The sequence below is a fragment of the Giesbergeria sinuosa genome (genome assembly GCF_042652905.1).
GTDB classification, from domain to species: domain Bacteria; phylum Pseudomonadota; class Gammaproteobacteria; order Burkholderiales; family Burkholderiaceae_C; genus Simplicispira; species Simplicispira sinuosa.
The window spans coordinates 93,195-150,142 of the sequence record NZ_JBHSHJ010000001.1; the positions used below are offsets into that span (position 1 = coordinate 93,195).

Genomic DNA, 56,948 nt, shown 5'->3' on the forward strand with positions numbered 1-56,948 from the left:
TGAGCACCGCCTTTATCAAGGCGTTGGGCACGGGGGCGATTGCCTCCTTGGGCACGGCGCAGATTGTGGGGCTGAGCAGCGCGCAACTGGCCGCTTGGAGCAGCTCGGATCAAATCCGGGCGCTGGAGACGCAGGATGTGGCGCAATTGACGACCGGCCAAGTCAAGGCCTTGTCCACTGCACAAATTAGTGCTTTGAGCACAGGGCAGTTGGCTGCGTTGAGCTCCGTAGTGGTTCCCGTACTCAGCACTGCTGCGGTGGTGGCATTGGATACGGCAAGCATTGCGGCACTGACAACAGCGCAAGTGAAAGTGTTGACAACAGCACAGATCAGAGCCATCAGCGATCAGCAGTTGGCCGCGCTACAGACGGAGGATGTTGCAACACTCAGCTCTGCACAAATAGCCGCCTTGAGCACCGCCAGTTTGTCGGGGCTGACCACAGATCAAGTGGTTGCCTTGACACCTGCCAATACGGTGGGTTTGAGCACCGCGCAATTGCGCGCCTTGAGCAGCACCCAAATAGCAGCATTCCAAACGGCAGACTTTGCAGTGCTTGGCACGGCACAGCTGGCTGGTTTGGGGGCAACGCAAGGGCCGGGTTTGAATGCCAGTTTGTTGGGCACCTTGGATGCCACCGAGATTGGCAAATTGGCCACAGCGTTTGTGCAGAATCTGAACACTACGGTGATCAGTGCGTTCACATCCACACAAGTGGCCGCCCTGACGACAACACAGATCAAGAATTTGACGGTTGCACAACATGCAGCCTTGAATTCATCCCATCTCGGTTCGCTACAAACCGCAGCGTTCACCAGCATGGCTTCGCCATTGGTGTTGGATTTGAACGGTGACGGTGTGCGCACTGTGGCGGTGGCTGGGGGCGTGTCGTTTGCTTTGGGTGCAGATGGTTTGTTGCGCCAGACAGGTTGGGTCTCGCCTGAGGATGGCTTGTTGGTGCGCGATCTGAATGGAGACGGCATCATCAACAATGGCCGTGAACTGTTTGGTACCGCTACCGAGCTCAATGCGGGTGTCACGGCCATCGATGGTTTTGCGGCCCTGAGCGATCTGGACAGCAACGGTGATGGCCGTATCACTGCACAAGACGCCGCCTTCTCTGAGCTGGCTGTCTGGAAAGACGCAGACGGCAATGGCCAGACTGGCACCGGAGAACTGGTGAGTTTGACGCAAGCCGGTGTGGCCGCATTGCACTTGGATGCCAAGGCTTCTGCCGAAACCGATAACGGCAACCTGCTGGGTTTGGTGTCTTCGTATGAAACCACCGATGGTCAGCAGCGCGATTTGGTTGACGTGTGGTTCCGCCAAGGTGCAGTGGTAGATGACAGCCTGCGCACGGCAGTGAGCAGCCTTACAGAGTCGTTGGGTGGTTACCTAGAAAATGGTACTGCCATGACGGCAACCGCTGGGCTGGATTTTGTGCCGCAACAGGGGCTCACCTTGGCTCCCGCCTTGGCTGTGGGCGATGAGGCACTTCCTGCCACAGAGGCTAACTTGCTAACACCGTTGTCAGATTACTACCGACGTTCGGTGGCTGCAGTGGCGCCTTCTTTGGAGGTAGGTGCCAGTTTGCCGGGTTTGGGCGCATCGGGCACCACCATCCAGCAGACACTGCCAGCCTCCTTGGCGATAGTGCCAACGGAAATCCTGCAAGGTAAGTGAACTCGTAACCTCGTGTGAGAAGCTGGCTGCCTTTGGGCAGTCAGCCCATTTTGGGGTAGCGGTCAATGCAGGGCGTGCAGTCTCTGTCATGCCACAAAGCAGGCACCGCATATCCCAAAGTGCCGAACGACCTGTTGGTTGGAGCGGGTGGGGGCGCTTTTATGATTGCTTTCTTCCCCCAACCAGCCGTTTTGCACCGTGATTCTTCGCCACCATTTCACTCCCCACAACAACACTCGTCTGACGCACCTGTGCGGCCCGGCAGATGCCCACCTGCGTACGATCGAGGCTGCCTTGCAGGTCAGCATTGCGCACCGGCATGAGCAGTTCAAAATTGACGGCCCCAAAGCGCGTGCCACGCAGGCGCTGGAAATGCTGCAAGCTATTTATGAGATAGCCGATCGCCCCATCACTGAGGAATATCTGCAACTGATGCTGGCGGGCGATAGCGCCATGAACGAGGCTGCGAGCATGGCTCCAGCCCTCAGCACTCGGCGGGCCGACCTGCGCGCACGCACCCCCACCCAAGCGATGTACCTGGAGAATATCGCTACGCATGACATCACCTTTGGCATTGGGCCTGCGGGCACTGGCAAGACTTATTTGGCCGTGGCTTGTGCCGTTGATGCGTTGGAACGTTCGAGTGTGCAGCGCATTGTGCTGACACGTCCGGCAGTAGAGGCAGGCGAGCGGCTGGGTTTTTTGCCAGGGGATTTGGCACAAAAAGTAGATCCCTATCTGCGCCCGCTCTACGATGCTTTGTACGACTTGATGGGCTTTGACAAGGTGCAAAAAGCCTTTGAACGCAATGCCTTAGAAATTGCCCCACTGGCCTTTATGCGGGGGCGCACGCTCAACAATGCCTTTGTGATTTTGGACGAGGCACAAAACACCACGCCCGAACAGATGAAAATGTTTTTGACCCGTATTGGCTTTGGGGCCAAGGCCGTGGTTACGGGCGATGTGAGCCAGATTGATTTGCCCAAGGGCGCCATGAGTGGCCTGATTGATGCTGAGCGTGTGCTCAAGCGCGTCAAGGGCATTGCCGTGACGCGCTTCACCAGCGCCGATGTGGTGCGCCACCCGCTGGTGGCCCGAATTGTGGATGCTTACGATGCGGCAGGTCGCCCGGCTGTAGCCCGTCAGCGCAGTGCCCCCCTTTGAATGGTTTTTTACGATGTCCTTGTCTGCCCTCACCCTGTCCCTGCAATTTGCCCGCTTTGATGGCGTGGCCCAACACCGCGCTGCTTTGCCGCGCCACAAGGTCATGCGTTGGATTCGCCACGCATTGGCCAGTGATGCCGAAATCACGGTGCGGATTGTCGATACCGAAGAAGGGCAACAACTCAACCGCGCTTACCGCCAAAAAGATTACCCCACCAACGTGCTGACGTTTGATTACGCCCAAGAGCCAGTCGTGTTGGCTGATTTGGTGCTGTGTGCCCCTGTGGTAGAACGCGAAGCCCGTGAGCAAAACAAATCGTTGCAAGAACACTATGTCCATTTGTTGGTGCATGGCACCTTGCACGCCCAAGGTTGGGATCACGAGACCAGCGAGCAAGATGCGCAAGAGATGGAAGCCTACGAAACCGAAATCATGACCGGCTTGGGTTTTGCCGATCCTTACGCTGCCTGAGATGTGGCCCTCTGTCACTGAGGTGCTGTGGTTGCTGGGAGCGGCTTTTGTGGCTGGTGCGCTCAATGCGGTGGCTGGAGGGGGAAGTTTTTTGACGCTGCCCGCCTTGGTGTGGACGGGGGTGCCGCCTGTGGTAGCCAATGCGACTGGCACAGTGGCATTGTTGCCTGGCTACATGGCTAGCGTTTGGGGTCAGCGCCAAGATGTACAAGCCCCGCCGGGCTTGGGCTTGGGCTTGCGGGCTGTGGCGCTGTTGTCGCTGTTGGGAGGGGCCTTGGGCGCCATTTTGCTGCTGTTAACACCCAATGCCACTTTTTCCCGCATCGTGCCGTGGTTGTTGTTGGTCGCTACGGCCCTGTTTGCTTTTGGCCCTCGGTTGCGGCAATGGGCATCGGGTACCACAGGCACCGAGGGGCATGCTGCACACTGGCGTGTGGGGGCGGGATTGCTGGCGGTGGGCGTTTATGGCGGTTATTTCAATGGCGGCTTGGGTATTTTGCTGCTGGCCTTTTGGAGCTTGTGTGGTGCCATGTCATTGCACCAGATGAATGCGCTGAAGAACCTGGTCTCGGCTTTGTTGGCGGCGATTGCAGTGGCTGTCTATGCAGCAGGTGGTGTGGTGCAGTGGCCGCAAGCCCTGTTCATGATGCTGGCCGCTACCGCAGGCGGCTACGTTGGCGCACGGCTGGTGCGGCGTATTCCTCCATCGTGGCTGCGGCTGGGCATTGTGCTGACGGGGCTGGTGATGGCTGCGCTGTTTTTTGCCCGTGCATGAAGCCAGAGCAAAGGTCTGAGATGGAACCTCGGGTGTTGGCATCTAGGGCGTGGTGTGCGCCTTGGCTGGCTCCAGTGCAGCCTATGGTGCAGCAGGTACAGCAGCGTTGGCAGGCAGGCTGCACGGTGGCTGAGGCACTCAATGCACAGCCTAACGTGCCGGTGTGTTTTGTGCCGCAAGCCGATTTGCCCTCCGGTATGGCCTATGAGTCATTTATTTTTCAGACCCATAAAGTACCCACCCGCGATAACCTGCATGATTTTTTCAATGGCCTGATTTGGCTGCACTACCCCCAGACCAAGCAGCGTTTGAACCAGCTCCAAGCCGAGGCCATTGCGATGCAGGGCGTGGGTGCTGTGCGTGGCCCTGTGCGCGATGCCATCACCCTGTTTGATGAAAACGGGGCTGTGTTGGATGCCCCCGAACCACTGTGGCAGGCGCTGTGGGTGCGGGACTGGCGGCGCTTGTTTGTGGATTTACGCCCGCTGTGGATGCAGGCCCGGCTTTATCTGTTGGGCCATGCATTGTTAGAAAAATTGGTACAGCCGCGCAAATCCATCACCGCCCATGTCTATCGGCCCCAAACGACATTGGCATCCAATAGTAGCGTGGCTGCTGTGGATAGCTGGTTGGCACAGGAGTTGGCCGCCCAACATCTTGCAACCAAACCTTTTACCCCTTTGCCTGTGTTGGGTGTTCCGGGCTGGTGGGCAGAGAACGAGAACTTTTCCTTCTATGATGACTCCGATGTCTTTCGCAGACCACACCGGGGGTAAGCCGCAGATGGTTGCGTTCTCTTGGTGATGGGGTTGCCTGTGGTGGGGCCGTGCCGCTTGAAAGTGGGTGCAGGTTGCCCCATTTGCCACCCAGAGAGGCTTTGCACCATCCCTGTGGAGAAGAACCGAACATGAAACGCATTTTGTTATTTGTCCTGACCAACGTGGCTGTGGTGGCAGTGCTGGGCATCGTGGCCAGTCTGTTGGGTGTGAACCGCTACTTAACCTCAAACGGGCTGAATTTGGGCGCCTTGTTGGGTTATGCGCTGGTGATGGGCTTTGGCGGTGCCATCATCTCATTGCTGATCTCCAAGCCCATGGCCAAGTGGAGCTCGGGGGTGCAAGTGATTGAGCAGCCTCGCAACCAAGATGAAGCCTGGATTGTGGACACCGTGCGCAAGTTTGCCGACAAGGCAGGCATCGGAATGCCTGAAGTGGGTATCTTTGAGGGCGATCCGAATGCCTTTGCCACTGGAGCATTCAAAAACTCGGCATTGGTGGCGGTGTCTACGGGCTTGCTGGAGAGCATGACCCACGAAGAGATTGAAGCCGTGATTGGTCATGAAGTGGCCCACATCGCCAATGGCGACATGGTGACTATGACACTGATCCAAGGCGTGATGAACACCTTTGTCGTTTTCTTGTCGCGGGTCATTGGCTATGCGGTAGACAGCTTTTTGCGCAAGGGAGACTCGGAAAACTCTGGCCCCGGCATTGCCTACACCATCACCACCATTGTGTTGGATATTTTGCTTGGCTTTGTTGCTGCAATGATCGTGGCTTGGTTTTCGCGCCAGCGTGAATTCCGCGCTGACGCAGGAGCCGCACAACTCATGGGCCGCAAGCAGCCCATGATCAATGCTCTGGCCCGTCTGGGTGGAGTGCATCCGGCAGAACTACCCAAGAGTATGGCAGCTATGGGGATTGCAGGTGGTATTGGTCAGTTGTTTAGCACCCACCCACCCATTGAAGAGCGCATTGCGGCGCTGCAAAACGCAGGGCATTGAGTTTTGGGTGTCCAGAGTGGGGGCAGACTAAATTGGCATAGCTATGGCGCAACCGCTCGATTATGGTACCTAGAAACAGGCTTTAGGCCATCGCTTATCTAAGGAGTGCGCAGTGGAGTTTTCTACCTGGCTGGCATTGTTTGCTGCATCATGGGCGATCAGTATTTCTCCGGGGCCGGGTGCGGTGGCCTCGATGAGTGCTGGGCTGAACCACGGGTTTCGGGTGGGTTACTTCACCGCTTTTGGCTTGGTGTTGGGTATTTGGGTGCAAATTGTGGTGGTGGGGCTGGGGTTGGGTGCCTTGATGGCGGCATCCAACACCGCCTTTACGGTGGTCAAATGGCTGGGGGTGCTCTATTTGGTCTGGCTGGGCATCCAGCAATGGCGCGCGCCAGTGGTGCCTATGGTGGCCAAGATCGAAGGGGAGCGCCCACAAGCCTCGCGCACCAGCATGGTGCTGCGCGGCCTGTTGGTGAACATCGTCAACCCCAAAGGCACCGTATTTTTGCTGGCGGTGGTGCCGCAGTTTATGGACTTGGCACAACCCTTGGTGCCGCAGTATGTGGCTATTGGGCTGACCATCGCCTTTACGGATCTGGTAGTGATGGCTGGTTATACCGCGTTGGCGGCTAAGGTGTTGGGCACCCTGGCCTCTACCGCCCATATTCGGGCCATGAACCGGATTTTTGGGGGCATGTTTGTGTTGGCAGGGTCTTTGTTGGCGTTGTTCAAGCGGGCCGCTTGAAGTGCAGGCTGCACGCCTGTCTATGGAACCGAGAGCAACAGCAACACTTGGCCCCGTGCCAACATGTCTTGGGCATTGCGGCCAAAACCAACCAACAGTTGCAGGCCGTGCAGGCTGCTCAAGTCCCCTAGCGGGAAGGCCCAAGTTTGGGCCGAGTAGCTGCCATCGCTGCGCTCTTGGTATAGATCGCTACCTTGGGCGGCTTGATAGGCCGGCACTTCACCCCCAGCATAGGCCACCACTTGCCACTGCATGTTTTGCAGGGTCAGAAAATACAATTGCCCCCCATACAAAGCTGCCAAATACAACTGGTAGCTGCCGTGGCGTTCGCTGGCTGTGGGGGCAAAGACAAGCACCGGATTGACGGCTTGTGCGCTGCTCACGGGGGTTTGCACAATGATGCGTCCTGCAACGGGCTGTATGGTGACCATGCCTGTGCCACTCAGTGCAATCTGCGTGTTGCCCACATCTGAGACGATGGTAGCAATGCCACTGTGTGTGCCGGTGGCACTGGGCGTGAAACCTACCGTGAGGCTACAACTGGCTCCCACCGCCAAAATGCTGCCGCAATCCGACTGGATCGAGAAATCTCCCGAGGCTGTTATGGACGACAAGGTTGCTGGTGCAGCAGCTTGGTTGTTCAGGGTAATGGTTTGTGTCAGAGAAGTCCCCACCTCCAGTGGCCCGAAGTCCAGTTGGGTGCTGCTCGGTGCGAGTCCGGAAGTGGATGGGCTGCTGACAAATGCGGCGTGCAGTGTGTAGCGTCCATAGGCAGAAGCATTGTTGGCCCAAACTTGGAGGTAATAGTAGCCAGCATCGAGGGCGCTGCTGTCCCGAACGATGGTACTGCCATCACTGCGGTACAAGGTATGACCAAAGGCTGATGCCAAGGTACTGTCGGCTGTAGTGGTGAGCTGTAAGGCTCCGTGGGTGGGCAGGTAGAGTTGGTAGAAGTCGTGGTAGTCGTGGCGCTCATCGGTCAACGCACTATAAAACCCTAGGTGCCCAGTCGTGCTGCTGTTGGGAGACAGTGCCAACGCGGTGTCGCGGCTTTGATTAGGCTCGGGGTCTCCACCAGCCTGCGGGGCAATGTTCAATTGGGCCGTGTAGCTACCGGTACTGTTGCTGTTGTTCCAGAGTTGCAGCACATACTGACCCGCTTGCAGAGGCCAAGTGCCTTCACTTTGCCCTGGGTGTGCCCAAGTAGAACGCACCACATCCGTAGAGTCGGTGGTGGTGATGCCAAAGCCTGCATTGCCACCGTGGAGTTGCCCACCAAGCACCGAGGTCAGAGAGACTAAACTGTCTTCACTTAGTGAGAAGATAAAAGAATCACCACTGTGTGCGGGTGTGATCTGGCTAGTGAACTCCACCGCTTGGGCGCAGGAGAATGCGCAGCCTAAACAGAAGGGAAGAAGTGCTTTTTTCAAAAAAATGGGCATGACCAACTCCTGATGGTGGGCCAAGACTTGCAGTACGCTCCTACCCTGCCAGCACCAGTGTACGACCCCACCTGTGCTGTGCCAATGCCCGTCATGGGTCAGTCCGTCTGGCCCAGTAGACGCCGTGCCACGGCCTCTGCCACCTTAATGCCATCCACCCCGGCAGACAGAATGCCACCAGCATAGCTGGCCCCTTCGCCGGCTGGGTAGAGACCGGCTGTGTTCAGGCTCTGAAAGTTGTCGCCACGGGTGATCTTGAGCGGCGAGGATGTGCGTGTTTCCACCCCAGTGAGTACGGCATCGGGCATATCAAAGCCTTGGATTTTGCGACCAAAGGCAGGTAGGGCTTCGCGCAGGGCGGCAATGGCATAAGCTGGCAGGGCCGGATGCAGATCGCCCAGCGTTACGCCTGGCTTGTATGAGGGCTGCACCTCACCCCATTGCTGCGAGGGCCGCCCGGCAATGAAGTCTCCCACCAACTGGCCCGGCGCGTTGTAGTTGCTGCCGCCCAGCACATAGGCGTTGGATTCCAACTGGCGCTGCAACACGATGCCCGCCAGTGGGTGCGCTGTGCCGTGGGCTGGATTTTCACTGCCATAGGTGGCCCCCAAAGTGGCCTCAAAGGCTGCGGGGTTGGTAGGGTAGTCGCTGGGGTCTATGCCCACTACCATGCCAGCGTTGGCGTTGCGCTCGTTGCGCGAATACTGGCTCATGCCATTGGTGACTACCCGGCCCGGCTCGCTGGTGGCGGCCACCACCGTACCGCCGGGGCACATGCAAAAGCTGTAGGCGGTGCGGCCATTGCTGGCATGGTGCACCAGTTTGTAATCGGCTGCCCCCAACAGCGGGTGCCCGGTATGGCGGCCCCAGCGGGCGCGGTCAATCACGCCTTGGGGGTGTTCGATGCGGAAACCGATGGAGAACGGTTTGGCCTCCATAGTCACACCGCGCTGGTGCAGCATGGCGAAGGTGTCGCGCGCGCTGTGGCCCAAGGCGATCACTACTTGGGAGGCTGGCAGCTCATAGCTTTGGCCGTTGGCTTGGTCTAGCACCTGTAGGCCACGCAGGTGGCGACCTTGGCCGTTTTCTTCTATCAGGATATCGGTGACGCGCTGCTCAAAGCGCACTTCACCCCCCAAAGCAATGATTTGCTCGCGCAGGTTCTCTACCACCTTGACCAGCTTGAAGGTGCCAATATGCGGGTGGGCAGCATACAAAATTTCTGGTGGGGCACCGGCTTGGACAAACTCCTCCATCACCTTGCGCCCCAGATGGCGCGGGTCTTTGATTTGGCTATAGAGCTTGCCGTCAGAGAATGTGCCGGCGCCGCCTTCGCCAAATTGCACATTGGATTCTGGGTTCAGCTCGCGCTTGCGCCACAAGCCCCAAGTATCTTTGGTGCGCTGGCGCACGCTTTTGCCACGCTCTAGCACGATGGGCTTAAAGCCCATTTGTGCCAATACCAGCGCCGCAAAAATCCCACAGGGGCCAAACCCCACCACCACTGGGCGCTCGGCCAAATGGGCGGGTGCTTGGCCTACTGGGTGCCAAGCCATGTCGGGCGTGGCTTGGATGTGTGGATGGCCTGCATGACGGGCCAACAGGGCCGCCTCTTGCGTTGGCTGTGCCAGTGTCACATCCACAATAAACACGGCCAGCAATTGGGCTTTGCGGGCGTCAAAGCTGCGTTTGAACACCTCCAGCTGTGCCAGTTCGGCCTCTGGTATGCCCAGTGCCTGTGCGGCCAGACGGCGCAAAGCTGCTATGGGCTGTGGTGCTGGGGCGCGGTCGGCCTCAGTCTCTGCACTGGCATCGGCAGCGCGCAGTGGTGGCACGGGCAACTCGGTCAGGGGCAGCTTGAGTTCAGACAGACGAATCATGGCAACAGGCCCGTGGTCATCGGGCAGGGTGAAGAAAAAAGGGAGGCAATTTTACGGGGGCTCCTGATCACCAGTAGCCCAGCAACTTCCACCAGACAGAGCCAGCCAGTACCCAAATCACCAGCAGCACCACACTCATCACCAGCCCTGCTTTCCACCATTCTCCCAAGGTGGTGTAGCCCGAGCCGTAAATGACGGGCGAGGTGCCCGTGGCATAGTGGGTGAGCGTCATCATGATGTTGGAGGCGGCAGCCATCATCAAGGCAAATGGCAAGGCAGGCGCCCCCAAGGCCAAGCCCGCACCATAAAAAGCCGCAAACATGGCGGTGATGTGGGCGGTGGTGCTGGCGAACATATAGTGGGCGTACAGGTAGGCCAACATCAGCAGGGCGCTAGCGCCCACCCAACCCAGCCCCATGCTTTCAACGCTGGTCTTGATGCTGCCCGACAGCCAAGTGATCAGCCCCAGCTTGTTCAAGAAGCCTGCCATCATCACCAGTGCCGAGAACCAGACAATGGTGTCCCAGGCGCTTTTTTCTGTCAGGATGTCGTCCCAGGTGAGTACCCCCGTCACCAACAACACGCTCAGACCGATAAAAGCGGTGGTGGTGGCATTGACGTCCCAAGCCTTGCCCAGCAGCATGGCGGGCACGCCAGCCCACAGCACCAGCAGCAACACAAACACCCCGAGCATGATGCCTTCACCCCGGTTGATGGGCCCCAAGGCAGTGAGTTTGCTGCGGGCAAAGTCTGCGGCATCGGGGGTGCTCTTGATGTCGGGCGGATAGAGCCAGTACAACACCAGCGGCATCAACCCAATAGCCAACAAGCCCGGCACCAGCATGGCCAGTGCCCAAGTGCTCCAACTCAGGTGGATTTGTGCCCCAGTGGCTTCGGCAATCAATTTGACCACCAATGGATTGGGCGCTGTAGCCGTGATGAACATGGCCGAAGTGATGGGGTTGGCGTGGTAGTTGACCAATGCCAAGTATTTACCCATGCGGCCTTCGGTGTGCTCTTTGGGATTGGAGCCAAAGCTGTCGGCAATCGAGCGCATGATGGGGTGGATGATGGCGCCACCCCGTGCGGTGTTGCTTGGGGTGACGGGAGCCAGCGTCAGCTCCGACAGAGCCAGCGCGTAGCCAATACCCAAAGTGCGTTTGCCAAACAACGAGATAAACCAGTAACCGATGCGTGCGCCCAAACCGGTTTTGGTCAGGGCGCGCGAGATCATCACAGAGACACCAATCAGCCAGATCAGCGGGTCGGCAAAACTGCTCAGGGCATCCCTGATGGCCGTGGCGGGGTTGTCGCTGGTGACACCTGTAACCGCTACCAGTGTGATAGCCAACATCGACAACGCCCCAATGGGCATGGCCTTGCCGATGATGGCCGCAATGGTGGCGACGAACAAGGCCAGCATGTGCCACGCATTGACCGACACCCCCGCAGGTATCGGAACAAAGAACCACAAGAGCAGCCCTACCGCACAGGCAACGGCAGCCGGAAGAGGTTTGAAGCCCATACAACCCCCCAGTTCGACACAGAGTGAAATCAGTGTAAAACTTTGCCGGGGTGCTGTGTGGTTTGTGCGCTAGGGGAAACCCCGTTCCACTCAGGAGGGCAGGAAGCCTTCTACCGACAGGTAACGTTCGCCAGTGTCATAGCTAAAGCCCAGCACTTTGGCACCAGCGGGTAGTTCGGGCAGTTTTTGCGCGATGGCGGCCAGTGTGGCCCCAGACGAGATGCCCACGAGCAACCCTTCTTCGCGTGCGGCGCGGCGGGCATACTCGCGGGCCGGTTCGGCATCCACTTGGATCACGCCATCGAGCAAGCTGGTGTCCAGATTTTTGGGAATAAACCCGGCGCCAATCCCTTGGATGGGGTGTGGCGCCGGAGAGCCACCGCTGATCACAGGCGAGGCGCTAGGCTCTACCGCAAATACTTTGAGCTGCGGAAATTGGGCTTTGAGCACTTTGGCAACGCCAGTCAGGTGGCCGCCAGTGCCTACGCCAGTGATCAGGGCATCGAGCCCTTCAGGAAAGTCGGCCAAGATTTCTTGTGCTGTGGTGCGTGCATGCACATCCACATTGGCTGGGTTTTCAAACTGCTGTGGCACCCATGCACCGGGAGTTTGGGCTTTGAGCTCTTCAGCACGGGCAATGGCCCCCTTCATGCCTTTTTCGCGGGGGGTCAGGTCAAATTGGGCACCGTAGGCCAGCATCAGGCGACGCCGCTCAATGCTCATGCTGTCGGGCATCACCAAAATCAGCCGATAGCCCTTCACCGCTGCCACCAATGCCAAGCCGATGCCTGTGTTGCCCGAGGTGGGTTCAATGATCGTGCCACCCGGTTGCAGAGCACCGGATTTTTCTGCGTCCTCCACCATCGCCAAGGCAATGCGGTCTTTGATAGAGCCGCCGGGGTTGCCGCGCTCAGATTTGACCCAGACGTTGGCATCTGCACCAAACAAGCGGTTGATGCGGATATGCGGCGTGTTGCCAATGGTCTGCAGAACGTTGTCGAATTTCATGGCCTCAGGTTCCTGTGTAGGGGAAAAACCAACACATTCTGTCCCAGTTACATGGGCCTTGCGGCTATTTGTATATGGCCTATAGCGCACAAAGCAATACCTCCTCAAACCAGAATGTCGAAATGCCGCTGCACCATGTCGGTCATGAGCTTGCGGGTGGCTACTTCATCCAGCCCCTGCAACTGCCGATGCAATTCGGGGGCCAGTTGGCTAAAGGTGTCGAGCACCAGGGGGTCAAAGTGGCTGCCCCGGCCTTGCTGCAAGATAGCCATCACCTCCTCAAAAGGCAGAGGTTCTTTGTATGGGCGGCGTGAACTGAGCGCATCGAACACGTCTGCCACGGCAAAAATGCGTGCTGACAGCGGAATATTCTGACCTGACAAACCGCGCGGGTAGCCTGAGCCATCCCATTTTTCGTGGTGGCTGCCCACGACATCGCGGGCACCATCGAGCCAGCCAGCGCCAGTGACGATGTCTTCGCCTTGGGCAACATGGGTGCGCATGATGGCCATTTCTGCTTCATCAAGGCGCCCCGGTTTGAGCAAAATGGCATCCGGAATGCCAATTTTGCCCGCATCGTGCAAAAAGCTGCCCGCAATCAGAGACTGCATGGCTGCCCCCTGCAAGCCCAAGACATGGGCGGTGCTGGCCGCCAGCCAAGCCACACGGTAGTTGTGTGCGCCAGTGTCAGAATCGCGCTTGGCAATGGCCCGGCCCAAAGCTTCCATCATGGCAATATGCGACTCCAGCACCTGTTGGGCCTTGTGTTCGTTCTCTTTGGCCAGATGCACCACCACCGGGTAAATCACGGCACCACAGACCAGTGAGGCCAAACACACCATCAGACTGACGATGAAAGCGTCAGACCGAATTTGCTGGCGCTGCCATTCAGGGATGATGCGCACCCCTTCAAAATAGCCAGTCACGGGGCCGGAATGGGATTCACGCAGTGGCACGAAGACCCGCAAGACCCATTGCCCCCCAGGCAGGGGCAGGCTCTCATACGATGATTCACGATATCGGGGCGTGCCGTGGCGCGGCAGTTGGGACTCGACAATATGCCCTTCTGGCGTGACCGACTCGGCCAGCTTGTGACCATCGGGGCTGTAAATCTCGGCAATTTCAAACAGCCCCCCCGTGAGGAGTTGCGCGGCCTGTTGGGCCTGAGCGGCTGCTTTGGGGCCATCTAGGCGCACGCTGCTATGCACGGTCAGGACGCGGCGGGACTCCTCTTGGGCGAAGGCCACCACTTCCTGTTCAGCGTTTTCGCGTGAGACCAGCCAGGCCAGTGGACTGGCGCAGGCGGCCATCAGCAGTGTGACAGCGGCAATACGGCCTGCGGTTTTGCGTTGGAAAGTCTGCATCCATTTCACCTTTGAAGAAGCTGTGCCACTATGTGTTGTGCCGATGAAGCCCGTCTGAATGCCATAATCGCTACTGTGAAGCACGCCAGACCGCCGCTGGTGCAATCTGGGAAACCAGGCACTGGAGGAACGTCCGGACTGCATAGGACAGCGTAGCAGCTAACGGCTGCCCACCGCGAGGTGAGGATCAGAGCAACAGAGACGAGTCCCTTGGAACCATCCGCGCTAGCGGCAGGAGCCTCGGGGGTGAAACGGGCAATCTCTACGCGCAGCAATACCAAGTAGGCCAGCGTTGATGTGGTTCCGCAGAGCTGGCGGGTAGGTAGCACCGAGCCGGGTGGGCGACCCCCGGCCCAGAGTAATGGCGGTCACGTTCGGGCAACCGAATGCACAGAATCCGGCTTATCGGCGTGCTTCACATTTTGGTGGCCCCCTAAAATCAGGGCTTCAGCCACTGGATACACACCATGCACTGCTGCACCCCTGTTACTTTGCCCTCCCTTGGCGGATCACTCCGCACCCATGTTTCGCACTGGTCGTTCGCCCTCGCACTGATAGCACTGGTGGGTGGTTTGACCAGTTGGCCCACCCCCGCACAGGCCCAGATGCTGCCCACCGCAGGGGCTGCCCGCAACTTTCCTGAGGCGGCACTGCGTGGCACGTTGGTGGTCACAGGGCAAGGGGTGGCTGAGATCAACGGCCAGGCCATCCGCATGGCGCCAGGGATGCGCCTGTTGAATCCAGAAAATGCGTTGGTGATGCTGCACACCGTGGTGGGGCAGAAGTTCACCGTCAACTATTTGGTGGAACAAAGCACTGGCATGCTGCTTACGGCTTGGGTGCTCAGTGCCGCCGAGGCAGCGCAAGAGCGCAAAGGCAGCGGTGTACAACGCAATTATCGTTTTGAGTCTGACAGCACTACCGTGCGCTGATCCCCCCATGAGCAAAAAAGTATTTATCAAAACCTTCGGCTGTCAGATGAACGAGTATGACTCGGACAAGATGGCCGACGTTCTCGGTGCCGCCCAAGGCTACGAACCTACCGACAACCCCGAAGAAGCTGACCTGATTTTGTTTAACACCTGCTCTGTGCGGGAAAAAGCGCAAGAAAAGGTGTTTAGTGATTTGGGCCGTATCAAGCATCTGAAGGACAAGGGGGTGCTGATTGGTGTGGGCGGCTGTGTGGCCAGCCAAGAGGGTGAAGAAATCATCAAGCGTGCGCCGTATGTGGATGTGGTGTTTGGCCCACAAACCTTGCACCGCCTGCCGGAGTTGCTGCAACAGCGCACGGCCAAGGCCAAGCCGCAGGTAGACATCAGCTTTCCAGAGATTGAAAAGTTTGACCACCTGCCGCCCGCCCGAGTGGAGGGGGCCAGCGCCTTTGTCTCCATCATGGAGGGGTGCTCCAAATATTGCAGCTACTGCGTGGTGCCTTACACCCGGGGTGAAGAGGTGAGCCGCCCGTTGGACGATGTGCTGGTCGAGGTGGCTGGGTTGGCTGATCAGGGCGTCAAAGAAATCACGTTGTTGGGCCAGAACGTTAACGCTTACCGGGGGGCGATGGGCGATACCGCCGAAATCGCCGACTTTGCCCTGCTGTTGGAATATGTGGCCGAAATCCCCGGCATTGAGCGCATCCGCTACACCACCAGCCACCCCAATGAATTCACGCCACGTCTGATTGAGGCCTACGCCAACATCCCGCAACTGGTCAGCCACTTGCATTTGCCTGTGCAGCATGGCAGCGACCGGATTTTGATGGCCATGAAGCGCGGCTACACGGCGATGGAATACAAAAGCACGGTGCGCAAGCTGCGGGCCATCCGCCCCGACATGGCGATGAGCAGCGACTTTATTGTTGGTTTTCCGGGGGAGACTGAAGACGACTTTCAGAAGATGATGAAGCTCATCGACGATGTGCGTTTTGACAATAGCTTCAGCTTTATCTTTAGCCCGCGCCCCGGCACGCCAGCGGCCAGTCTGCACGACGATACACCGCAAGACGTCAAGTTGCGCCGCTTGCAGCAGTTGCAAGCGGTGATCAACCAAAACATCAAAGATATCAGCGAGGAGCGCGTGGGCACGGTGCAGCGCCTGCTGGTCGAAGGCGTGAGCAAGCGCGATGCCACGGAGCTGATGGGCCGCACCGAATGCAATCGGGTGGTCAATTTTCCGGGCCATGCACGCTTGATGGGGCAGATGGTGGAGGTGCGCATCACTGAGGCCAAAACCTACACCCTGCGTGGCGAAGTGCTGGTGCGCGAGAGCGCCTAAAACCACCCTGGCCGCGTGGCTCAGGCGGGTTGTTCTAGGCCATCTTCAATCTGAAAACGCCGCAACAGCAGGCGCGCAGCACGCGGCATGTCGCCATTGGCTAGTTGCAAGCACTGGTCTAAGTGGCGCTCAGACGGGGCCAGCAAGCGGCGATAAATCTCTTTGCACAACAGCCGGGCTTGGTTGCCAGGCCAGCCTGTGGGTAGCAGCACTTCGGGCAGCTCTGGGTCGCGCAATAAAAAACGGCGAAAGTCGTGGATGAGCAGGATGCGCGCCAAGCAGGCTTGCTCTTCGTTCACGCTGTCGGTGGGGTCTTGCTGCAGTGCGTCCAGAATGGGTTGGTAGCGGCAGACAAAGCTGCTGTAGGCGCTGGCCAGTCCATCCAAGTTCCAGGCACGTTGCACCATGCTGGCATCGTCGGCGCTGGGGCTGAGTTTGGGGTTCAGGGCCACCAGTGGCATCAGCTGGGGCAGCAGATCGGCCATGCCATCGGCGGCCAGGGCATCAAAGGCGACGTCCAGCTCGGCGCTGGGGTGGATAAAGCAGCCGGAGCCAGTATCGCCAAAACCTTGCCAATACAGCGCCTGGCGCAAACGTTCGCGCTGGCGTGGCTCGAGTTCACCCACCACCATGATAAGGCGCCAACGCCGATCCCACAGTGGGGGTTCGGCGGCGTAAATTTGTCGTGAAGCTTCTTCAAAGCGGCGTTGTCCCGAAGGGGTGAGCATGTAATCGGTGCGCCGTCCTACGGCCTCGGTTTGCAGCCATTCGTCTTTGACCAACCGAAACACCGTGGTGCGCACCAGCCGTTCGTTGATATCCAAAGGCTGCAACAGTTTGATCAGACTACCCAACCAGACCCGCCCCCCCCGGGGCAGGATGGCATCACCAAAGACCGAGGTGATGAGCGAGCTGGCCTGTACGCGGCTTTTCTGGCGAAAGCTCTCCAAAAGGGCCTCAATGGCCTGTGATGCGATATGTTCGTTCATAGGTGCTCGATGGTAGCGGCGCTGCACCTGCGCTGTAGGCATGGTCTGGATGCTTTCTCAAGAAGTGATACATACATAGATGTTTTGTGTCAATCAATGTAACTATCTACGGGTTCATCCGTTTACCATTTTTTAAAATCCTTGGCTTACCCTCTGGGCAACATAGGAGCGTTGTGCAGGGGGAATTTGGTGAATTTCTGCGTTAAATCAAACCAAAAACAGGCTGTTGGCGCTGTTGAGGATGTGTTTTTGGTCATTTGAGGGCGTTTTTTCCTAGGGATTACCCTTGTTTTGACCTTCAAACAGGATACAAAAACCAGAAAAAATCCCATTCTGGGTATCATGTTGGTGGGTGCGCAACGCGTCGCGCCAGACTCTTTTTATTCCGCCCCACACTGGGCAGGGTTTGTGCCTGCCTTTTCAGAATCCACTACGGAGACACCACCTATGTTGTTGCCGCTACACGGTCGCGATGCCTGTGCGACGCCTGGGAGAAATGACTGATGCTTGCCGAGTTTCTGCAATTTCTGTTCTCGGGCATCACCGTGGGAGCTACCTATGCCTTGGCGGCGCTGGGCTTCACGCTGATCTATAACGCCAGCAATGTGATTAACTTTGCGCAGGGCGAGTTCATCATGCTCGGTGGCATGTTGGCCGTGTTTTTTGCCCAGATGGGCCTGCCAATGCCGGTGGTGTTGCTGTTGGCTATCGCCATTCCAGCGGTGGTGGGTGTGGTGATGGAAAAAGTAGCCATTGAGCCGATCAAGGGTGCGGAAACGGTCTCCCTCATCATCGTCACCATTGGGGCTTCATTGGTGATTCGTGGCCTCATTCAGGTGTGGTTGGGCAAGGGCACACACAGCTTGCCTGCTTTTTCGGGCGATGCGCCATTGCAAATTTTGGGTGCCACGCTGCTGCCGCAAAGCCTGTGGGTGCTGGGGGTGACGGCGGTGGTGGTGGTGGGGCTGTGGTACTTTTTTAACCGCACCCTGACTGGCAAAGCCATGCTGGCAACGTCGTTCAACCGCACCGCTGCCGAGTTGGTGGGCATCAACACCAGTTGGGTGCTGTTCATGAGTTTTGCGATGGCGGCCGGTTTGGGCGCGCTGGGTGGCATTCTCATTACCCCCATCACCATGACATCTTATGACGTGGGCATCATGCTGGGCCTGAAAGGCTTTGTGGCCGTGGTGGTTGGTGGCTTGGGCAATGGCCTGGGGGCTGTGGTGGGTGGTTTGTTGGTGGGCGTGCTCGAAGCCATGGGCGCGGGCTATATCTCTTCTGCCTATAAGGATGCCATGCCGTTTGTGCTGATCCTGTTGGTGCTGTTCTTCATGCCGCGCGGCCTGTTCGGTGGCAAATCGACCGATCGGGTGTAAGACCATGCAAAAGAGCGCATATATCGGACTGGGCTTGCTCATCGCTGTGCTGTTGGTGCTGCCGTGGGTGGTGCCCAACAGTTATTACATGGATTTGGCCATTCGCATCGGCATCAACGCCATCATCGTGATTGGCTTGAACCTGCTGATTGGCTTTGCTGGTCAGATCAGCTTGGGCCATGCGGGCTTTTTGGGTATTGGTGCCTATGCTTCGGCAGTGTTGCCAACGCATTTTGCTTGGCATCCCTTGCTGGCAATGGGTGCAGGTGCCGCAGCCACGGCAGTGATTGCCGGGTTGGTGGCACGCCCTATTTTCAAGCTCAAGGGCAACTATTTGGCTATGGCCACGCTGGGGCTGGGCATCATCATCAACATTGCACTGCGCAATGAAGCCCAATGGACGGGCGGCCCCGATGGCATGCCGGTGCCTGCCATGTCGGTGTTTGGGTTTGAACTCAGCAGCGATAAACATTGGTACTGGGTGGTAGCCACCATGCTGGCCTTTAGCGTGTGGGCGTCGCTCAACATGATTGATTCACCCTTTGGTCGGGCGCTGCGTGCCTTGCATGGCTCCGAGGTGGCCTCGCAGGTGGTGGGCGTGAACGTGGTGCGCTACAAGGTCACGATCTTTGTCATGTCGGCGGTGTTTGCCAGCATCATGGGCAGCATCACGGCACATTACATGGCCTTTGTGACCCCCAACTTTGCCGACTTTTTCCATTCAGTGGAATTGGTGACCATGGTGGTGGTGGGGGGCATGGCCTCGGTGTTTGGCTCCATCATTGGTGCGGTGCTGCTCACGGCCCTGCCCCAAGCCTTGGCGACCTTTGAGGGCTGGGAAACCGTGGTGTTTGGCGCGGTGCTGATGCTGTGCATGATTTTTCTGCCCAAGGGCTTGGTGCCCACGCTGGCGGCCAAATTTGGCAAGGGAGATTGAACATGGCCTTGCTGGAAGTCAAAGACCTGTCGATCCACTTTGGTGGCGTCAAGGCGGTGCAGAACGTTTCGTTCAATATTGATGCAGGCATCGTGTATGCCGTGATTGGCCCCAACGGCGCGGGTAAAACCACGCTGTTCAACCTGATTACGGGGGTGTATAAGCCCACCACGGGCGAGATTCGTTTGGATGGCGAGCCTATCCACGGCAAATCTCCCAACGAGTTGGCCGAACGCGGTGTGGCGCGCACGTTCCAAAACCTGCAAATCTGCATGAACATGAGCGCCATCGAGAACGTGATGGTGGGCGCACACCTGCGGTTAGACCGCAACCTGTTCAAAGCCGCCCTGCGCTGGCCCAGCTTGCGCAGCCGCGACCGAGAACTGCGCGAAGAAGCCGCCGAGCTGATGCGCTTTGTGGGCCTAGAGAGCTATATCAACGCCCGCGCCGATGCCATGTCTTATGGCGTGCTCAAACGGCTGGAAATTGCCCGTGCTTTGGCGATGAAGCCGCGCATGATTTTCTTGGATGAGCCTGCCGCTGGGCTGAACCCGAAAGAAACCATCGAAGTCGATCACTTGGTGCGCAAGGTGGCCGACTCGGGCATCACCGTGGTGTTGGTGGAGCACGATATGAAGATGGTGATGAACTTGTCCGACCGCATTTTGGTGCTCGATTACGGCAAGAAACTGGCCGAAGGCACTGGAGCAGAGGTGCGCAAGAACCCTGATGTGATTGCTGCCTATTTGGGTGCCCACGGTTAAAACGGAAGCAGGAAAAATGGAAACACTGCGTATCATTACCGAAGAGCATCGCAGCTTCTGGCGCATGGCGATTGCGCTGGAACAGGTGGCCGATGATTTGGATGCGGGCAAGCCGGTCGATCCGGCGTTCTTTCAGGCGGCGTTTGAATACATCGAGAAGTTTGCCGACCACGCACACCACCGTAAAGAAGACGATTACCTGTTCCCGCTGATGCGCCAGCGCGCGGCCGATGCCGTGCCCTTGGTGGAGGCACTGGAAGAAGACCACCGCCAAGCCATCGTCCATTTGGAGGCCATGCGCCAAGCCTTTGCCCAAGTGACGGCAGGCCAGCCACCAGAGACCTTGGTGCAATCACTGCGCGACTATTGCAAGCGGCTGAAGAACCACATCCGTATGGAAGAGGGCAAGGCACTGCCCTTGGCCCGCAAAATCTTGACGGCCGAGGACTGGCAGCTGATTGATGCCCGCTTCCAAGAGCACAACGACCCCCTGTTTGGCCCCGAAGCCCGGGCCGAGTTTCAAGAGCTGTACCACCGCGTGGTCAGCTTGGCCCCCGAGTCGGTGGGCTTGGGCGCGCACAGTGGTGGCGTGTTGCAAACCACCATGCCCGCCAGCGGCGGGGATGTGCTGCTCAAAGTCACAGGCTTAGAGAGCAGCTATGGCCGCATCAAGGCGCTCAAGGGGCTCAACTTAGAAATCCACCGGGGCGAAACCGTGGCGCTGGTGGGGGCCAACGGGGCCGGGAAAACCACCTTTTTGCGCACCTTGTCGGGCGTGCAACCCATGGGCGCTGGGCAAATTTGGTTTGATGGTGAAGATATTTCTAAGGTGCGTGCCGACCAGCGTATGCGCCGGGGCATCTGCCAAAGCCCCGAAGGGCGCCAAGTGTTTGGCCCCTTGGCAATTGAAGACAACTTGCTGCTGGGCGCTTACACCCAACCTAAGCAAAACGTGCCCGAAGACCTGGAAAAGGTCTACGCCATGTTCCCGATCTTGAAAGAAAAGCGCAAGTTGCCTGCAGGCACCCTGTCGGGCGGCCAACAGCAAATGCTGGCGATTGGTCGGGCGCTTATGGGGCGGCCCAAGCTGTTGTTGTTGGATGAGCCTTCGATGGGCTTGGCGCCGCTGCTGGTGCAGGAAGTGTTCAACGTGGTCAAGGCGCTCAAGGCGCAGGGCATGACCATCATTTTGGCCGAGCAGAACGCTTTTGCCGCGCTGGCGCTGGCCGACCGGGGTTATGTGATCGAAACCGGCGAAATCACCCTGACAGGCACCGGCCAAGACCTGATCCACAACGAAAAGGTGCGCGCAGCCTATTTGGGCATGTGATGTCTGGCTGATGGTTGGTTGTAGCTGTCCACTGTCCGAGAACTTGGGGCCAGTGGAGCGCCAGCCTGCCTGAATTGCGGGTTTTCCCGAATTCTTCAGCCATTAAAAGTGTTACTTGATTATTGAATTTTGTGCCCATCAATTGGTAGGTTTTAAGGGTTTCCCTATAAGAGGAAATAATTTTTAAGTGATACACTTTTTTCTATTCATACGAATTTTGTGTGTTGCTTGTTGAGCTTGACAGCGTTGGCTGCGGTGTCTTGTGTGCAAGTTTCAGCCGTTTCTATTTGGAAAAAGCATGTCCCATCCTTTGTTTGAACAACACCGCGCCACCCTCGATGGCGCTTTGCAAGCCATTGCCACCCGTGGCTACTGGTCGCCCTACACTGAGATGCCTAGCCCCAAAGCCTACGGCGAGACTGCGCCCGAAGAAGGCAAGCGTGCTTACGAAGCCCATCTGGGCCAAAACTTTGAATTGAACCAACCCGGCCAAAACGGCTGGGGTGGCAACGAGGTCTCGCCCTACGCTGGCGCTTTGAACGTGCGCTACCCGCTGTGCGACCACCAAGTGCTGATTGACGCGGGTTTGGCCGCCATGAAGGGCTGGCAAGCCGTGGGCGCAGCAGGCCGCACCGGCATTTGCTTGGAAATTCTGGCCCGTCTGAACCGCCAGAGTTTTGAAATCGGCCACGCCGTCATGATGACCACCGGCCAAGGCTGGATGATGGCTTTCCAAGCGGGTGCCCCCCATGCCCAAGACCGTGGTTTAGAAGCCGTGGCCTACGCTTGGCGCGAACAGAGCTTTGTTCCGGCTGAAGCCGTGTGGGAAAAGCCCCAAGGCAAAAACCCCGCCTTGGTGATGAAGAAGCATTTTGAAGTGGTGGGCCGTGGCGTGGGTTTGGTGGTGGGCTGTGGCACCTTCCCCACTTGGAACACCTATCCGGGCGTGTTTGCTGCGCTGGCTACCGGCAATGCCGTCATCATCAAGCCGCACAGCAATGCCATTTTGCCCGCCGCCATCACCGTGCGTACCATCCGCGCTGTGCTGGCCGAGAACGGTATCGACCCCAACTTGGTCACCCTGTGCGTTACTGACAACCGCAGCGTTACCCAAGCCTTGGCCACGCACCCGAGCGTCAAGTCGGTCGACTTTACCGGCAGCAATGTGTTTGGTCAGTGGCTGATTGACCATTGCAAGCAAGCCCAGGTGTATGCCGAGCTGGCTGGTGTGAACAACATCGTGATTGATTCCACCAACGCCTACAAAGCCATGTTGGGCAACTTGGCGTTCACCTTGTCGCTGTATTCTGGCCAAATGTGTACCACCTCGCAGGCCATTTTTGTGCCCGCTGGCGGTATCGACACCGACGAAGGCCACAAGAGCTACGACGAAGTGTGTGCCGACTTGGGCAAGGCCATTACGCGCTTCCTGTCCAAGCCCGAAGTGGCCTTTGCCGTGCTGGGTGCCATGCAGTCCGAAGCCACTGCCGACCGTGTGGCCCACGCCAACAGCGGCCAACTGGGCACGGTAGTGCTGGCCTCGCAAAGCCTGAACAACCCCGACTTCCCCGCCGCCCAAGTGCGCACCCCGGTGCTGCTGGCCTGCGATGCAGCCGATGAGGCTGCCTACATGGAAGAACGCTTTGGCCCGATCAGCTTTGTCGTCAAGGTGGCAGACACTGCTGCTGGCATTGCCCTGTCTGAGCGCATTGTGCGTGAGCATGGTGCTCTCACCGTCGGTCTGTATTCCACCCGCCAAGAGGTGATCGATGCCATGACCGAAGCCACTTGGCGTGGCAAGGTGGCCTTGTCCATCAACCTGACCAGTGGCGTGTTCGTCAACCAATCCAGCGCCTTCTCGGATTACCACGGCACCGGCGGCAACCCGGCTGCCAATGCCTCCTACGCTGATTCGGCCTTTGTCGCCAATCGCTTCCGCGTGGTGCAACGCCGCTACCACGTTTAAGGGGCCGCAACGATGGCTTATCAACATATTCTGTTCGAGGTCAGTGACAGCGGCGTGGCCCGCTTGACGCTGAACCGCCCGGACAAAATGAACAGCTTCAACGCGGCCATGCACGCCGAGTTGCGCGATGCCTTAGACAGCATCCAGACCAACCCTGCCGTGCGCGTGTTGGTGCTGACCGGGGCCGGTCGCGGCTTCTGCGCCGGTCAAGATTTGGCCGATGCCGAAGTGCGTTTTGTGCCCGGCGAAACCCCACCCGATTTGGGCGATGTGGTCGAGCGCCACTACAAGCCGCTGGTCATGCGTTTGGCCCATTTGCGTGTGCCCACCGTGGCCGCTGTCAATGGCGTGGCCGCTGGTGCTGGAGCCAGCTTGGCGCTGGCTTGCGACATGGTGATTGCCAGCCAAGCGGCCTCGTTCATGCTGCCGTTTGCCAAAATTGGGCTGATTCCCGATACCGCCTGCTCTTGGCTGGTGCCGCAGCGCATCGGACAGGCCCGTGCTTTGGGCCTGGCCATGATGGGCAACAAACTGCCCGCCGCTAAAGCTGCCGAATGGGGCTTGATTTGGGAAGCCGTGGCCGAAGAAGCTTTTGCCGAGCATGTGCAAAAGCTGGCGGAACAACTGGCCGCCATGCCCACCAAGGCACTGGTGCGTACCCGCCAAGCCATGCAAGCGGCACAAACCAACACGCTAGAGCAACAACTCACGCTCGAAGGCATGTTGATGCGCGAAATGGGCCGCAGCAGCGACTATGTCGAAGGCGTGGCCGCCTTCTTAGAAAAGCGTACACCGCGCTTTACGGGGGCATGAGCATGGCAGTGAATGCACTTCCCCTGTCCACCGTGGTGGCGGTGATTGGCACCGGCGCGATGGGCGCTGGTATTGCCCAAGTGGCCGCTGTGGCAGGCCACCCCGTACGTTTGTTAGACAACCGCCCCGGCGCGGCGCAGCAAGCCGTCGAGGGCATCCGCGCCCAACTGAACAAGCTGGCCGACAAAGGCAAGATGACTGCCGAGGCCGCCCGTGCTGCCGGTGAGCGCCTGCAAGCGGTGGAGAGCCTGGCCCAATTGGCCGATGCCGGTTTGGTGGTAGAAGCGATTGTCGAAAACCTCGACGTCAAGCGTGCCCTGTTCCGCGATTTGGAAGCTGTGGTGGGTGCCCATTGCATTTTTGGCACCAACACCTCATCCATCTCTGTGACGGCCATTGGCGCGGGTTTGCACGATGCGGGCCGTTTGGCTGGGCTGCACTTCTTCAACCCGGCCCCGTTGATGGCGCTGGTGGAGGTGGTGTCGGGCTTGGCAACCGAGCCTAGCGTGGCCGAGACTCTATTCGCCACGGCAGCCGCTTGGGGCAAAACCCCGGTACATGCCAAATCGACCCCCGGTTTTATCGTCAACCGGGTGGCCCGTCCGTTCTACGCCGAAGGTTTGCGCCTGCTGCACGAAGGGGCTGCCGATTGCGCCACCATCGATGCCGTGGTGCGCGAGGCCGGTGGCTTTCGCATGGGGCCGTTTGAACTGATGGACATGATCGGCCACGATGTCAATTTTGCCGTCACCCGTTCGGTCTGGAATGCCTTCTTTAACGACCAGCGTTTCCTGCCATCGTTGATTCAGCAAGAGTTGGTCGATGCCGGTTTCTTGGGCCGCAAAACAGGTCGGGGTTTTTATAGCTATGCCGCTGGCGCTGAACGTCCTGCCGCACAAACCGCTGCCGTTTGTGCTGCACCGGCGCAAATCACTGTCTATGGCAACACGGCGTTGGCCCAAGCCTTGGCCAGCCGTTTGCAAGCTGCCGGGGTTGCCTTCAGCCAAGCCGCCGAGGCTGCCGATGGCCGTGTGGCCGAAGCTGCCGAGGCCGTGTTGTACCAAACCGATGGCCGCAGTGCTACCCAGCGTGCCCAAGCCAGCGGCGTAGCCAACACCGTGTTGGTTGACTTGGCCTTGGACTATGGCAAAGCCACCCGCTTGGCCGTGGCCGTGGCGCGCCAAACCTCGGGTGCCGCGCGTGATGCCGCAGTGGGTTTGCTGCAAGCAGCCGGTTGGGCGGTGTCGCAGTTCAATGATGTACCGGGTTTGGCCGTGATGCGTACCGTCGCCATGTTGGCCAATGAGGCCGCCGATGCCGTCAACCAAGGCGTGTGCGATGTGCGCGGTGCCGATGCGGCCATGCGCTTGGGCGTGAATTACCCCTGTGGCCCCTTGGCTTGGGCCGATGCGGTAGGTGTGGCGCAAATCCATGCCGTGCTCAAGCACCTGGGCCAGTTCTACGGCGAAGACCGTTACCGCGTCTCGCCGTTGATTCAACAAACCGTCTATGCCGGAGGCACGCTGCATGTCTGAAGTCGATACCTCCACCCTCAGCCCGCAAGAGTTGGCTACGGCTGCCAGCGATGCCATGTGGCAACGCGACCATGCTGCCCAAGCCTTGGGCATGGAGCGCCTCTCGGTCACGCCGGGCCAGGCCACCCTGCGCATGGCGGTGCGCCCCGACATGGTGAATGGACACCACATTTGCCACGGAGGGATGATTTTTGCACTGGCCGATACCGCCTTTGCTTATTCCTGCAACAGCTACAACCTCAACACCGTGGCCTCGGCCTGCCATATTGATTTTCTCTCGCCAGCACGCGAAGGCGATGTGTTGGAAGCCGTGGCCGTAGAGCGTTCGGCGGCAGGGCGCACCGGCGTTTATGACGTCACCGTGAGTGTGGTCGGGGGCAAAACCGTGGCGCTATTCCGGGGCAAGAGCTACCGCATCAAGGGCGAAGTGACCACCAGCTTTGCCACACCAGACTGAGCCAGTGTGCCGTCTCACTCTCTGTTGATAAGAAATTCTGATTAAAGGAGCCCTTCTCATGACCGTCAAGCAACCCGCTCCGGGCGATTTAGAGCCGATTGAAACCGCCAGCCGTGATGAGATTTCGGCATTGCAACTGGAGCGCCTGAAGTGGTCGGTGCGCCACACCTACGACAACGTGGCCCCCTACCGTGAAAAATGCGTGGCCAAGGGCGTACACCCCGATGACTTGAAGACGCTGGCCGATTTGGCCAAGTTCCCCTTCATGACCAAGCTGGACTTGCGCGACCATTACCCCTTTGGCTTGTTTGCCGTGCCACGCCAAAAGATTGCCCGTCTGCACGCCTCCAGTGGCACTACGGGCAAGTCGATTGTGGTTGGTTACACCCGCCAAGATGCCGACAACTGGGCTGATTTGGCCGCCCGCTCTTTGCGTGCTGCCGGTGTGCGCCCTGGCGACATGGTGCAAAACTCCTATGGCTACGGTATGTTTACCGGCGGCTTGGGTGCGCACTTTGGTATTGAGCGTCTGGGTTGCACCGCCGTGCCCATGTCTGGCGGCCAAACCGAAAAGCAAGTCCAGCAAATCATGGACTTCCGCCCCGATGCCATCATGGTCACGCCTTCTTACTCGCTGGTGATTGCCGAAGAGTTTGAGCGCCAAGGCATCAAGCCTGAAGAAATTTCGCTCAAGGTCGGTATTTTTGGGGCTGAGCCTTGGGGCGAGGGTATGCGTGCCGAGATTGAGAAAAAACTCGGCATTGACGCTATCGACATTTACGGCCTGACCGAAGTGATGGGGCCGGGCGTGGCCTGCGAGTGCATTGAGACCAAAGACGGCCCCGTGATTTGGGAAGACCACTTCTACCCCGAAATCATCAACCCCGACACCGGCGAAGTGCTGCCCGATGGCGAACTGGGCGAACTGGTGTTTACCTCGCTGACCAAAGAAGCCTTCCCGGTCATCCGCTACCGCACCCGCGACCTCACCCGACTGTTGCCCCCCACAGCACGCTCGTTCCGCCGCATGGGCAAGATCACTGGCCGCTCGGACGACATGCTGATTGTGCGTGGCGTGAACGTGTTCCCGACCCAAGTGGAAGAGCAAATCCTGCGCGACAACCGTCTGTCGGGCAATTACCAAATCCATCTGAGCCGCGACGGCCACTTGGACAACGTAGAAATCCGCTGCGAATTGCAACAAAGCCTGAGCGGCCAACTCAGCGCCGCCGAAGTGCAACAGGTGGCTAAAGAGCTGCAACATCACATCAAGACCATTGTGGGCATCTCGACCAAGGTGAACGTGTTTGAGGCCAACGCCCTGCCACGCACCTTGACCGGCAAAGCGCGCCGCGTGTTTGACGAGCGTCCTAAGCAAGCCTGAGGAGATATTGCATGACCCAAGCCTATATTTGTGACGCGATTCGTACCCCCATTGGCCGTTACGGCGGTGCTTTGTCCTCGGTGCGTGCCGATGATTTGGGCGCCATTCCGCTCAAGGCGCTGATGGAGCGCAACCCGCAGGTCGATTGGACAGCAGTAGAAGACATCATCTACGGTTGTGCCAACCAAGCGGGTGAAGACAACCGCAACGTGGCCCGCATGTCTGGCCTGTTGGCTGGGTTGCCGGTGCAAGTGCCCGGCACCACCGTCAACCGCCTGTGCGGCTCTGGCATGGATGCGATTGGCTTGGCCGCCCGTTCTATCAAAGCCGGTGAAACCAGCCTGATGATTGCGGGCGGTGTCGAGAGCATGAGCCGTGCCCCCTTTGTCATGCCCAAGGCTGATACAGCCTTTAGCCGCAGCAATGCGGTGTATGACACCACCATCGGCTGGCGCTTCGTCAATCCCTTGATGAAAAAGCTCTACGAAACACATTCGATGCCACAAACGGCAGACAACGTGGCCGCAGACTTCCAGATTGGCCGTGCCGACCAAGACGCCTTTGCCTTGCGTTCGCAACAACGTTGGGGCGCAGCCAACGCCGCTGGCCGTTTTGCGGATGAGTTGGTGTCCGTCACCATTCCACGCAAAAAGGGCGACCCCATCGTCGTGACCACCGATGAGCATCCGCGCCCCGAAACCACGCTCGAGATGCTGGCCAAGCTCAAGGGCGTCAATGGCCCCGACTTGAGCGTGACCGCAGGCAATGCCTCGGGTGTGAACGATGGCGCTTGCGCTGTGCTGTTGGCTTCTGAAGAAGCGGCCCAACGCTATGGCCTGACCCCACGCGCCCGTGTGGTTGGTATGGCGACAGCGGGTTTGGCCCCGCGCATCATGGGCTTTGGCCCCGCTCCCGCCGTGCGCAAAGTGCTGGCCCAAACCGGCCTGACGCTGGCGCAGATGGACGTGATTGAGCTGAACGAAGCCTTTGCCGCCCAAGCCTTGGCGGTGTTGCGTGACTTGGGCCTGCCCGACGATGCCGCCCATGTCAATCCCAACGGCGGGGCCATTGCAATAGGCCATCCGCTGGGTATGAGCGGTGCCCGTTTGGTCACAACCGCCAGTTACGAACTTGCCCGCCGCGGTGGCCGCTATGCCCTTTGCACCATGTGTATTGGTGTGGGCCAAGGCATTGCGATGGTGATCGAGCGCGTCTGAGAACAGAGACTTTTCGGTAAGACCTATTTAACAGGAGACAAAATGAAATTCCAACTCAAGCAAATTGCTGTCGGTGCCACGCTGGCCTTGGGCGCTTTGATGGCGCAGGCCGCCGACCCCATCAAAATTGGTGCGGTGCTGTCGGTCACTGGCCCGGCGGCTTTCTTGGGCGACCCCGAGCTGAAAACCCTGCAAATGTACGTTGAAGACCTGAACAAAAAGGGTGGCGTGCTGGGTCGTCAGTTGGAGTTGGTGCATTACGACGATGGCAGTGATGCCAACAAGGCCAACGGTTTTACCAAACGTCTCATCGACAACGACAAGGTGGACGTGGTGATTGGTGGCACCACCACCGGCGCCACCATGTCAATGGTGCCACTGGTGAGCAAGGCAGAGACGCCCTTTATCTCGTTGGCTGGTGCGGTAGTGGTAGTAGAGCCAGTGAAAAAGTGGGTTTTCAAGACCCCCCACACCGACCGCATGGCCGCTGAGAAGGTGTTTGAAGACATGAAAAAGCGCGGCCTGACCAAGGTGGCGCTGCTGTCGGAAACTTCGGGTTTTGGCCAGTCGGGCAAAAAAGAAACCGAGGCCGTGGCTGCTAAGTATGGCATCACGTTGGTGGCCAACGAAACCTACGGCCCCAAAGATACCGACATGAGCCCCCAGCTCACCAAGATCAAGAACACTGCCGGTGTGCAAGCGGTGTTCGTCTTTGGTTTGGGCCAAGGCCCAGCCATCGTCACCAAAAACTACAAGCAGTTGGGCGTCAGTTTGCCGCTGTACCAATCGCATGGCGTGGCTTCGGACGAGTTCTTGAAGCTGGCTGGCCCAGCCGCAGAAGGCGTGCGTTTGCCCTCGCCTGCGCAGTTGATTCCTGAGCAATTGCCCGCCAACGACCCACAAAAAGCCGTCGTGACCGCTTACGACCTGGCCTACAAAACCCGCTACAAGTCGGAAGTGTCCACCTTTGGTGGCTATGCCTACGACGCGCTGATGCTGACCGTCGATGCCATGAAGCGTGCCAACAGTACCGACAAAGCCAAAGTGCGTGATGCCTTGGAAGCGACCAAGAATTTTGTCGCCACCAGCGGCACTTTCAACATGTCGGCTACCGACCACATGGGCCTGAACCTGTCGGCCTTCCGCCTGTTGGAAGTCAAAGACGGCAAATGGCACCTGCCGCAATAAATCCGAGCTACTGACTGCGAGCCACCTTCACCATGTACCAAACCCTGAGCATTGAGCGCCAAGAGCGCGTAGCCACGATCTGGATGGATCGTCCGGATGTGTTCAACGCCTTTGACGAACAACTGATTGCCGATTTGGGCGCAGCTTGCGCCGAACTCGATGCCGATGCCTCGGTGCGGGTCGTGGTGTTGGCTGGCCGTGGCAAGCATTTTTCTGCGGGTGCCGATCTGAACTGGATGAAGCGCGCTTCTGCCTTTACCGAGGAAGAAAACCGCGCTGATGCCCGCAAGTTTGCCCACATGTTGCGCGCTCTGTCGGGCATGTCCAAGCCCACGGTGGCCCGTGTGCAAGGGGCTGCCTTGGGCGGTGGCACAGGGTTGGCAGCGGCCTGTGATATGGCCGTGGCCAGCAGTGATGCCACCTTTGCCACTTCCGAAGTCAAGTTCGGCATCATCCCCGCCGTCATCAGCCCCTATGTGCTGCGTGCCATTGGGCCACGCCATGTACTGCGCTACTTCCAAAGTGGCGAGCGTTTCTCGGCCCAGCGGGCCTTGGCGATGGGTTTGGTGACGGAGGTGTGCGAGCGCGAGCAGTTGGACGCCACCATCGCCCAACTGATTGAGCCGCTGATTGTGGGCGCACCGCTGGCGCAAAAAGCCGCCAAAGATCTGATTGCCGCTGTGGATGGTCGCCCGATTGACGATGCCGTCAGCGAAGAAACCGCCCAGCGCATTGCCCGCCAGCGGGCCACCAGCGAAGCCAAGGATGGCATCAGTGCTTTCTTAGAAAAGCGCACGCCCGCTTGGTTGCTCTGATTTTCTCCCCCCACCGTATTGGCCTCAACCTCAAGGAGTAATCGCCATGTACACGCAATCGTTCAGTGTGCCGGATGACACCGGCCAAAAAATCAAAGCCGTGGCGGCTATTGAGCCTCCAGAATTGATGGCGAAGTTTGATGCCCGCATCGACGCCGATGGCCGCATTGAGCCGCAAGACTGGATGCCCGATGCCTACCGCAAAACGCTGGTGCGCCAAATCAGCCAGCACGCCCACAGCGAAATCGTGGGGATGCTGCCCGAGGGCAACTGGATCAGTCGCGCCCCCAGCCTCAAGCGCAAGGCCATCTTGATTGCCAAGGTGCAAGACGAAGGCGGCCACGGCCAATACCTGTACAGCGCCGCTGAGACCTTGGGTGTGAGCCGTGCCGACTTGCTCGATGCTCTGCATTCGGGCAAAGCCAAGTACAGCTCCATCTTCAACTACCCCACGCTCAACTGGGCCGATGTGGGCACGATTGGCTGGCTGGTCGATGGTGCCGCCATCATGAACCAAGTGCCGCTGTGCCGCTGCTCGTATGGCCCTTATGCCCGCGCCATGATCCGCGTGTGCAAGGAAGAATCCTTCCACCAGCGCCAAGGCTACGAGGCCCTGTTGGTGATGATGCGTGGCACCGAAGAGCAAAAAGCCATGGTGCAAGATTCCGTCAACCGTTGGTGGTGGAAGTGCCTGGCCATGTTTGGCCCCCCCGATGCCGACAGCCCGCACAGCGCCCAAGGGATGCGCTGGGGTATCAAGCGCGTGTCCAACGACGACCTGCGCCAAAAGTTTATCGACGCCACTGTGCCCCAGGCCAAGGTGTTGGGCATCACCCTGCCCGACCCCGACCTGAAGTGGAACGAAGAACGTGGTCACTACGACTACGGCCAAATCGATTGGGATGAGTTTTGGACCACGGTCAACGGCAACGGCCCGTGCAACAAAGAGCGTCTCTCGACCCGCGTGAAAGCGCACAACGACGGCCAATGGGTGCGTGATGCCGCCCTGGCCCACGCCCGCAAACAGCAACAACGCGCAATGAAGGAAGCAGCATGAGCACCCCCGCACTGAAAGATTGGCCCCTGTGGGAAGTTTTTGTTCGCAGCAAGCAAGGCTTGGATCACAAGCACTGCGGTAGCCTGCACGCCTCGGACGCGCAGCATGCGCTGCAAATGGCCCGCGACATGTACACCCGCCGCCAAGAAGGCGTGAGCATCTGGGTGATTCCTTCGGCCCAAATCACCGCCAGCAACCCCGACGACAAGGGCGAGCTGTTTGATCCAGCGGCTGACAAAATCTACCGCCATCCCACCTTCTACGAAATTCCCGAAGAAGTGGGGCACATGTAATCATGAGCGCAACCGCCAACTACCTGTTGCACTTGGCCGACAACGCCGTGGTGCTGGGCCAGCGCAACGCCGAATGGTGTGGCCACGGCCCCGTGATCGAAGAAGACATTGCACTGGCCAACGTCAGCCTCGACCTGATTGGTCAGGCGCGTCTGTTGTACCAGCAAGCGGCTGTGGTCTTGGGTGGCGATGCCACCGAAGACAAGCTGGCCTACTTTCGCGATGTGCCCGACTTCCGCAACTACACCTTGTTAGAGCTGCCGCACCGCAGCGCCTTGGTGGGTTATGCCAAGTCCGACATGGACTATGGCACCACCATCGTGCGCAACTTCCTCTACAGTGCCCTGATGGTGCTGGTGTGGGAAGCCTTGCAACAGTCCAAAGATGAGCAATTGGCGGCGATTGCTGCCAAATCGCTCAAAGAGGTGCGCTACCACCTGCGCCACTCGCGCGATTGGTTGATCCGTCTGGGCGATGGCACGGACGAATCGCATGCTCGGGTGCAAGCGGCGCTGGACCACTTGATGCCTTACACCGAGGAGTTCTGGACAAACAGCAGCATTGAAGACGCTGCTGTGGCCGCCGGTGTGGGTGTGAACGTGGCCGGTTTGCGCACACAGTGGGATGCCTTGGTGAACGATGCTTTGGCTGAGGCCACCTTGGTGCGCCCCCAATTTGAAGGCTACATCACCCAAGGCAAACACGGCCTGCATTCGGAGCATCTGGGCTTCTTGCTCACCGAGATGCAAAGTCTGGCCCGCGCCCATCCTAACGCTACCTGGTAAACACCATGAACACCGTTGTCGCTCCTGCGGATGCCATACAGGCGGCCTGGGCTGCCCTAGAAACCTTGGCTGACCCGGAAATTCCGGTGGTGTCGTTGCGTGAACTGGGCATTCTGCGCGATGTGCGCCAGGGCGCCAACGGGCTGGAGGTGGTCATTACCCCCACCTACAGCGGTTGTCCAGCGATGGGCCAGATTGAGGACGATGTGAATGCCACCCTGCAAGCCGCTGGCTTGCAGGCCAAGGTGATCACGCAACTTGCCCCCGCTTGGACGACCGACTGGATGACCGAGATTGCCAAAGAAAAGCTGCGCGCCTACGGTATCGCCCCTCCCGGCCAGCACTGCGCCAAAGGCCGCGAGGCAGGCGAGAGCGTGCTGCGCTTTGTGCGCGGCGCTGCCGAGCCCGAGCCAGCGGTGCCCTGTCCGCACTGTGGCTCCAGCCATACCGTTGAGTCTTCGCATTTTGGCTCTACGGCGTGCAAGGCGCTGTACAAATGCCTAGATTGCCAAGAACCCTTCGATTACTTTAAGCCGTATTAACGGCTTATCAACGCCATTACCGGAAACGCCAGCATGTCTGCTCCCCATTTCCATGAACTCAAGGTCAAGCGCGTCAGCCCGGAAGCGGCTGGTGCGGTGGCCATCACTTTTGACATCCCGGCCAATCTGCGCGAAACCTTCGCTTTTGAGCCGGGCCAATTTCTGACGCTGCGCGCCACCATCAACGGCCAAGATGTGCGCCGCAACTACTCCATCAGCAGCCCCCGCAGCCGCCTGACCCGCCAAGGCGAAATCGAAGTGGGTATCCGTGCAGTAGAAAACGGTCTGTTCTCTAATTGGGCCACCACTGAGGTCAAGGCCGGTGACGCACTGAGTGTGATGCCGCCGGATGGCCGTTTTGTGGTGAAAAAACAGCGTGCCCTGCACCGCGTGGGTTTTGCCGGTGGCTCGGGTATTACCCCGATTTTGTCGATTGCTGCCACCACGCTGGAAGAGCAGCCCGAGTCCAAGTTCACGCTGGTCTATGGCAACCGCAACATGGCCACCGTCATGTTTAACGAAGCCCTGCAAGATCTGAAAGATCGTTTTGCCGGTCGCTTCACCATGATCCACATTCTGTCCAGCCAAGCCCAAGAAGTGGACTTGCTGCAAGGCCTGATCGATGGTGATAAGGTGCGCGCCCTGATCGCTGCCTTCCTGCCCGTTAAGAGCATGGACGAAGTGTTCATCTGCGGCCCTGAGCCTATGATGGATGCGGTCGAAAAAACGTTGGTGGAAGCGGGTGTGCCTGCCAACCGGGTCTACAGCGAGCGTTTTAGTGCAGGTGCGCCAGCGGGCGCGCAGGTGGTGAGCATTGATGCCCCCAAGGCTTCGGCTGCGCGCACGGTGCAACTGACCATTGTGGTCGATGGCACAGAACACCACATGACCATGGCCTCGACTGAGCGGGTGCTGGATGTGGGGTTGGACGCCGGTCTGGATTTGTCGTTCTCGTGCAAAGCCGGCGTGTGCTGCACCTGCCGTGCCAAGGTGCTGTGTGGTTCGGTCACGATGGACAAAAACTACACCTTAGAAGCCGATGAAATCGCCCAAGGTTTTGTCTTGAGTTGCCAAGCACGCCCCACTAGCGAACAGGTGACGATTAGCTTTGACGAGCGTTAAGACCACCCCGTTGCAGTAGCATGCAAAAGAACCGGCTGGAGGCCGGTTTTTTCATTTTTGCACTGTGCGGCGACGGCAACGTTCCGAGCAGTATTTCACTTGCTGCCAATCGCGTGCCCACTTTTTGCGCCAAGTAAAAGGCAAGCCACAACACAGGCAGATTTTGTGTGGCAACTCAGATTTTTTTCGCATGCTCATGTGGAGGAGGTTGCTGTAGCCGGTGCCAAGGGGGGAGACATTCGGCCCGCCATTGCGCCAAGCGAGACAGGGGCTCTTCCAAGCCGGGGAGCACCCAATAATCTTGGTTGCTGCGCTGGTTGGCAACGCCATTACCCCCCACCCAGAGTTCTACGGTGGGGGGCAGTAGCTGCCGCAGCGTTTGGAGTGTATTGGTCAGTTGCCTTTTTGGAAAAGTGCTAGAGAACGACAGCGCCACGATGTCGGCTTGGTGGGCCTGCACTGCCCGGCTGATTTCGGCCAGAGGTGTTTGCGTGCCCAACGGAATACAAGTGGCCCCTTCCAAGGCCAATAGGCTCTCCACCATTAACAAGCCCAAGGCGTGTTGTTCTTCGGGCACTGTGGTCAACACAATGCGTGGGCGGCTGGTGGGCCTAGGTAAGTTGGCAATGGCTTGGCGTAGCAAACGTTGCGTCAACTCGGTAAATAGGTGCTCCTCAAAAATTGCCAAACACCCAGATGCCCAAGCCTCGCCCACCTCTTGGGCCAACGGAGCCACCGTGTGCTGGACAAAATGCATCAAACCTTGGCGGGCCAGCCGCTGCTGCATGGCGTGTTGGTAGCCTGCCACATCGTGTTGTTGGATGGGGCTGAGCAGTTCAGTGAGTGCATGGTGGGCCTCAGAGGACTGTGCATTTTCTGTGTACCGCAAGGGCTGCTTGAGCGCCCATTGAGCCAAGGTGTCATCCGAGGCAGCCATCAATTTGCCGGGCCGATGTCCTTGGTCTATCAGACGTTTTATCAGGCGCAGACGTTCGAGTTGCTGTGCAGGGTAGAGCCGTTCCCCGTTGGCATCGCGGTCGGGCACCGGAAAACCATAGCGGCGCTCCCAGATGCGCAGAACATCTTTTGACAGCCCCGTCTCGCGCTCGATGGTGGCGATGTTAAAGCTTGGGGTGTTCATTTTGTCTAGTACAAATATAGAAGAGTTGGTTGACGTAGTAAATTTTGCTGACTACATTATGAATAAATAATTTATTTGTCTAGGACAAATCATGAAAAATCTCAAAGTCGCTACCCGTTTGTCCTTCGGCTTTGGCCTCATCAGCCTGGTGTTGATAGTGATCATTGGTTACGGGTTGATGCAGCAAAAAGCGGCCAACGACGATTTTTCTTTCGTCATCAGTGATCGTTGGCCCAAGGTCTCTCAGTCGATTGACATCCTGAACGAAACCAACAACATTGCGATCGCCTTGCGCAATCTGTTGCTCAACGACGATGCAGCAGATCGTCAACGGCAGATAGACAGCGTTTATGCCTCGCGCAAGCTGATTGCCGCCAGTGTTGACCACTTGGAAAAAACGATTGTTTTGCCCAAAGGCAAAGAGCTTTTGCGGCAAGTGTTGGATGGTCGAGAGCAGTATGTGGCCGGGCAGGAAAACCTGATGGCTTTGGTCAAGGCGGGCAAAGACGATGAGGCCAAGGTCTATTTGGCTCACCAGTTGCGCCCCGTTCTGCTTCGCTATAAGGCCGCTGTGCAGCAGTTGATCCAATTTGAAGCAGAGTTGATGACAAGCGATGCTCAGAGGTCAGACGATGCTTTTCACACGACCAGAGTTGTGATGATCGGCTTGGGCTTGTTCTCTGTTTGGATGACGGTGGCAATTGCCCTGCTGATTATTCGCAATTTGACGAAGGAATTGGGAGGCGAGCCCCGAGAGGCCGCTGCATTGGCGCAGGCCATCGCTCAGGGTGATTTGGGGTATGACATTCGCCTCCAGCCGGGCGACCGTACCAGCCTGATGGCACAGATGAAGACGATGCAAGACAACCTGATTCGGGTGGTGTCCTCGGTGCGCCAAGGGGCCGATGCAGTGTCTAGCGCCAGTGCCGAAATTGCCAACGGCAACCACGATTTGTCTGTCCGTACTGAGTGCCAGGCCAGCGCATTGCAAGAGACCGCCGCTTCTATGGAGGAACTGGGCTCTACAGTCACACACAATGCTGACCATGCGCGACGGGCCAACGACTTGGCGCAAAACGCCTCTAGCGTCGCACTGCAAGGGGGGCAGGTGGTGGCACAGGTGGTCGATACCATGCGCGAGATTAACCACGGCAGCAAGAAAATTGCCGACATCATCAGTGTGATTGATGGCATTGCGTTCCAAACCAACATTCTGGCGCTCAATGCCGCAGTAGAAGCAGCACGGGCAGGTGACCAAGGGCGTGGCTTTGCAGTGGTGGCGGGCGAGGTGCGTTCTTTGGCTGGCCGTTCTGCACAAGCCGCCCGAGAGATCAAGGCGCTGATCACTGCCAGTGTGGCACAGGTGGAGCAGGGCACGGCGTTGGTCGATCAGGCGGGTGCCACCATGCAGGAGATCGTGGGTAGCATTCAGCGTGTGACGGACTTTGTCGGCCAGATCAGTGCGGCCAGCGTTGAGCAAAGCACTGGTGTGGCACAGGTAGGGCAAGCCGTCATCGAGATGGATCAGGCCACCCAGCAAAATGCAGCTCTGGTTGAGGAGATGGCCGCCGCCGCATCGGGTTTGAAGTTACAAGCGCAGGAGCTGGTGCAAACGGTGGCGGTATTCAAACTCCACCACAAGCCGGGGGGGAGTGCGGTTGTAAACCATCACCACACCACAGCGGCCCACTGGGCGCCGCTGCGGCCCGCCTTGGCTGCTGCTTGAAAAAGACCATCCCTAGTGCCGTCAACGACTGCGCTGCTCTGACGCAGAGCCCGGCTTGGTGGGCACTGGTGGCGGCAGTCGTGTGGTGCGTACGGCTTCGCCGGTGATGGGGTGCAGGTAGCTTTCTACCACGCCCCCTTGGGCATCGACTGCATAAAACTCGTGGCAGTTGCCACGGGAGACTTTGTATTTGACCAACACGTAGTCTTGTGCCCGAAAGCGTTCGCGCGCTTGCGCCTCTGAGATCCATTGCGCCCGTGGGGCATTGGTGCAGAACACTTTTTCTTGGGGGGCGCTGGCCTGTGCCGGTGCTGCTGCCAACATGGTGCAGCAGCACAGCGCCAGCAACAAGGCGTTGCGGCGTGGGTGTCTTGCCAGGGGATAGAACGAGGCCAAGAGATGGTGTTTCATGGCACCCACTGTAGGGTTGTTCACTGAATGCTGGCTTAAGACTGGGCTTAAAACGGCATCTTGGGCATCCCTCCCAAGCCGCCCATGCCCTTCATGCCGCCGAGCTTTTTCATCATCTTCATCAGGCCGCCGCCTTTCATCTTCTTCATCATGGCCTGCATTTGCTCAAACTCTTTGAGCAGACGGTTGACTTCTTGTACCTGCACTCCTGCGCCGTTGGCAATGCGTTTTTTGCGCGTAGCCTTGATAAGTTCGGGCTTGCGCCGCTCCATGGGCGTCATGCTTTGGATGATGCCTTCTTTGCGCTTGATTTCTTTTTCGGCCTTGTCCATATCCACAGCACCAGCCTGAGCGGTGAGCTGTGCGGGCAGCTTGTCCATCAGACTCGAGAGGCCGCCCATCTGCTTCATCTGTTGGAGCTGGCCCAAGAAGTCGTTCAGATCAAAACCGTCGCCACTTTTGACTTTGGCGGCCAGCTTTTGTGCGGCCTCCATATCCACCCCTGCAGCTACCTGTTCCACCAGTGCCACGATGTCGCCCATGCCCAACACACGCCCGGCGTGGCGCTCGGCATCAAATACTTCTAGGCCGTCAATTTTTTCACTGACACCGGCAAACTTGATGGGGGCTCCGGTGATTTGGCGCACTGACAGTGCCGCACCACCGCGCGAGTCACCATCGAGTTTGGTCAGCACAATGCCTGTGAGCGGCAATGCCTCTTTGAAGGCTTTGGCCGTATTGATCGCATCTTGGCCCTGCATGGCATCCACCACAAACAGGGTCTCAATTGGATGGAGTGCTGTGTGCAACTGCTGGATTTCTAGCATCAGTGCTTCGTCAATGGCCAAACGCCCAGCGGTATCCACCAACAGCACATCAAAGTAGTGCTTTTTGGCGTAGTCGAGCGCCGCGTGGGCGATGTCCAGCGGCTTTTGATCGGGAGAGCTTGGAAACCATTCGGCACCAGCCTGTTTGGTCACGGTTTTAAGCTGCTCAATCGCAGCGGGCCGGTACACGTCGCCCGAGACGGTCAGCACTTTTTTCTTGCGCTTTTCGATCAGGTGCTTGGCTAGTTTGGCGGTGGTGGTGGTTTTACCCGCCCCTTGCAAACCGGCCATCAAAATCACGGCAGGGGGTTGCGCATTGAGGTTGATGTCGGAGACACCCTCGCCCATCGTGGCGGCCAGCTCGCGGTTGACGATGCCCACCAAGGCTTGCCCCGGCTTGAGTGAGCCGAGCACTTCTTGGCCTAAGGCTTTTTCCTTGACGCGGGCGATAAAGTCGCGCACCACAGGCAGGGCCACATCGGCCTCTAGCAGGGCCATGCGCACTTCGCGCAGCATGTCTTGCACATTGGATTCGGTGATGCGGGCCTGACCGCGCATCTCCTTGACGAGGCGCGAGAGTTTGTCGGTAAGGGCGGAGGCCATAGAGCGGTATTCCGGGGATGAAGGAAGAAGCGCCCGGTGCCAGGACGGCGGCGGACGGTGGTGCCAGGGCTGCGGGCAGCGGGCGAAAGGTAAACTGTGACCCATGATTTTACCCAGCGTATCCCCGGCCTTGTGGCTGCTTGGATTGGTGGCCGCCGCAGCCTATGCGGTACCTGCGGCAGCGCCCGCGCGCTGGCAGGCGGCGGCAGCCCGTATGGCGTTGGCGTTGGCATGGTGTGCCCATGCTGCGGTGCTGGTCTGGGGCATGTTGGGGGCAGTGCCCCGCTTTGGCTTTGGCCCGGCCTTGTCTACAACGGGTTGGCTGGTGCTGACTGTCTATGCGGTCGAGCGCCAATGGTTTCCGCAGTTGCAGGCACGTTGGGCGCTGGCTTTGCTGGGGGCTCTGGCGGTGTTGCTGGCGCTGCTGTTTCCGGGCCAGCCTTTGCCCATGACGGCCTCCGCTTGGTTGCCTTTGCATTTGGCTTTGGGCATTGCGTGTTATGGGTTGTTGGCGGCTGCAGTCGTCCACGCCGCCTTGATGGTGCGGGCCGAGCGACAGATTCGTTTAGGGCTAGACGCCCATAGCGGCCTGCCACTGCTCACTTTGGAGCGGCTCACTTTCCGTTTTGTGGCGGCTGGCTTTGTGCTGCTCACGGCCACTTTGTTGGCCGGCGTGTTGTTTGCTGAGGCGCTGTATGGCCGTACCTGGCGTTGGGATCACAAAGCGGTGTTCTCGGTGCTGTCGTGGTTGACGTTGGCGGCCTTGTTGTTGGGCCGGGCGCGTTTTGGCTGGCGTGGACGCAGTGCCGTGCGTATGCTGTATGCCGGTACGTCTTTGTTGTTGCTGGCTTATGCGGGTTCGCGCTTTGTCCTGGAAGTGGTTTTGGGGCGTGGCGCATGAAATACTTGGTGCTGTTGATCGTGCTGGTGTTGGCCTATGGCTGGTGGCGTAGTGGGCGGCGGGCACAAATGCGCCAGGGCACGGCCCCCCGGCAGCCCCCCCAGACTGCGCAGCAGACGCCCGCTTCTGCCTTAGACATGGTGCCTTGTGCCCACTGTGGCTTGCATGTGCCGCGCAATGAGGCCTTGGCCCAAGGCACACGGTACTACTGCTGTCTTGAGCACCAGCAACACCATGCCCGCCCGTAGCATCATTCCCGATACCCGCCCTCCGTTTTCTCCTGCTCCTGAAGACCGCCCTTTTTTGCGTTTGTGGCATGGTTTTTTGACAGGACGGGTGATGGTGGCGCTGGCGTTGTTGCTGTTGCAGGCCATTGGGCAGGTGTTCAGTCAGCACGTTGATCCGTGGATGCTGGCGGTGCCACTGGTGTATTTGGTGGCTACTTTGCTGCTGCGGGTGCTAGCCCGCCATACACCGCCCGCGCCACAGGCAGGGCCACAGTGGTTGCCATCGATAGGGGTCGATTTGTTGGCAGTGGGGCTGTTGCAATGGCTGCACACTGGTGGCATGGACTTCACCGCACTGTTGGGGCTGCCCATTTTGATGGCGGCGGTGTTGGGCACCTTGATGTTGGCTTGGGGGACTACCGCAGCCGCCACCTTGCTGCTGTTGGGTTGGGCTTGGTGGTTGGGGGAGCAAAGTGGCAGCGACCCGGCCCCACGTTATTTGCAAGCGGCCCTGACGGGCACGGGCTATTTCATCGTGGCGTTTCTGGTGCATCAGCTCTCTACGCGTCTGGTGCGTGAAAGTCAGGTAGCGCAACACAACCGGCGTGCAGCACAAATGCAACGCCAAGTCAGTACGTTGGTGATCGAAAACCTCAACGATGGCGTCTTGGTGGTGGATGAGGACAACATTGTGCGCATGGCCAACCCGGCGGCACTGCGGCTGCTCAACCATGCACCGGCTCTGCTGCCCCCGTTCTCGTTGCTACAGGAGGCAGCTTGGCAGCCACTGTGCATGTTGGCCCAGCGCACGTTTGGCCAAGGGCTGGCCCAAACTGCCGATGCGACGCTGCTCTCACCGGGGCACAGTCCGGTGGGGTTGCATGTGCGCTGCTGGCTCACGCCCCTGCATTCGGCCAGCCAAGATTGGGAAGAGGAGCGCCTGTGTGTGATGTTTTTGCACGACCTGCGCGAACTCGAGGCCCGCCTGCGCACCGAAAAGCTGGCAGCAATGGGGCGCATGTCGGCAGCAGTCGCCCATGAAATTCGCAACCCCTTGGCGGCTATCGTGCAGGCCAATGCCCTGTTGGATGAGGAGTTGCACGATCCTGTGCAAAAGCGTTTGGCACAGATGGTGCAACAAAACGCCGAGCGTCTGGCCCGCATTGCCGAAGATGTGTTGGATATTGCCCGTGTGCAAAGCCAGATTGCCTATGCTCCGCCAGCCACGTTGGCGCTAGACGATGTGGTGGCCCAGATCTGGCGTGACTGGCAAGGGCACGACCCGGCGCGGCGTGTGGCGGTAGTGGCTTTGCAGGCCGATAACGCCCCCGTGGAGTTTGATGCCGAACACCTGCGCCGCGTGCTGGTTAATTTGTTGGACAATGCGCTGCGCTACATGAGTTTGGCACCCGATGCCCTACAACTGCTCACCCGCAGCAATACGGCAGGCCAAGTCAGTTTGCAAGTCTGGAGTGATGGGGTCAGACTGGATCAGTCGGTCGAGCGCCATTTGTTCGAGCCATTTTTCTCCTCTGAGAGCCGCTCTAGTGGCTTGGGTTTGTACATCTGCCGTGAGTTGTGCGAGCGCCACGGGGCGTCGATCAGCTACCAACGCTTGCAGCGCCCTACTGCGCGCGGCATGATCGAAGGCAACGCCTTCACGGTCAATTTTCGCAAGGCTGCCCGCAAAGAGCGGGCCATTTCCCTGCTGTTCGATAACTCACCTGTCGTTTGAAGGCTCCTACCACCATGAACGCTCCTGCTGCCTCCATTCTGGTTGTTGACGACGAGCCTGATCTGCGCACCCTGTACGAGCTGACGCTCCTGCGTGCAGGCTACCGCGTGGAAACGGCAGCCACCGTACAGGAGGCCCGGCAGCAGTTGCAGGCAGTGCGCTTTGATGTAGTGATTACTGATATGCGCTTGCCCGATGGCTTTGGCATGGAGCTATTGCAAGATCTGCGCGAACAGCAGCGGCGCGAACGCTGTGTCGTGATGACAGCCTATGGCTCGGCTGAAAACGCCGTAGAAGCTCTGCGTTGTGGTGCCTTTGACTACTTGACCAAACCAGTCGATCTCAAGCAGTTTCGTTCGGTGGTGGCTTCGGCGGTACAGGGCACTGGCGGTGTGCCGCCCCCGCGCAGCAGTCCAAAGGCGCTGGAGGGGCGTGCCAGCGGTGTGCCCGCATGGACGGAAGAAACCCACATGGCGTTGGAGCGGTTGGTAGGCGAGTCCGAAGCCATGCGCAACGTGAAGCAGCGGGTGCTCAAAGTCGCCCGCAGCATGGCGCCGGTATTGGTGCGTGGCGAGTCTGGCACCGGCAAAGAGTTGGTTGCTCAGGCTTTGCATGCCAGCAGCCAGCGTGCGGGTGGGCCGTTGGTGGCCGTCAATTGTGGTGCCATCCCCGAAAACCTGCTAGAAGCCGAATTCTTTGGCGCCCGCAAAGGCTCCTACACGGGGGCGACGCAAGATCGTCCTGGTTATTTTCAGGCGGCCCAAGGCGGTACGCTGTTTTTGGATGAGATTGGTGATTTGCCTTTGCCAATGCAGTCCAAGCTGTTGCGGGCCATTCAAGAGCGTAGTGTTCGTCCCTTGGGGTGTACTCAGGAGGAGACGGTCGATGTACGCATCGTCAGTGCCACACACCGTGACTTGGCTGCCGACGTGCAGGCAGGACGCTTTCGCCAAGATTTGTATTACCGGCTGAATGTGATCGAAATCGTCATTCCCCCGTTGCGTGAGCGCCGCGAAGACTTGCCTGCCCTGTGCCACACCTTGTTGGCGCGCATTGCGCAAGAGTCTGGGGTGGCGGTGCCCGCATTGACGCCCGAGGCGCTGGCTGCGCTGGCCCGGCATCCCCTGACGGGCAACGTCCGCGAGCTGGAAAACCTGTTGCACCGTGCTGTGGCACTGAGCGATGGTGAATGCCTACAAGTAGAAGAGGCATTAGAGATGGCCCCCACGGGTTCTGTGCCCACTGCTGCTTTGTGGGGCCAGGCCATGACCGCCGTTCCCAGCCTTCCGGTGTTGGGCAGCAGTTTGCCCAACGATCTGCAAGCGTGGCTAGACCAGCAGGAGCGTGATATTTTGGTGCGCGCCTTGCATGAAGTGCATTTCAATCGCACCGCTGCTGCCGCCCGGTTGGGAATCAGCCTGCGCCAGATCCGTTACCGTATTGCCCGCTTGAACATTACTGCACCACACGATGCCGAACCACCCGATGCCCTCTCCTGTGCCGACAGTACCCAGCCTTGATGGTGTGTGGCAGGGGGGCTGGCATCGGGGGGCCGTGCATCGGGCATCGCCCAACTTTGGCCCACGCCCAGCCGGGGCCGTGGTTGACTTGATTGTGGTGCACTCCATCAGTTTGCCGCCAGGCCAGTATGGTGGTGGTGCGGTGGCGGCTTTGTTTACCAATCAGCTGGATTGGGATGCACATCCCTACTATCAGAGCATTCGTGGGTTGGAAGTGTCGGCGCATTTTTTCATTCGGCGTGATGGTGCCCTGTGGCAGTTTGTAGATGTGGGCGCGCGGGCCTGGCATGCCGGGGTTTCGTGCTATCGGGGACGGTCGCAATGCAACGACGATTCGGTGGGCATTGAACTGGAAGGGCTGGAAGGCGATAGCTTTACCCCAGCGCAGTACGCCACGCTGGTGCAACTCTGTGCTGATCTGGCCCAGCACTATCCCACCATTGCCCATATTGCCGGCCATGAGCACATTGCACCGGGGCGCAAACGCGACCCTGGCCCGGGCTTTGACTGGGTGCAGTTGCAGCGGCAACTGGCGTGGGGTAGCGCCTGTTTTCCGCAGTCTGCCCAAGGCTGAAGCTACCCCGATAGCGGTAGGGGTGGTGGCGGTCGGATACACTATACCTAGTGCAAACGGATCGGCCCATACACCATAGGTAGTGGGTCTGGTGTTGCCGCACCTGTTCTTTTGCTTCTCTTTTTTGTGCATCGGGCGCCTCCCTTCCAGTGGCGCCCGATGCCTTTTATACCGTTCGAGTCAAGGACGCCATGCCCATCGATACCTCCACCTCTACCTCCACACCATCCGTTTTTGCTGGCCTGGACTTCTCCCGCTACCAAATTCAGCGGCGCAGTGGCGATGTGGTGCCTTTTGCCCCCGCCAAAATTGCGGTGGCTGTCACCAAGGCCTTTTTGGCTGTGGCGGGCACCCAAGGCGATGCTTCGGCAAGCCTGCGCGAGTTGGTGGCGACTTTGACGGAAAAAGTGGTTCATGCCTTGTTGCGCTCTCGTCCTGAGGGCGGCATATTCCATATCGACGATGTGCGCGATCAGGTGGAACTGCAATTGCTGCGCCTTGACCACCAAGAGGTGGCCCATGCCTATGTGCTCTACCGTGAGCGCCGGGCCCAAGAGCAGGCTGCCGCCGAGGCCCAAGCCGCCACGCACGCTGCACCCGCCCCATTGCAGGTATGGGAGGGTGGTGTGCTGGTGGATTTGGACATGGAGCGTTTGCATCGCCTGATCACCGGGGCATGTGCTGGCTTGGGGGCCGAGGTGCGGGCCGAACCCATCGTGCAAGAAACGCTACGCAATCTCTACGATGGCGTGCCTATTGACGAGGTTTATAAGGCGGGCATTTTGGCTGCCCGCACGTTGATCGAACAAAACCCCGATTACACCTATGCCACCGCCCGTTTGCTGTTGCACACCATTGCACGGGAGGTATTGGGCCGGGAAGTCGACCTTGCCGACATGGCATCGGCGTATGCAGATTATTTCCCGGGCTTTATCCAACAAGGCGTAGATCACCAGTTGCTCAACCCCGAGTTGCTCCAATTTGACCTGCCCCGGCTGGCGGCGGCCTTGCAACCAGCACGCGATTTGCAGTTTGACTATCTGGGCCTGCAAACCCTGTACGACCGCTACTTTTTGCATGTACGCAAACAACGCATTGAGCTGCCACAAGCCTTTTTTATGCGTGTAGCGATGGGCTTGGCCTTACAAGAAAGCGACCGCGAAGCCCGTGCCATCGAGTTCTACGAGGTGCTGTCGCGCTTTGACTTCATGAGCAGCACGCCCACGCTGTTCAACAGCGGCACACTGCGCTCGCAATTGTCCAGTTGCTACCTGACCACGGTGCCCGACGATTTGGGTGGTATCTATGAATCCATCAAAGAAAACGCCCTACTGAGCAAGTTTGCCGGTGGCTTAGGCAACGACTGGACGCGCGTGCGCGCGCTGGGCAGCCACATCCAAGGCACCAATGGAGAATCGCAGGGCGTAGTGCCGTTTTTGAAGGTGGTGAACGATACCGCCGTCGCGGTGAACCAGTGTTTTGCCCCCGATACCTTGGTCTATACCGCTACCGGGCCACGCCCGATCCGCGACATTCAGCGCGGCGACTTGGTGTTGGGCCACAGCGGCCAATACCGTGAAGTGACACAGCGCATGGTCTATAACCAGACCGACCCTATGGTGGCGATAGAGGTCAAACACGCTATCGAACCACTGGAAGTGACGGACGCCCATCCCTTTTGGGCCATTCAAGGCGTGCCCTTGGGGCAAGCCAACGCCCGTACCGAGGCTTGGCTGGACAAGGGAAAAGTGGCTGCTCGCTGGGTAGAGTCAGGCCAGTTGCAGACGGGGGATTACATTGGTTTTGCCATCCCCACCGAAGTGGTGGCCGTGCCCGGTTTGAGCGAAGACGATGCACGGTTGTATGGCATTTTGTTGGGCGATGGGCATCTGTCCAAACAGGGGCAGCAATGGAGCGTGTCGGGCAACCCCCAGCGCGATGCACATTTGGCCTTTGTGCGCAGTTATCTGGAGGCCCGTGGCTTCCATTACTGGGAAACGTCCCGTGGCAGCACCTATGTGCAAATCCACTGGGCAGCAGGCCAAGGCGCGTTGCGCGATGGCACCACTGGGCGCATCGTGGGGGCTGGCGCGCCCACCTTGCCGTTTGCCTATGACGATCTGTACGATGCCCAGCACCAAAAGCGCATTGCACCGCGCCTAAGCCATCTGCCCACCATCCAAACGCTGGCGCTGTTGCACGGCTTGTTGGAAACCGATGGCTGCGTTTCGCGTGGCAAAGAGTTGAGCTTTACCTCGGCTTCTGAGCCACTGGCCTACGGCGTGCGCTACCAGTTGCTGCGCTTGGGTGTGCCCGTTTCCGGCCAAAAGCGCACCCGCCAGCATAACCATACCGGCCAACGCTCCGATGGTTCGCAGGCGGTGTTTGCCGGTAGCAGCACCAGTATTGATTTGCGTATTCCGGCCATCCCGGCCTTGGCGCAGCGTTTAGGCTGCCAAGCCGTGGGCAAACGCAACTGGCTGGTGCGCGATGGCGTGCTGTTCTCGCGTGTGCGGGCCGTGCGCTCTATCACGCCCAAGCCGCTGGTGGTCGATTTGAAGGTGGAGGTGGACGCGTCTTACCAAACCGTGGCGGGCTTGGCACACAACGGGGGCAAGCGCAAAGGGGCCGTCTGCACTTATCTGGAAACTTGGCACCTCGACATCGAAGAGTTCTTGGAGCTGCGTAAAAACACCGGCGATGACCGCCGCCGCACGCACGACATGAACACCGCCAACTGGATTCCAGACCTGTTCATGAAACGGGTCATGGAAAAAGGCCGCTGGACGCTGTTCTCGCCCTCCGATGTGCCCGATCTACATGAGTTGTTTGGCGCTGATTTTGAGCGTGCCTATGTGGCCTATGAGGAAAAAGCCGACCGGGGCGAGATTCCGCACCACCGCGTGTTGCCAGCCACCGACCTGTGGCGCAAGATGCTGACCATGCTGTTCGAGACGGGGCACCCGTGGATTACTTTCAAGGATGCTTGCAATGTGCGCTCGCCACAGCAACATGCGGGGGTAGTGCATTCGTCTAACCTGTGTTGCATGACCGCAGACCAGCGCGTTGTGACCGACCGAGGACTGGTGACCGTGGGCGAGCTGTTCCGCCAAGGTGGCAAGAACAAGGTAGTAGGGTTAGATGGCGTGTACGACGCGTCCGAGATGCTCTTGCCTCGGCCCAATGCGCCGATTGTGCGCATTGAAACCAAAGAAGGCTACCAACACAAAGTCACGCCGGACCACAAAGTGTGGGTCAAAGACCGAGGTTGGGTCGAGGCCCAGCATTTGGTGGCGGGCGATCATCTGCTCATCCAGCAATTAGAAGGGCTGTGGGGTAAGCGCCATCAACCCCAATTGAGCTACTTGATGGGCCTGATTGCTGGTGATGGCACTTTTGGCGACCACAGCGTTTTTGTCGATGTTTGGGAGCAGGATTTCGACCTGTTGGAGCCCACCACCCAAGTGGTGCATGAGGTGCTCGAAGGCAATACGGTGCTACGCACCACCTCGGTGAATACGCCGGTGTTTCGCATCGACCCCAAGGTAGGCAAAGCGCGTTTGGCCTCTGCCCCGTTGCGCCGTGTGCTGGCCGAACATGGTTTTAGCGCGGAAACCAAAACCCGCGTGCCTGAATTGGTCTGGCAGGGCGACCGCGAAACGGTGGCCGCTTACCTGAAGGGCTTGTATCTGGCCGATGGCAACATCGTCAGCAGTGCAGATGTCACCACGCTGGCGCTGGCTTCGGTGGATTTGCAATTGATTCAAGAGCTGCAAATTCTGTGGGCTAATTTTGGTGTCAAATCGTCCATCAACCAGATGCGCGGCCATGAAGAGCATCTGTTGCCCGACGGTCAGGGGGGGCGTCAAGCCTATTGGAGCAAGCCGCTGTACCGCTTGCTGATTACATCGATTCAGGGCTGCCGTATTGCCGAGGCCGTTACTGGCTTGGCCGCGCACCGAGGCTCAGAGGCAGCCCAGCGTTATCTGGCCAATCTGGAAAAGCCCGGTTATGCCCAAAAGATGTATGCCACGTTTACCGGCTTGGTGCCTTTGCCCAACGAAGATGCCTATTGCTTGTCGGTAGATTCGGAGACCCATGCTTGGACAGTCAATGGCTTGATCACCAAGAACACCGAAATCACCCTGAACACCAGTGACACCGAAACCGCCGTCTGCAACCTTGGCTCGGTCAATTTGGCGCAGCACCTGAAAGATGGCCCGCACGGCAAAGAGCTAGACCACGACAAGCTCCAGCGCACCATCCGCACCGCTATGCGGATGCTGGACAACGTGATTGACATCAACTACTACGCCGTGCCCAAGGCGCGTGAGTCCAACTTGCGCCATCGTCCAGTGGGCTTGGGGCTCATGGGCTTCCAAGACGCACTGTATGCCTTGCGCCTGCCTTATGCGTCCGTACCAGCGGTGGAGTTTGCCGACCGCTCGATGGAAGCCATTTGCTATTACGCCTACTGGGCCTCGACCGAGTTGGCGGCCGAGCGTGGGCGCTATTCCAGTTACGATGGTTCTTTGTGGAGCCGGGGTATTTTGCCCAAAGATTCGATTGATTTGCTGGCACAAGCCCGTGGCGGTTATATCGAAGTAGACCGCTCGCAAACGCTGGACTGGGAAGCTCTGCGCGCCAAAATTGCCCGCGATGGCATGCGTAACTCCAATTGCGTTGCCATTGCACCTACGGCCACCATTTCCAACATCGTGGGTGTTGATGCCTCGATTGAGCCATCATTTGGCAATCTGTCGGTCAAGTCCAATTTGTCGGGTGAGTTCACCGTCATCAACCACTATTTGGTGCACGACCTGCAACGCTTGGGCCTGTGGGATGAGGCCATGGTGATTGACCTCAAATACTTCAAAGGCTCGCTGCACGCGATTGACCGGGTGCCAACAGATATCAAAGCCTTGTATGCCACCGCCTTTGAGATTGATCCGGGTTGGTTGGTCGAGGCGGCATCGCGCCGCCAAAAGTGGATTGACCAAGCCCAAAGCCTCAACATCTACATGGCGGGTGCTTCGGGTAAAAAGCTGGATGAGACCTACAAACTGGCCTGGCTGCGTGGTCTCAAAACCACTTACTACCTGCGCACGCAAAGTGCTACCCATGTGGAAATGAGCACCGTGCAGCGCCATCAGCTCAATGCGGTGGCTTCGGGGCAAGTGGCCCCCCCAGTGCAGGCTGCTTTTGTGGAGGCAGAGACACCGGCTACCGATATCCGCTTTTGTGCGATTGATGATCCGGGCTGCGAAGCCTGTCAATAAATTGGTCACAAACCTATAAAAACCCCGCAGTGCAGCGTTTCGGTGCTTTTCATTTGGAATCGCTGCTCTCATAATTCGAGCACTGGAAAATCTATGTTGACTTGGGACGAAGAAGTTACGCCCACACTGCAAAAAACACACGACAACGGTTTGCCTAAAAACCGCTGGGGTGCTTCAGCACATCCACAGTTTTCGCCCCTGAGCTTCCAGTCCGTGCCCACACCTGCCGTGCCTGTGGCTGCTGCGGCAGCGCCGGTGTTGGTGGGCAACCATCGCCGCGTTAGCGCAGCCGACAAGCGCATCATCAACGGCCAAACGGACGTCAACCAGTTGGTGCCGTTCAAGTACAAATGGGCTTGGGAAAAATACTTGGCCACCTGCGCCAACCACTGGATGCCGCAAGAAGTCAACATGACGCGCGACATCGCCCTCTGGAAAAGCCCCAATGGCCTGACCGAAGATGAGCGTCGCATCGTCAAGCGCAACTTGGGATTTTTTGTCACTGCCGATAGCCTCGCGGCCAACAACATCGTGCTGGGCACTTACCGCCACATCACTGCGCCCGAGTGCCGCCAGTTTTTGCTGCGCCAAGCGTTTGAAGAAGCCATCCATACCCACGCCTACCAATACATTGTGGAATCTCTGGGGCTGGATGAGGGCGAAATCTTCAATGCGTACCACGAAATTCCTTCCATCCGTGACAAAGATCAGTTCTTGATTCCGTTCATTGAGGCCATCATGGACCCTGCCTTCAAAACAGGCACGCCCGAAGCCGACCAGACGTTGCTCAAGAGTCTGATCGTGTTTGCTTGTCTGATGGAAGGGTTGTTCTTCTACGTTGGCTTTACGCAAATTTTGGCATTGGGCCGGCAAAACAAAATGACGGGTGCCGCCGAGCAGTACCAATACATTCTGCGTGATGAGTCTATGCACTGCAACTTTGGCATTGACCTCATCAACCAACTCAAATTAGAAAATCCGCATCTTTGGACGGCCAGCTTCCAGCAAGAAATTAAAGCATTGTTCTTGCACGCCGTCGAACTGGAATATGCCTACGCTGAAGACACCATGCCGCGTGGTGTGCTGGGCATGAATGCGGGTATGTTCAAAGGCTATTTGCGCTACATCGCCAACCGCCGGGCCACGCAAATCGGCTTGGAGGCATTGTTTCCGAACGAAGAAAATCCGTTTCCTTGGATGAGCGAAATGATCGATCTCAAAAAGGAACGCAATTTCTTTGAAACCCGCGTGATTGAATACCAGTCGGGCGGTGCCCTGTCCTGGGACTGAAACCCTGAGCACGGCACTTTCATGGCTTTTTTTCACCTGCCCCGCATCCGCTGCACCCTGATACCGTGCAGCTTGGCGGAGCGTTTTCATGTTCATGCTGGTGCAAGCGCGTCTTGCCTTGCCATGAACCTCTCCAGGCCTCTCACAGGCCGGGAGTGCTCTGTGCTCATCGTCCCAAGGAGAACATAATGGCACCTGCCAAGAAACCCGCCGCCCCTAAGGCGGCCACCCCCAAAAAAGCGGCCCCCGCCAAAAAGGCTGCTGCTGCCACTGCTGTCAAGGCAGAAGCCGTTGCTCCTGTGCCAGAGGCCGTGGTAGTTGCTGCGCCCGTCAAAAAGGCTGCTGTGGCTACCAAAAAGCCTGCTGCCCCAGCCAAGGCCGCCACCAAGAAGGTGGTTAAGGCTCCTGTGGCCGTTGCACCGGAAGTAGCCGCTCCTGCCCCTGCTGCCAAAAAATCTGCGGCCAAGAAGGCACCTGCAGTGGCTGAAACGGCACCTGCGGCCAAAAAGGCAGTAGCTAAAAAACCTGCAGCAGCCAAGAAGGCCGTAGCAGCTGCACCCGCTCCCAAGGCGGCACCTGCCGCTGTCAAAAAGGTGGCTGCCAAGAAGGCTGCTGCGGCACCAGCAGCCCCCGTCGTAGCCGCTCCAGAAGCGCCTGCTGCACCTGTTAAGAAGGCCGTAAAAGCGCCTGTGGCCAAGAAGGCCTCTACCAAGGCGGCGCCAGCTGCACCAGCCCCTGTAGAGGCTGCTGCACCCGCTAAGGCACCTGCAGTCAAAAAGGCCAGCAAGGCCACAACGGCCCCTGTCGTCAAGACCACGCTGAACGAAAAGGCAGTCTGGCCATTCCCACAAGGCACTAAGCCCTGAGTTGGGTTTGGTTTTTGAGCGGCCTTGGAGCTGATGCCTGTAACCCGGTGCTAACCCACCGGGTTTTTTGATGGATTGCGTTCAGGGGTAAAACGCCAGTACCCGGTATCCAGCCATAGGGGTATTGTTTGTAGCGATACGTACCAACAAGGTTGAGCTAAATTCTGCTTGGGGTGCCAAGGTGCTGCTGGCACCGAGTTCTTGCGGGGTAAACACGCGCCGCACCACGGCTTGTTCATTGGCATCGGTCAAGGTCAGTTCTACCGCAGGCATTTCCAGCATCAGGGCCGAGCGGTTCTTGAGCGTAACTGCAAAGTGATAAACACCGCCATCCACACGGTTGAAGGACGAGCTCTCCACCACCACTGCACCAATTTGCCGGTGCAGGCGCACTGTGCAATCCAGCGGCGCACACAACAGTTCCAACATGGGGCGCCAAGAGGGTTGTGAGGCTGCCAACCGGTGACGGTCGTGGATCAAGATCTGTCCCAGCAACCCTAGCAACAGCACGATAGCCAGTAGACCCAGACCGAGGCGCACAGCCGGTTTACGCCACAGTGCTTGACGCCGTGCGGCCCGTACAAAAGAAGGTTCATCGGGGCCAACCTCGGGCGGGGGCAGTTCTGTGCTGGGGCTGGCTGGGGGGGGCGATGTGCGTTTGCTTTGTGGCGGCTCTGTGGTGGGTGTGTGGGGGGCTGCATTGCTTGGCACCGCACTGGGCATGGCAGCGGCCATCGGCGTTGCAGACCGTGGTGCAGGGGGCTGTGTCTCTGTCCATTCCAACGGGCCGCTGGGTTCTATGCGTTCATCCGAAGCAGCAATAGGGGCGGTGGGCGTGCGAACAGCAAAGATGTCTTCTGGCGTGGGCAAAGGGGCCAACACAGGTGCCAGATCCAATTCTGGCATGACCGGGCTTGGGTTTGATTCAGCCTCTGCGGTGTTGGCGAGTTCTGCCTCTGCGGCACGATCAGCATCCACTTCCAGGGCTGGCTCGGGCCAATCGATATCGGTGGGAATGCTGGCCGCCGGAATGGGTGCAGGCACCTGTGGGGCCGGTGCAGGGGGCGCAGAGACCGGCGCCGGTGGTGGCGGAGTGATGGCCTCGGGCCAGTCCAGATCAATGTTGCTGGCGGCAGGCACCACGTTGGCTGTGGCTACTGGGGGCTGGGCGGGCGTTGTGTGGCCGGTGGTGGCCACGGGCACATCGAGTTCAAGATCCAGATCAGGGGCCGCAAAGTCCAGCGCCTCTTGGGGTGCTGTGGCAACCTCCTCGGGGCTGGGCGGTGCAGGTGGCGCAGGGAGTGGTATTTCCCAAGGGTCTTCTGGTGGTGGCGGTGGCTCGGGTGCTGGCGGTGGCGAGCGGGTGGCAGCCAACGTGGTGGAGGCACCGCTCTGTGTGGTGCTGTTGGTGGTCTCAGCGACCGCGCCAGCCACTGATGGGGGCGCTGACTGTAGATGCTGTGTGGCATCAAACACATGCCCACAATGACCGCAACGCACCCACCCTTCTGAAATGCGGAGTTGATCTGGAACGACCTTAAACAAAGTCGTGCAAGACGGGCAGCGGGTGATCTGGCTCATCGGCGGTGGCTTGTAGGCGGGCGTTGATGGGTGTCAGCGTTTTGCAGTCATCAGAATCCAGCCATCCTGGGTATCAGCCACTTGCAGCGACAAATAGGGGGCATAGGCTTCTTGGAGTTCCTCGGCTTGGCGCTCTAGGATACCGGCCAGCACCAGATGGCCGCCAGCGGCCACATGGCCACACAGCAACGGGGCCAATACCCGCAGTGGTGTAGCCAAAATGTTGGCCAGCACGGTGTGGTAGCTGCCTTGCGCCAACTCGGGCAGGCCCGAACGCACCTGCACGCCGTTGGCGTGGGCGTTTTGCTGGCTCGATTCCACAGCCGCTGGGTCGATGTCTACGGCGTCAATGTCTTGCGCGCCAAATTTGGCTGCACCAATGGCCAAGATGCCTGAACCACACCCATAGTCCAGCACCCGGCCCAAGCTGCCTTCTGGTTGGCGGGCAATCCAGCGCAAGCACATCCGGGTGGTGGGGTGGGTGCCGGTGCCAAAAGCCAAGCCTGGGTCGAGCCGAATGATGCGAGTGGCTTGTGCAGGTGGTTCATGCCATGTGGGCACAATCCAAAAATCGGGCGTGATATCCACTGGGGCAAATTGCGATTGTGTGAGCCGCACCCAGTCTTGGTCAGCGAGGGGGCTGATGCCGAGTATGGCGCAGCCCTCAAAAAACTCTTGGGCCTGCAACAAATCGCGGGCTTCTTGGGCCAAGGCTTCGGTAGCAAACAAGGCTACGATGCGGCTGCGTTGCCAACCGTCTTTGGGTGGTGGCATGCCCGGTTCGCCAAACAGAGCCTGTTCGGCATCGGTCTGTGCGTCGGCATCTTCTACGGAGACGCTCAGCGCATCGAGCGCATCGAGCGCATCGCTCAGGGATTCAACCCGGTCTTCCGGGCTCATCAGGCTTAATTCATACATGGCTGGGTGCCTTCTTCTGCACTGCAATGAAAAAACAGGCCCGCGCCTGGTGTTTGGCGCAGACCCTTGGTCAGAGCGGCAGGTTCAGCGTTGGCGCTGCGAGAGCCACTCTTCGAGGTAGTGGATATTGGTGCCACCTGCCATGAATTTGGCATCCACCATCAGTTCACGGTGCAGTGCGATATTGGTGTTGATGCCTTCAATCACTGTCTCGGCCAATGCGGTGCGCATTCGGGCCAAGGCTTGCTCGCGGGTGTCGCCATGCACAATGATTTTGCCGATCATCGAGTCATAGTTAGGCGGTACATAGTAGTTGGTGTAGACATGTGAATCCACACGTACCCCCGGCCCGCCCGGCGCATGCCAAGTGGTAATGCGCCCTGGCGATGGCGTGAACTTGTATGGGTCTTCGGCGTTGATACGGCACTCAATGGCATGGCCGCGCAGTTGGGCATTGATCTGGCGTTGGGTGAAGGGCAACTTCTCGCCTGCGGCCACCATGATTTGGGTGCGCACAATGTCCACGCCAGTGATCCACTCCGTGACCGGGTGTTCCACTTGGACGCGGGTGTTCATCTCGATAAAGTAAAACTCGCCGTTTTCGTACAAGAACTCAAAGGTGCCTGCGCCACGGTAGCCGATTTTCTTGCAGGCGGCCACGCAACGGTCGCCAATGCGATCGATCAGACGCCGCGAAATATCGGGGGCCGGAGCTTCCTCAATCACCTTTTGGTGGCGTCGTTGCATGGAGCAATCGCGTTCACCCAAATAGACAGCATTGCGGTGCTTGTCGGCCATGACCTGGATTTCGATATGGCGTGGGTTTTGCAGGAATTTTTCCATATAGACCGCTGGATTGCCAAAGGCAGCTCCAGCTTCGGCCTTGGTCATCTGCACCGCATTGACCAGCGCGGCCTCAGTATGCACAACCCGCATACCCCGGCCACCGCCACCGCCAGCGGCCTTGATGATGACCGGATAGCCGATGGCTTTGGCAATGCGCTTGATCTGTACGGGATCATCAGGCAACTCGCCCTCCGAGCCAGGCACGCAGGGCACGCCAGCACGGATCATGGCCTGCTTGGCCGACACCTTGTCGCCCATGATGCGGATGGACTCGGGCGTAGGGCCAATGAACTGAAAGCCGCTGCGCTCCACACGCTCGGCAAAGTCGGCGTTCTCGGACAAGAAGCCATAACCGGGGTGGATGGCCTCTGCATCGGTCACTTCAGCCGCCGAGATGATGGCTGGCATGTTGAGGTAACTCAGGGGCGAGGGCGCTGGGCCGATACAGACGGCCTCTTCGGCCAGCTTGACGTATTTGGCGTCACGGTCGGCTTCAGAGTACACCATTACCGCCTTGACGCCCAGCTCTTGGCAGGCGCGCTGAATGCGCAGGGCGATTTCGCCACGGTTGGCGATCAGAATCTTTTTGAACATGGGTGTTTTTGCAGCAGATGACTCGAAGGGGGAGAGCATCGGTGCTTTACTCGATCACAAACAGGGGTTGACCGTATTCGACCGCTTGGCCGTTTTCACCCAGAATGCGCGTGACCGTGCCCGATTTGTCGGCCTCTATCTCGTTCAGGATTTTCATGGCCTCTACGATGCAGACGGTTTCTCCTTCTTTGACCTGGCTGCCCAGTTCGACAAAAGGCTTGGCGCCGGGGCTGGAGGCGCGGTAGAACGTGCCCACCATGGGGGATTTGATGGTGTGGCCTGTGGGGGTGGCGGCAGGTGCGGGCAATTCGGCTACGGCCGCCGCAGCGGGCTGCACAGGGGCCATCGTGGCAGCCTGCATTGGGGCAGCTACAAATTGCTGCACAACGGCTCCACCGCCCTTGACGATGCGGACTTTGCCTTCGGCCTCGGTGATTTCCAGTTCCGACACGTTTGACTCGGAAACGAGGTCAATCAGGGTTTTGAGTTTGCGCAAATCCATGCAAGGCTCCAAGAGCTAAAAACTGAACAGGGCGCGAATTTACTCTAATTTCACGCTACTGCGGTCTTTTTGGTGTATTTGAAGGGAAGGAGAAGTATCTTCTAGGCAGACGCCGCAGCATCAGGCGTTAACGCAAAGCTGTCCAGCTTTGCAATAGCTGCGGTGTGACTTGGCCGATTTTACGTTGTCGGACTTGACCATTGACATCGAGCAGCACGGTAAAGGGCAGTCCCCCACCTAAGTTGCCCAGTGCGCGGGCCAGATCAGCGCCTTCCAGGGGGGCCAGCACCACGGGAAAATCTACAGGCTGGCGTGCCAAAAATTGGCGCACGGCTACCGGCTTGTCCACAGCAATGCCCAGCACTTGCCAGTCGTTGGCTTGTTGTTGCTGAAAGAAGTGGTTGAGCAGCGGCATTTCGGCCACACAGGGGGGGCACCAAGTGGCCCAGAAATTGAGCAGTAGAGGCCGGTGTTGAAAGGTGCGCAGGGCCAGCGAATGCCCCTCGAGCGGAGTGTCGAAGGTTTTCTCCCAGAATTGGGGGATTCCCTCTGGTGTGTCAGACGGGGGGCTGGAGCGTTGGCTTTGCCACCAGCCCCACCCAGCGCCAGCCACCGCTGTGGCCGCTACGGCACCGCTCAAGAGCAAACGACGGCGTTGATCAAGGGGGGGCTTGAGGGTCATGGTGGTGCAGTCACCGTGTCAGTGGCAGCCAGCAATTG

General features: G+C 58.7%; 49 protein-coding genes, 1 other RNA gene and 5 pseudogenes (1 of these 55 only partly in view). 39 read left to right on the forward strand and 16 right to left on the reverse strand.

Features of this window, described 5'->3' with window-relative positions:
• The 7 genes and pseudogenes from ACFO6X_RS00390 to ACFO6X_RS00420 all read left to right on the forward strand — a co-directional run.
• A pseudogene (locus tag ACFO6X_RS00390) lies at positions 1-1,682 on the forward strand (hypothetical protein); the annotation flags it as partial.
• Positions 1,683-1,880: 198 nt separating this feature from the next.
• On the forward strand, positions 1,881-2,846 hold the full coding sequence (locus tag ACFO6X_RS00395; protein WP_382428931.1) for a PhoH family protein: 966 nt from the start codon (positions 1,881-1,883) through the stop codon (positions 2,844-2,846).
• A 13-nt stretch (positions 2,847-2,859) separates the two neighbouring features.
• Positions 2,860-3,318, forward strand: coding sequence for an rRNA maturation RNase YbeY (gene ybeY, locus ACFO6X_RS00400; RefSeq protein ID WP_382428933.1), 459 nt, complete (start codon positions 2,860-2,862; stop codon positions 3,316-3,318).
• Position 3,319: 1 nt separating this feature from the next.
• On the forward strand, positions 3,320-4,093 hold the full coding sequence (locus ACFO6X_RS00405; protein WP_382429765.1) for a sulfite exporter TauE/SafE family protein: 774 nt from the start codon (positions 3,320-3,322) through the stop codon (positions 4,091-4,093).
• A gap of 20 nt (positions 4,094-4,113) precedes the next feature.
• Positions 4,114-4,869: a DUF3025 domain-containing protein gene (locus ACFO6X_RS00410; protein ID WP_382428935.1), complete on the forward strand. Its 756-nt coding sequence runs from the start codon at positions 4,114-4,116 to the stop codon at positions 4,867-4,869.
• Positions 4,870-5,000: 131 nt separating this feature from the next.
• Complete coding sequence (gene htpX / locus ACFO6X_RS00415; protein ID WP_382428937.1) at positions 5,001-5,876, forward strand: protease HtpX; 876 nt, start codon at positions 5,001-5,003, stop codon at positions 5,874-5,876.
• 112 nt (positions 5,877-5,988) lie between these two features.
• Positions 5,989-6,621 (forward strand): LysE family transporter, encoded by a 633-nt coding sequence (locus ACFO6X_RS00420; RefSeq protein ID WP_382428939.1) that lies wholly within the window; start codon positions 5,989-5,991, stop codon positions 6,619-6,621.
• A gap of 20 nt (positions 6,622-6,641) precedes the next feature.
• Here the strand turns inward: ACFO6X_RS00420 and ACFO6X_RS00425 are convergent, their stop codons facing one another.
• From ACFO6X_RS00425 to ACFO6X_RS00445, 5 genes are all read right to left on the reverse strand, one after another.
• A complete protein-coding gene (locus ACFO6X_RS00425; RefSeq protein WP_382428941.1) occupies positions 6,642-8,063 on the reverse strand; it encodes a choice-of-anchor D domain-containing protein in 1,422 nt (473 codons plus the stop codon).
• Between the two features lie 98 nt (positions 8,064-8,161).
• Positions 8,162-9,943, reverse strand: a complete 1,782-nt coding sequence (locus tag ACFO6X_RS00430) for an NAD(P)/FAD-dependent oxidoreductase (protein WP_382428943.1) — start codon at positions 9,941-9,943, stop codon at positions 8,162-8,164.
• A 67-nt stretch (positions 9,944-10,010) separates the two neighbouring features.
• Positions 10,011-11,468 (reverse strand): DASS family sodium-coupled anion symporter, encoded by a 1,458-nt coding sequence (locus ACFO6X_RS00435; RefSeq protein WP_382428945.1) that lies wholly within the window; start codon positions 11,466-11,468, stop codon positions 10,011-10,013.
• A gap of 90 nt (positions 11,469-11,558) precedes the next feature.
• A complete protein-coding gene (gene cysK / locus ACFO6X_RS00440; RefSeq protein ID WP_382428947.1) occupies positions 11,559-12,476 on the reverse strand; it encodes a cysteine synthase A in 918 nt (305 codons plus the stop codon).
• A 104-nt stretch (positions 12,477-12,580) separates the two neighbouring features.
• Complete coding sequence (locus ACFO6X_RS00445; protein ID WP_382428949.1) at positions 12,581-13,840, reverse strand: HD-GYP domain-containing protein; 1,260 nt, start codon at positions 13,838-13,840, stop codon at positions 12,581-12,583.
• A 77-nt stretch (positions 13,841-13,917) separates the two neighbouring features.
• Here ACFO6X_RS00445 and rnpB point away from each other — a divergent pair.
• The 3 genes from rnpB to miaB all read left to right on the forward strand — a co-directional run bounded on the left by rnpB (position 13,918) and on the right by miaB (position 16,114).
• An RNA gene (gene rnpB, locus ACFO6X_RS00450) (RNase P RNA component class A) lies at positions 13,918-14,261 on the forward strand.
• Positions 14,262-14,307: 46 nt separating this feature from the next.
• The gene (locus ACFO6X_RS00455; RefSeq protein WP_382428951.1) at positions 14,308-14,772 is read left to right on the forward strand and encodes a hypothetical protein; all 465 of its coding nucleotides are present in this window, start codon (positions 14,308-14,310) and stop codon (positions 14,770-14,772) included.
• Between the two features lie 7 nt (positions 14,773-14,779).
• Positions 14,780-16,114 (forward strand): tRNA (N6-isopentenyl adenosine(37)-C2)-methylthiotransferase MiaB, encoded by a 1,335-nt coding sequence (gene miaB, locus ACFO6X_RS00460; protein ID WP_382428953.1) that lies wholly within the window; start codon positions 14,780-14,782, stop codon positions 16,112-16,114.
• 20 nt (positions 16,115-16,134) lie between these two features.
• Here miaB and paaX read toward each other — a convergent pair whose 3' ends face one another.
• On the reverse strand, positions 16,135-17,103 hold the full coding sequence (paaX, locus tag ACFO6X_RS00465) for a phenylacetic acid degradation operon negative regulatory protein PaaX (RefSeq protein ID WP_382428955.1): 969 nt from the start codon (positions 17,101-17,103) through the stop codon (positions 16,135-16,137).
• 503 nt (positions 17,104-17,606) lie between these two features.
• Between paaX and ACFO6X_RS00470 the strand changes: the two genes are divergently transcribed.
• The 18 genes and pseudogenes from ACFO6X_RS00470 (at position 17,607) to ACFO6X_RS00555 (ending at position 34,687) form a co-directional block, all read left to right on the forward strand.
• Positions 17,607-18,482, forward strand: a complete 876-nt coding sequence (locus ACFO6X_RS00470) for a branched-chain amino acid ABC transporter permease (RefSeq protein WP_382428957.1) — start codon at positions 17,607-17,609, stop codon at positions 18,480-18,482.
• Between the two features lie 4 nt (positions 18,483-18,486).
• Positions 18,487-19,419, forward strand: a complete 933-nt coding sequence (locus ACFO6X_RS00475) for a branched-chain amino acid ABC transporter permease (protein WP_382428959.1) — start codon at positions 18,487-18,489, stop codon at positions 19,417-19,419.
• A 2-nt stretch (positions 19,420-19,421) separates the two neighbouring features.
• Positions 19,422-20,183 (forward strand): ABC transporter ATP-binding protein, encoded by a 762-nt coding sequence (locus tag ACFO6X_RS00480; protein WP_382428961.1) that lies wholly within the window; start codon positions 19,422-19,424, stop codon positions 20,181-20,183.
• Between the two features lie 16 nt (positions 20,184-20,199).
• Positions 20,200-20,595: pseudogene (locus tag ACFO6X_RS00485) on the forward strand (hemerythrin domain-containing protein); the annotation flags it as partial.
• A gap of 216 nt (positions 20,596-20,811) precedes the next feature.
• Complete coding sequence (locus tag ACFO6X_RS00490; RefSeq protein ID WP_460535389.1) at positions 20,812-21,513, forward strand: ABC transporter ATP-binding protein; 702 nt, start codon at positions 20,812-20,814, stop codon at positions 21,511-21,513.
• Positions 21,514-21,811: 298 nt separating this feature from the next.
• Entirely contained in the window at positions 21,812-23,479 is a 1,668-nt protein-coding gene (gene paaN, locus ACFO6X_RS00495; protein ID WP_382428963.1) for a phenylacetic acid degradation protein PaaN, read from the forward strand.
• A 12-nt stretch (positions 23,480-23,491) separates the two neighbouring features.
• On the forward strand, positions 23,492-24,292 hold the full coding sequence (paaG, locus tag ACFO6X_RS00500) for a 2-(1,2-epoxy-1,2-dihydrophenyl)acetyl-CoA isomerase PaaG (protein ID WP_382428965.1): 801 nt from the start codon (positions 23,492-23,494) through the stop codon (positions 24,290-24,292).
• A 2-nt stretch (positions 24,293-24,294) separates the two neighbouring features.
• Complete coding sequence (gene paaH, locus ACFO6X_RS00505; protein ID WP_382428967.1) at positions 24,295-25,827, forward strand: 3-hydroxyacyl-CoA dehydrogenase PaaH; 1,533 nt, start codon at positions 24,295-24,297, stop codon at positions 25,825-25,827.
• Positions 25,820-26,284 (forward strand): hydroxyphenylacetyl-CoA thioesterase PaaI, encoded by a 465-nt coding sequence (paaI, locus tag ACFO6X_RS00510; RefSeq protein WP_382428969.1) that lies wholly within the window; start codon positions 25,820-25,822, stop codon positions 26,282-26,284. The genes paaH and paaI overlap by 8 nt, the downstream gene beginning before the upstream one ends.
• Positions 26,285-26,342: 58 nt before the next feature.
• Entirely contained in the window at positions 26,343-27,668 is a 1,326-nt protein-coding gene (gene paaK, locus ACFO6X_RS00515; RefSeq protein WP_382428971.1) for a phenylacetate--CoA ligase PaaK, read from the forward strand.
• 11 nt (positions 27,669-27,679) lie between these two features.
• The gene (gene pcaF, locus ACFO6X_RS00520; RefSeq protein WP_382428973.1) at positions 27,680-28,885 is read left to right on the forward strand and encodes a 3-oxoadipyl-CoA thiolase; all 1,206 of its coding nucleotides are present in this window, start codon (positions 27,680-27,682) and stop codon (positions 28,883-28,885) included.
• A gap of 42 nt (positions 28,886-28,927) precedes the next feature.
• On the forward strand, positions 28,928-30,073 hold the full coding sequence (locus ACFO6X_RS00525) for an ABC transporter substrate-binding protein (RefSeq protein WP_382428975.1): 1,146 nt from the start codon (positions 28,928-28,930) through the stop codon (positions 30,071-30,073).
• A gap of 32 nt (positions 30,074-30,105) precedes the next feature.
• Complete coding sequence (locus ACFO6X_RS00530; protein WP_382428977.1) at positions 30,106-30,888, forward strand: enoyl-CoA hydratase/isomerase family protein; 783 nt, start codon at positions 30,106-30,108, stop codon at positions 30,886-30,888.
• A gap of 46 nt (positions 30,889-30,934) precedes the next feature.
• Complete coding sequence (paaA, locus tag ACFO6X_RS00535) at positions 30,935-31,945, forward strand: 1,2-phenylacetyl-CoA epoxidase subunit PaaA (protein ID WP_382428979.1); 1,011 nt, start codon at positions 30,935-30,937, stop codon at positions 31,943-31,945.
• The gene (paaB, locus tag ACFO6X_RS00540) at positions 31,942-32,238 is read left to right on the forward strand and encodes a 1,2-phenylacetyl-CoA epoxidase subunit PaaB (RefSeq protein WP_382428981.1); all 297 of its coding nucleotides are present in this window, start codon (positions 31,942-31,944) and stop codon (positions 32,236-32,238) included. Before paaA ends, paaB begins: the two co-directional genes overlap by 4 nt.
• Before the next feature lie 2 nt (positions 32,239-32,240).
• Positions 32,241-33,023, forward strand: a complete 783-nt coding sequence (gene paaC, locus ACFO6X_RS00545; protein ID WP_382428983.1) for a 1,2-phenylacetyl-CoA epoxidase subunit PaaC — start codon at positions 32,241-32,243, stop codon at positions 33,021-33,023.
• A gap of 5 nt (positions 33,024-33,028) precedes the next feature.
• Positions 33,029-33,565: a 1,2-phenylacetyl-CoA epoxidase subunit PaaD gene (gene paaD, locus ACFO6X_RS00550; RefSeq protein WP_382428985.1), complete on the forward strand. Its 537-nt coding sequence runs from the start codon at positions 33,029-33,031 to the stop codon at positions 33,563-33,565.
• 33 nt (positions 33,566-33,598) lie between these two features.
• Entirely contained in the window at positions 33,599-34,687 is a 1,089-nt protein-coding gene (locus ACFO6X_RS00555) for a 2Fe-2S iron-sulfur cluster-binding protein (RefSeq protein ID WP_382428987.1), read from the forward strand.
• 51 nt (positions 34,688-34,738) lie between these two features.
• On the opposite strand, the gene ACFO6X_RS00560 is transcribed toward ACFO6X_RS00555, so the two are convergent.
• Together ACFO6X_RS00560 and ACFO6X_RS00565 are read right to left on the reverse strand one after the other, a co-directional pair.
• Complete coding sequence (locus tag ACFO6X_RS00560) at positions 34,739-34,885, reverse strand: DUF2256 domain-containing protein (RefSeq protein WP_382428989.1); 147 nt, start codon at positions 34,883-34,885, stop codon at positions 34,739-34,741.
• Complete coding sequence (locus ACFO6X_RS00565; protein ID WP_382428991.1) at positions 34,863-35,828, reverse strand: MerR family transcriptional regulator; 966 nt, start codon at positions 35,826-35,828, stop codon at positions 34,863-34,865. Before ACFO6X_RS00565 ends, ACFO6X_RS00560 begins: the two co-directional genes overlap by 23 nt.
• A gap of 91 nt (positions 35,829-35,919) precedes the next feature.
• Between ACFO6X_RS00565 and ACFO6X_RS00570 the strand changes: the two genes are divergently transcribed.
• Positions 35,920-37,554, forward strand: coding sequence for a methyl-accepting chemotaxis protein (locus ACFO6X_RS00570; RefSeq protein ID WP_382428993.1), 1,635 nt, complete (start codon positions 35,920-35,922; stop codon positions 37,552-37,554).
• A 21-nt stretch (positions 37,555-37,575) separates the two neighbouring features.
• Here the strand turns inward: ACFO6X_RS00570 and ACFO6X_RS00575 are convergent, their stop codons facing one another.
• Both ACFO6X_RS00575 and ffh read right to left on the reverse strand, forming a co-directional pair.
• Positions 37,576-37,965: a PepSY domain-containing protein gene (locus ACFO6X_RS00575; RefSeq protein ID WP_382428995.1), complete on the reverse strand. Its 390-nt coding sequence runs from the start codon at positions 37,963-37,965 to the stop codon at positions 37,576-37,578.
• 47 nt (positions 37,966-38,012) lie between these two features.
• Positions 38,013-39,395 carry a signal recognition particle protein gene (gene ffh, locus ACFO6X_RS00580; RefSeq protein WP_382428997.1) on the reverse strand — a complete coding sequence of 461 codons (1,383 nt, stop codon included), beginning with the start codon at positions 39,393-39,395 and terminating at the stop codon, positions 38,013-38,015.
• A gap of 103 nt (positions 39,396-39,498) precedes the next feature.
• Between ffh and ACFO6X_RS00585 the strand changes: the two genes are divergently transcribed.
• From ACFO6X_RS00585 to ACFO6X_RS00630, 10 genes and pseudogenes are all read left to right on the forward strand, one after another.
• Entirely contained in the window at positions 39,499-40,296 is a 798-nt protein-coding gene (locus tag ACFO6X_RS00585; RefSeq protein ID WP_382428999.1) for a cytochrome C assembly family protein, read from the forward strand.
• Positions 40,293-40,544, forward strand: a complete 252-nt coding sequence (locus ACFO6X_RS00590; protein ID WP_382429001.1) for a PP0621 family protein — start codon at positions 40,293-40,295, stop codon at positions 40,542-40,544. The genes ACFO6X_RS00585 and ACFO6X_RS00590 overlap by 4 nt, the downstream gene beginning before the upstream one ends.
• Positions 40,531-42,258 carry a two-component system sensor histidine kinase NtrB gene (locus tag ACFO6X_RS00595; protein WP_382429003.1) on the forward strand — a complete coding sequence of 576 codons (1,728 nt, stop codon included), beginning with the start codon at positions 40,531-40,533 and terminating at the stop codon, positions 42,256-42,258. The genes ACFO6X_RS00590 and ACFO6X_RS00595 overlap by 14 nt, the downstream gene beginning before the upstream one ends.
• Before the next feature lie 14 nt (positions 42,259-42,272).
• Positions 42,273-43,778: a sigma-54-dependent transcriptional regulator gene (locus ACFO6X_RS00600; RefSeq protein WP_382429005.1), complete on the forward strand. Its 1,506-nt coding sequence runs from the start codon at positions 42,273-42,275 to the stop codon at positions 43,776-43,778.
• Positions 43,744-44,352 carry a 1,6-anhydro-N-acetylmuramyl-L-alanine amidase AmpD gene (gene ampD, locus ACFO6X_RS00605; protein ID WP_382429007.1) on the forward strand — a complete coding sequence of 203 codons (609 nt, stop codon included), beginning with the start codon at positions 43,744-43,746 and terminating at the stop codon, positions 44,350-44,352. Before ACFO6X_RS00600 ends, ampD begins: the two co-directional genes overlap by 35 nt.
• 191 nt (positions 44,353-44,543) lie before the next feature.
• Positions 44,544-45,827 (forward strand): annotated as a pseudogene (locus ACFO6X_RS00610) (ribonucleotide reductase N-terminal alpha domain-containing protein); the annotation flags it as partial.
• A 141-nt stretch (positions 45,828-45,968) separates the two neighbouring features.
• A pseudogene (locus tag ACFO6X_RS00615) lies at positions 45,969-46,697 on the forward strand (LAGLIDADG family homing endonuclease); the annotation flags it as partial.
• Between the two features lie 258 nt (positions 46,698-46,955).
• Positions 46,956-49,631 (forward strand): annotated as a pseudogene (locus ACFO6X_RS00620) (LAGLIDADG family homing endonuclease); the annotation flags it as partial.
• A gap of 93 nt (positions 49,632-49,724) precedes the next feature.
• Positions 49,725-50,921, forward strand: a complete 1,197-nt coding sequence (locus ACFO6X_RS00625) for a ribonucleotide-diphosphate reductase subunit beta (RefSeq protein ID WP_382429009.1) — start codon at positions 49,725-49,727, stop codon at positions 50,919-50,921.
• A 188-nt stretch (positions 50,922-51,109) separates the two neighbouring features.
• On the forward strand, positions 51,110-51,787 hold the full coding sequence (locus tag ACFO6X_RS00630; RefSeq protein ID WP_382429011.1) for a histone H1: 678 nt from the start codon (positions 51,110-51,112) through the stop codon (positions 51,785-51,787).
• A gap of 81 nt (positions 51,788-51,868) precedes the next feature.
• On the opposite strand, the gene ACFO6X_RS00635 is transcribed toward ACFO6X_RS00630, so the two are convergent.
• The 6 genes from ACFO6X_RS00635 to ACFO6X_RS00660 form a co-directional block, all read right to left on the reverse strand.
• Positions 51,869-53,368, reverse strand: coding sequence for a DUF3426 domain-containing protein (locus tag ACFO6X_RS00635; RefSeq protein ID WP_382429013.1), 1,500 nt, complete (start codon positions 53,366-53,368; stop codon positions 51,869-51,871).
• A gap of 33 nt (positions 53,369-53,401) precedes the next feature.
• Entirely contained in the window at positions 53,402-54,286 is an 885-nt protein-coding gene (gene prmA, locus ACFO6X_RS00640) for a 50S ribosomal protein L11 methyltransferase (RefSeq protein ID WP_382429015.1), read from the reverse strand.
• Between the two features lie 84 nt (positions 54,287-54,370).
• The gene (gene accC / locus ACFO6X_RS00645; RefSeq protein WP_382429017.1) at positions 54,371-55,726 is read right to left on the reverse strand and encodes an acetyl-CoA carboxylase biotin carboxylase subunit; all 1,356 of its coding nucleotides are present in this window, start codon (positions 55,724-55,726) and stop codon (positions 54,371-54,373) included.
• A gap of 46 nt (positions 55,727-55,772) precedes the next feature.
• Complete coding sequence (gene accB / locus ACFO6X_RS00650) at positions 55,773-56,228, reverse strand: acetyl-CoA carboxylase biotin carboxyl carrier protein (RefSeq protein WP_382429019.1); 456 nt, start codon at positions 56,226-56,228, stop codon at positions 55,773-55,775.
• 127 nt (positions 56,229-56,355) lie between these two features.
• On the reverse strand, positions 56,356-56,910 hold the full coding sequence (locus ACFO6X_RS00655) for a TlpA family protein disulfide reductase (RefSeq protein WP_382429021.1): 555 nt from the start codon (positions 56,908-56,910) through the stop codon (positions 56,356-56,358).
• Positions 56,907-56,948, reverse strand: the end of a protein-coding gene (locus ACFO6X_RS00660) for a hypothetical protein (RefSeq protein ID WP_382429023.1). Its footprint extends 573 nt past the window's final position; only the last 42 of its 615 coding nucleotides appear in the window; its start codon lies off the right edge, out of view; the stop codon is at positions 56,907-56,909. Before ACFO6X_RS00660 ends, ACFO6X_RS00655 begins: the two co-directional genes overlap by 4 nt.

Bases quoted from the DNA above. Each gene is read 5' to 3' on its own strand.
- ybeY (WP_382428933.1), top strand. From the start codon at position 2,860: ATGTCCTTGTCTGCCCTCACCCTGTCCCTGCAATTTGCCCGCTTTGAT.
- ACFO6X_RS00405 (WP_382429765.1), top strand. From the start codon at position 3,320: ATGTGGCCCTCTGTCACTGAGGTGCTGTGGTTGCTGGGAGCGGCTTTT.
- ACFO6X_RS00410 (WP_382428935.1), top strand. From the start codon at position 4,114: ATGGAACCTCGGGTGTTGGCATCTAGGGCGTGGTGTGCGCCTTGGCTG.
- htpX (WP_382428937.1), top strand. From the start codon at position 5,001: ATGAAACGCATTTTGTTATTTGTCCTGACCAACGTGGCTGTGGTGGCA.
- ACFO6X_RS00425 (WP_382428941.1), bottom strand. From the start codon at position 8,063: ATGCCCATTTTTTTGAAAAAAGCACTTCTTCCCTTCTGTTTAGGCTGC.
- ACFO6X_RS00430 (WP_382428943.1), bottom strand. From the start codon at position 9,943: ATGATTCGTCTGTCTGAACTCAAGCTGCCCCTGACCGAGTTGCCCGTG.
- ACFO6X_RS00435 (WP_382428945.1), bottom strand. From the start codon at position 11,468: ATGGGCTTCAAACCTCTTCCGGCTGCCGTTGCCTGTGCGGTAGGGCTG.
- cysK (WP_382428947.1), bottom strand. From the start codon at position 12,476: ATGAAATTCGACAACGTTCTGCAGACCATTGGCAACACGCCGCATATC.
- ACFO6X_RS00445 (WP_382428949.1), bottom strand. From the start codon at position 13,840: ATGCAGACTTTCCAACGCAAAACCGCAGGCCGTATTGCCGCTGTCACA.
- ACFO6X_RS00455 (WP_382428951.1), top strand. From the start codon at position 14,308: ATGCACTGCTGCACCCCTGTTACTTTGCCCTCCCTTGGCGGATCACTC.
- miaB (WP_382428953.1), top strand. From the start codon at position 14,780: ATGAGCAAAAAAGTATTTATCAAAACCTTCGGCTGTCAGATGAACGAG.
- paaX (WP_382428955.1), bottom strand. From the start codon at position 17,103: ATGAACGAACATATCGCATCACAGGCCATTGAGGCCCTTTTGGAGAGC.
- ACFO6X_RS00470 (WP_382428957.1), top strand. From the start codon at position 17,607: ATGCTTGCCGAGTTTCTGCAATTTCTGTTCTCGGGCATCACCGTGGGA.
- ACFO6X_RS00475 (WP_382428959.1), top strand. From the start codon at position 18,487: ATGCAAAAGAGCGCATATATCGGACTGGGCTTGCTCATCGCTGTGCTG.
- ACFO6X_RS00480 (WP_382428961.1), top strand. From the start codon at position 19,422: ATGGCCTTGCTGGAAGTCAAAGACCTGTCGATCCACTTTGGTGGCGTC.
- paaN (WP_382428963.1), top strand. From the start codon at position 21,812: ATGTCCCATCCTTTGTTTGAACAACACCGCGCCACCCTCGATGGCGCT.
- paaG (WP_382428965.1), top strand. From the start codon at position 23,492: ATGGCTTATCAACATATTCTGTTCGAGGTCAGTGACAGCGGCGTGGCC.
- paaH (WP_382428967.1), top strand. From the start codon at position 24,295: ATGGCAGTGAATGCACTTCCCCTGTCCACCGTGGTGGCGGTGATTGGC.
- paaI (WP_382428969.1), top strand. From the start codon at position 25,820: ATGTCTGAAGTCGATACCTCCACCCTCAGCCCGCAAGAGTTGGCTACG.
- paaK (WP_382428971.1), top strand. From the start codon at position 26,343: ATGACCGTCAAGCAACCCGCTCCGGGCGATTTAGAGCCGATTGAAACC.
- pcaF (WP_382428973.1), top strand. From the start codon at position 27,680: ATGACCCAAGCCTATATTTGTGACGCGATTCGTACCCCCATTGGCCGT.
- ACFO6X_RS00525 (WP_382428975.1), top strand. From the start codon at position 28,928: ATGAAATTCCAACTCAAGCAAATTGCTGTCGGTGCCACGCTGGCCTTG.
- ACFO6X_RS00530 (WP_382428977.1), top strand. From the start codon at position 30,106: ATGTACCAAACCCTGAGCATTGAGCGCCAAGAGCGCGTAGCCACGATC.
- paaA (WP_382428979.1), top strand. From the start codon at position 30,935: ATGTACACGCAATCGTTCAGTGTGCCGGATGACACCGGCCAAAAAATC.
- paaB (WP_382428981.1), top strand. From the start codon at position 31,942: ATGAGCACCCCCGCACTGAAAGATTGGCCCCTGTGGGAAGTTTTTGTT.
- paaC (WP_382428983.1), top strand. From the start codon at position 32,241: ATGAGCGCAACCGCCAACTACCTGTTGCACTTGGCCGACAACGCCGTG.
- paaD (WP_382428985.1), top strand. From the start codon at position 33,029: ATGAACACCGTTGTCGCTCCTGCGGATGCCATACAGGCGGCCTGGGCT.
- ACFO6X_RS00555 (WP_382428987.1), top strand. From the start codon at position 33,599: ATGTCTGCTCCCCATTTCCATGAACTCAAGGTCAAGCGCGTCAGCCCG.
- ACFO6X_RS00560 (WP_382428989.1), bottom strand. From the start codon at position 34,885: ATGAGCATGCGAAAAAAATCTGAGTTGCCACACAAAATCTGCCTGTGT.
- ACFO6X_RS00565 (WP_382428991.1), bottom strand. From the start codon at position 35,828: ATGAACACCCCAAGCTTTAACATCGCCACCATCGAGCGCGAGACGGGG.
- ACFO6X_RS00570 (WP_382428993.1), top strand. From the start codon at position 35,920: ATGAAAAATCTCAAAGTCGCTACCCGTTTGTCCTTCGGCTTTGGCCTC.
- ACFO6X_RS00575 (WP_382428995.1), bottom strand. From the start codon at position 37,965: ATGAAACACCATCTCTTGGCCTCGTTCTATCCCCTGGCAAGACACCCA.
- ffh (WP_382428997.1), bottom strand. From the start codon at position 39,395: ATGGCCTCCGCCCTTACCGACAAACTCTCGCGCCTCGTCAAGGAGATG.
- ACFO6X_RS00585 (WP_382428999.1), top strand. From the start codon at position 39,499: ATGATTTTACCCAGCGTATCCCCGGCCTTGTGGCTGCTTGGATTGGTG.
- ACFO6X_RS00590 (WP_382429001.1), top strand. From the start codon at position 40,293: ATGAAATACTTGGTGCTGTTGATCGTGCTGGTGTTGGCCTATGGCTGG.
- ACFO6X_RS00595 (WP_382429003.1), top strand. From the start codon at position 40,531: ATGCCCGCCCGTAGCATCATTCCCGATACCCGCCCTCCGTTTTCTCCT.
- ACFO6X_RS00600 (WP_382429005.1), top strand. From the start codon at position 42,273: ATGAACGCTCCTGCTGCCTCCATTCTGGTTGTTGACGACGAGCCTGAT.
- ampD (WP_382429007.1), top strand. From the start codon at position 43,744: ATGCCCTCTCCTGTGCCGACAGTACCCAGCCTTGATGGTGTGTGGCAG.
- ACFO6X_RS00625 (WP_382429009.1), top strand. From the start codon at position 49,725: ATGTTGACTTGGGACGAAGAAGTTACGCCCACACTGCAAAAAACACAC.
- ACFO6X_RS00630 (WP_382429011.1), top strand. From the start codon at position 51,110: ATGGCACCTGCCAAGAAACCCGCCGCCCCTAAGGCGGCCACCCCCAAA.
- ACFO6X_RS00635 (WP_382429013.1), bottom strand. From the start codon at position 53,368: ATGAGCCAGATCACCCGCTGCCCGTCTTGCACGACTTTGTTTAAGGTC.
- prmA (WP_382429015.1), bottom strand. From the start codon at position 54,286: ATGTATGAATTAAGCCTGATGAGCCCGGAAGACCGGGTTGAATCCCTG.
- accC (WP_382429017.1), bottom strand. From the start codon at position 55,726: ATGTTCAAAAAGATTCTGATCGCCAACCGTGGCGAAATCGCCCTGCGC.
- accB (WP_382429019.1), bottom strand. From the start codon at position 56,228: ATGGATTTGCGCAAACTCAAAACCCTGATTGACCTCGTTTCCGAGTCA.
- ACFO6X_RS00655 (WP_382429021.1), bottom strand. From the start codon at position 56,910: ATGACCCTCAAGCCCCCCCTTGATCAACGCCGTCGTTTGCTCTTGAGC.